The following is a 57,671-nucleotide window of genomic DNA, read 5'->3' on the forward strand; positions in this document are numbered from 1 at the left end:
CCTCCGCCCATTGGATGGCCTCCCATTTCTGGTCCGAATCCTTGCGGCATTCCTCCCATTCCTGGATTAAATCCTCCGCCCATTGGATAGCCTCCCATTTCCGGACTAAATCCTTGCGGCATTCCTCCCATTCCAGAAACGGCTCCTTGCATCATTCCCTCTACTTGAAAATTGCTTGCTGGAGGGAATGATGGACCACCACAACCACAATCCTCTTTAACAGGAAGTGTAATGGTCGGATGAACTGCTGTGTGGGTAGGGGCATTTGCTTTATGCGCTGCACCTGCTACATGGGAAAAAGGTTCTTCTACTTTATGATGAAGATTCTCCTTAGGCAGCTGACTATACTGAACCCATGGTTTTTGATTATTTTGCTGTGGTGCATGATTAACATGGGAAGGTGTCTGATTGATAAAAGCAGAATAGGACGAAGAAGACTCTTCCCAATGGTGTTTTTCTGTATATTCTACTCCAGGAAATGTTGGATAAACTTGGGATGCTATTTGTTCAACCGGAACTCCTTCTGGCGGGCAAACCCCTGGAGGAAAACCGCTTCCTGGCATCATTGGCGATACTTCATAACAATAAGGCTGATAAGGGACAATTGGTGGACATACATCTTTTTGAATTGGTTCTTGATTTGGCAAAACTGGTGCAAGTTTTGGTGGTACAGGTTTTGTCGGTGCTGGTTTTACTGGTGCCGGCTTTACTGGTGCCGGTTTCACTGGTGCTGGTTTTTCTTTCATTTCGACATCAATATCTACATCAACATTAGTCATATTCATGGAATAATAATTCGTAACATCAATTTCCGGAATGATTGGAGTAGGCATTTTTGGTGTAAAAGGTTTCTCCTTTGGTACTTCTTTTTTAGGTATTTCTTTTTTTGGTGTTTCTTTTACTGGCATTTCTTTTTTCGGTGCTTCTTTCACAATTGGTTCCATTGTAATCGGCATTTCTTTTTTTGTTCCCATTTGAGGAGCTTCTTTCTTTATACTTCCTCCTAAAGTAGGAACTTTAATTTTCATGCCAGGCATAATCATATCTGTATTAGTCAATTGGGAATTTAACGACTTTAACTCTTCGAAATTCACCCCATATTTTTTGGCAATTTCCCAAAGAGTATCCCCTTTCTGAACAATATGGATCTTCACTATAGATTCCCTCCTATGCATATGTCCATATAGTCTATGTTCACACGGCAAAATGGTTATCATTCTATTCAAAAATCTATGCGTTTTTTTTTAAAATATGTGTTCTAGTCGTACAAAGATTGCTCAGATCTTTGTCCTTCTTTTCGCCAATTAATTATATTCGTTTCCTATGAAAAATAATTTGGTTTATTCATTTAGATATTCTTTTGGTAAAATAGAATGAAGGAAAAATAAATACTGAGTTCTGCCTTTCAAGCAAAACAGGGAGCTGCCACTATTTTTCAAATAAATACCAATAAATTTGTGTTAGTGACTTTACCGAAGATAGCAGATAAAAAAAGGTAATTTTTTAATCAGAGTAACTGCAACAAAAGGAGAGATTGGATGACTGAATCAAAAAAAATGCTTGGTGAAGAAAGAAGGGCTTATATTCTTACTTTACTAAAAGAGAAAAATCGACCTTATACTGGCAGTGAACTTTCAAAATTGACAAATGTTAGTAGACAAATAATTGTTGGAGATATTACACTGCTAAAGGCGAAAAACGAACCAATTTTGGCAACTAGTCAAGGCTATTTATATTTACAAGAATCAAAACCGATGCTCTACGAAAGAATTATTGCGTGTAATCATCCACCAGAAAAAACGGAGGAAGAGTTAAATATCCTTGTTGATAATGGAGTAACGGTTAAGGATGTCACAATTGAACATCCAGTATACGGCGATTTGACGGCTTCTATCCTCGTCTCTAATCGAAAAGAAGTGAAACAATTTATGAAGAAAATTAAGCATACAAATGCTGCTTATTTATCTGAATTAACGGCAGGTATTCATCTGCATACCATTACCGCACCATCCCTTGATACATTACTAGAGGCAGAAGAAGCTTTACGAAAGGCAGATTTTTTAATGGAAGAAGAAGCTTAAGGTAAATCACAAAAATCACTAAGACTTTAATCGTCATTAGTGATTTTTTTGCATTCTTCGTATAGTGGTTCTATCTATTCCGTCATGTAATAAGGATAACTCCCCAGTATCTTTACTTCACAGCCTATTGCCTCTAATTCTGCAATAGCGCCTGGTATTAATACGTCATCCATTTTTCTATCTAAGTCAATAAGAAAGAAATAATTCCCTAATCCAGTTTTTGTTGGCCTTGATTCAATTTTCACTAAGTTTAGTTTTCTCCATGCAAAGGCAGACAATACTTGATGGAGAGCACCAGAACGATCGGCAGGCAAAGTGACCATAAGACTTGTTTTATGACCAACCAGATGACTTGTTGCTGCTGAATAATGTACAGGATTTTTCGATAAAATAAGAAAACGGGTATGATTATTCATTGAATCATGAATATTATGTTTTACAATCTTCAGACCATATTCTTCAGCTGTTAGCAAATTTCCAATAGCTGCCCCGTTGATATGCGGATTTTCTTTAACAAACTGTGCTGCTGCTGCTGTTGACGTCATATACTCACAAGCAATCCCGTTTAATTCTGTATGTAGAAACTTATGGCATTGAGCAATTGCATGGGAATGACTATAGACTACTTCAATTTCTCTCCATTTGTCTTCCCGGAATGGATGAACCATTATATGTTGTTTTATCGGAACCGTCACTTCCCCATGAATAGGTAAAAATACTTCATGGATTAAATAATCTAATGTAATGTTGACCGATCCTTCTAATGTGTTCTCAACCGGAACTAAAGCAACATCCACTTTATCTTCCATCACAGCATCGAGGCAATTGGGAATGGTTAGAAAAGGAACGGATTCCACCCCAGGAAATTGCTGATTTACCGCCATATTTGTAAATGTTGCTTTTGGACCTAAGTAGCCTACTTTCACTTCTTTCTCCTCCAAAAAAATTATTTATTCTGAATTTAACCTTTATAAAAAGAAGATTGACTGAAAAAGCCATCTTCCTAATAACAACAGGATTTCCTTATAAATAAATGACTTTTTATGCGCCCGTACTCAGAACGTCCACTTTCTCCACAAATTCAAGCATACGCAATCGCTCTAACAACATATCAATGGATATTTCCATTTCTGCGGTATTTAACGACAGTGTTACATTGGCTCTTCCTTGCAGTGGAATCGTTTGATGAATTGTCAGTACATTGCATCCAGCAGAAGCAACAACACTTAGCAATTTAGATAAGGTTCCCGATCGATCTTCAATATAAAAGAATAACGTAATCAATCTTTCTTTCACTATTGTGTGGAAAGGAAAGATGGTATCACGATATTTATAAAATGCACTTCGGCTTAAATCTACCTTTTTTACTGCCTCATGGACAGACTCTGCTTTTCCTCTTTCTAAGAGCTCTTTGGCATCTAAGGTTTTGCGCATTGCCTCTGACAGTACATCTTCTCTTACTATAAAAAATTTATGATCTATTTTACTTTGTTTCATCTGCTCACCCCTATAAGGTATAACGGATACTAATTATGTATATAGAAATAACTCTGGTTTAACAACTAGACTTTTTCGAATTAGTCATTATTTTCTATTTCGTATGAAAAACTGCCCTCTCGTATTATTCAGCTTTGACGAGAGGGAAGATCTTTCATCTTTTTTTAAACCATGTTTTCTTAGTCAATGAATTCAAATTCATATTCCATTAACTTTACAGTATCTCCATCTTTAGCGCCTCGCTGACGTAATGCTTCATCGATGCCCATGCCGCGCATTTGACGAGAGAATCTGCGAACAGACTCATCACGGGAGAAATCTGTCATCTTAAATAGTTTTTCAATACCTTCACCTGAAAGAACAAAGCTGCCATCTGGATCTCTTGTAATATAGAATTGACGCTCATCTACTTCATGTTTATAAACAACGCGGTGAATACCTGCTTCCTCTTCTACTTCCTCTAATGGGAACTCAGGAGTATTCTCTAATTTATCCGCAATCGCAAAAAGAAGTTCACGCAGACCTGATCTAGTTAAAGCGGACACTGGGAAAATTGGATAGTCCTCCTCCAATTTTTCTTTAAATACTTTTAGGTTTTCTTCTGCATCTGGCATGTCCATTTTATTAGCAACAATAATTTGCGGTCTTTCTAATAAACGCATATTGTATTCCTGCAGCTCGTTATTAATCGTAACATAGTCCTCATATGGGTCTCTGCCTTCAATAGCAGCCATATCAATCACATGGACAATAACTCTTGTACGTTCAATGTGACGAAGAAACTGATGACCTAATCCGATACCCGAATGTGCTCCTTCAATTAGCCCTGGCAAATCAGCCATAACAAAACTTCTATTATCTTCCGTTTCCACCATTCCTAAATTAGGGGCGATTGTTGTAAAATGATAGTCAGCTATTTTAGGTTTCGCAGCAGATACAACAGACAGTAAGGTAGATTTACCAACACTCGGAAATCCTACTAAACCAACATCTGCTAATACCTTTAACTCCAGAGTAACATCTCTTTCCTGACCTGGTTCCCCATTTTCCGATAATTCTGGGGCAGGGTTAGATGGACTTGCAAAACGAGAATTTCCTCTTCCTCCACGGCCGCCACGTGCAATTACAGCTTGTTGGCCATGCTCAGTTAAATCTGCAATAACTTCCTTTGTATTCGCATCGGCAACGATTGTACCCGGCGGAACCTTGACAATCATATCTTTTGCATTGCGACCGTGCTGATTTTTTGACATCCCATGCTCTCCACGTGGTGCTTTGAAATGTCGTTGATATCGGAAATCCATTAAAGTACGCAGACCTTCTTCTACTTGGAATATTACGTCTGCACCTTTTCCTCCATCTCCACCAGCTGGGCCACCTTTTGGGACAAACTTTTCTCGGCGAAAAGCTACCATACCATTTCCGCCATCTCCGCCCTTCACATAAATCTTAACCTGATCCACAAACATAAATTTATTTCCTCCTATTAAGAAAAACATAAGCAGCTTATTTGTCTAATAGTGAACAAGGATTAATCCTTATGAAAGGAGGGTTGCTCTCCTCACTAGAAGGACCAATTATTTTATTCCTACAAACATTTGCAGCTATTTTTTCTAAAAATCACAATTTCCTTTTATGCTATTCAAACAAGTCCTTCTTATTATTTACCTGTTTGCTCTCTATCCATCCAAACTTCAAATAGGAGCTCGTCCTTGCTCATTTCAATATTTTCCAATTTCAAATAAGAAAAAGGTTGATGAAGAAATTGAAACATGGATTCACTATCTAGCAGCTCTCCGTTAAAATCAACATACAAACGAAATCCTTCCACCATTGAATGAATGGAAATGTATAGATGATTATCTGCAAAGGGTTTGCTATATTGATTTAACGTTTGAAAAAATAAGGTTGTCCATTCGGTAAGTATTTCATCTTCTGTCCCGCGACATTTTTCTTCGGCCAACACTTCATATTCCAATCGAAAATAATAATTTTCCCAGTTTGCAATTAATAATTTTGTAGCAAATTGTGGAATATTTAGATTAGATAACTTAGCTTCTTGTTTTGTCTCTGTAATAATATCATTAATAATTTCTTTTACTCGATCCGGTTTATTTAAATCCAAATTTCCTTTTATCAATTGAATTTTATTTAGCCAATCATGGCGAACATGTCTTAAAAACTCTATCGTATTCCAGTCTTTATTCATTCTTGTACTCCTACAAAGGTTATTAAGTCTTAGAAGACTGTTTTAAGTAAGTATAACAAAAAATGAATCATCAATGAACAAAAACGATATCTCCATCACGGTAGCCACTAAATTATATCCACTTGAACTTTAGGTTTTCATAATGAATAAGGACAAAAAATTCCCGTTTCCTAAAAGGTCTATCCAATTTATACACCCAGTTATTTTGGATTGATTTGATAAAGAAATGTTGAAAGCGAAGTGTATGAAGACTGTGGTCATAACAAACTATATACATAAGAGGCAACCTTTATTCTTGATTGCATACGAAAAAGCAATTGATTTCTCTCTTTTTTCAACACTTAGACAAAAAGCCCCTCCTGCTTTTTGTCTAAGTGTTGAAATCATCCTTCACCTAATCTGGTCACAACATACATCTTAATCAAAAAATTTATCCCTTAACAAACAGATAGGCTGACCCTAAACGAGCCAGCCTATCTGATCATTATCTTATGCTTCTTGTGCTACTGGGTATACGCTAACTTGTTTGCGATCACGACCAAGACGCTCAAATTTAACGATTCCGTCAACTTTTGCGAATAGTGTATCATCGCCACCACGACCAACGTTTACTCCTGGATAGATTTTTGTACCGCGTTGACGGTAAAGAATGCTTCCACCAGTTACTAATTGACCATCTGCACGTTTAGCTCCTAAACGTTTAGAAATGGAGTCACGTCCGTTTTTAGTAGAACCTACCCCTTTTTTAGATGCAAAAAACTGAAGATCTAATCTTAACATTTCGTTCCACCTCCTATTTAATTATAAGTGATAGTTACGTATTTTCCATAGTCTCGTTCAATTGTTTCTAAAGAAACAATCATTCCCTCTAAAAGAAGTTGAATTTTATCTCTTGTCTCTCCCGGAACATTTCCAGGAATCGTACAAGAAATAAAACCTCCATCTTTTCCTTGCTTTATAATGGGTGTAATACCAGTAAGAGAAATAACAGCATTAATGCTTCCAAAAGAAACAGCTGATACTCCAGCACACACTATATCATCCCCACTATTCGCAAAAAGAGCATGACCACTTATCGTAAAGGAATGAATGAGACCATCATTCGATTTGTTAATCGTAATCTCGATCATACAAATTCAACCTTAAGCGTTGATCTTTTCGATAACAACTTTAGTGTAAGGTTGACGATGACCTTGTTTTTTATGATAATTTTTCTTCGCTTTGTATTTGAAAACGATGATTTTCTTTTGACGGCCTTGTTTTTCAACTTTAGCTGTAACAGTAGCTCCTTCAACAACTGGACTTCCTACTTTTACATTTTCTCCGCCAACGAAAAGAACTTTATCAAAAGTAACAGTGTCACCAGCTTCACCGTTTAATTTCTCGATGTAGATAGCTTGACCTTCTTCAACTTTGATTTGTTTTCCGCCTGTTTCAATAATTGCGTACATTAAACTGCACCTCCTTAATAGACTAAGACTCGCCAATGACAGGCGTTTTGCAAAAGCAAAAGCTTCATTACCTGCTATGTGCGGTTGTAGAGCACGGGTGCTACAAACAACATTAAAATACTAACATGTTTAAAAGATACTGTCAATCATATTCTATTATTAGCTTTATGGTGAATCATTTAACCATTCGAATAAAATAGTCTGGCTTTGGAAACTCAGCTATTTCCATTTTAATCATAAAGCCTAATACTTCCTCTAATCGTTTTTTATGATTATTTCCTCCACCCATAAATAGAGCATAGACATCTTGTGAGACGATAACTTCCACAAGTTCCATATCCTTATTGCGATATTCCCATAGCTCTCTTTCTAATTGAAAGGCCATACTACTTGCGCTTTTCACCAAGCCTGTGCCTTCGCAAATTACACACTTACTTTGCAGTGTTTCGGATAAGGATTTCATTGTTTTCTTTCGAGTGAGCTGTAATATCCCTAGTGAAGTAAATCCAATTACTTTCGATTGTCTATTATCTGACTGCAATTCCTTCTCTAGGATATCCATCACTTTCTTTTCTTCCTCGCTCTTCATATCAATAAAATCAATTAATATAATACCAGAAAGGTCTCTTAATTTAATTTGCCTTGCAGCTTCCTTTGCAGCAAGCATATTTGTTTGAAAGACCGTTTGCTCTAACTGATGTTTCCCTTCATATTTACCTGTATTTACGTCAATAATAGTTGCAGCCTCTGCCTGATCGACTATCAGATAGCTGCCATTTGGGAGCCAGACAACTCTTTTCAAAGCTTTATCTATTTCCCTTTCAACATGGTAATAAGAAAATAAATCTTCACTACCTTGATAAAACGAAACAGTTAAATGGGGGTACATTGCTTGCCAATTTTTCCGCTCTTCTAGACTATCGACAATGATTTCTCCCTCTTTCATTTGCTTAAAGAGAATATTCAACTGTTTAGTAAATTCATCATTTTCATGGACAAGCATTATTTTCTTTTGTCTAGCTTTTTGTTCCAATCCTTTATATTCCTGCCGTAATGCTTCGAGCTCCAACCTTAATGTTTCTTCTGAACAATTAGCTGCCGTTGTGCGAAAGATTATGCCTTCGTTGTCTGTTTTTATATGACTCCCTATATTTCTTAACTCTTTTTGCGCAGTATGAGAATGAATCTTTTTAGAGACCGCCACATATCGACCATAAGGCATATACACTAAATGCTCTCCGCTAATTTCAATTATCCCCGTTATTTTAGCACCCTTTGGCCCCGCAGCATCTTTTATTACTTGAACTAATATTCGTTCTCCTTGTTTTATATAAGAGGAGACACTTATCTTTTTTTTCTCTTCTAAAGTTCCCTCACTCCGCACAAATGAAATCATTTTCTCTCTCGGCAAATAGGCTCCTTTGCCTTCCCCAATTTCTACAAATGCAGCATTCATTCCGGGAATTACCTTTGTCACTTGTCCCAAATAAATATTTCCAACAGTTGTTTTATATTGCGGCTGCTGGACATATATTTTTTCTACTTTCCCATCTATTAGATAAGCAAATCTATTTTCTCTAGTTTTTATATTAACGATTACTTGATTCAATATCATACATCCTCTTTTTCTGGTTATCTTATTATTGTAGCTTAGATGAAATGTTTTAGTAAACTTAAGGACCTATTCTTGGACAAATTTCAAGTATGCTCTAACTAAAGAGCTATCGTCAGTAATCACCGTTTTCTCTATGTATCCTATAAGACGCAAAGTATTTCTTTTATTTTCGCCGTTACGTTCTTTTCTTTAAAATAAACATGTAATAGCTCATTCTCATCCAGAATCGCATTGTCTTTCCGCGTGGATCTTACAATAATTGGATGTTTACACCCTCGATGAAATCGTTCTAATACATCCAATACCGAATCGTCTTCTTGGACTTCTAGGGGAAGTAACTTTCTTAATTCATTCGATTTTCCATAATATCGTTCCAGTAAAAATCGCATAAACAAAAACCTTCTTTGCTTCCATTCATAATAAATAGAAAAAACTAAAAAACTAATAATAATCCATGCATTTACATTCTGCGGCATCATAATAAGAACCATTAACAGAAAGATTAAGGTTCCAATAATAGAAAAATAAAGTGTATATTTATGAGATTTTGGAAAGGGATTTTTCAAGGAAAATAAAAGAAACATTAATTTGCCACCGTCCAATGGCCAAATTGGAAGTAAATTAAAGAAAAGAATCATAAAATTATATTGGATAAAGGTTTGATACAAAGATTCTGTGAAAATCCCCCACTGCCATAAAAGAAATCCTAATCCAACCAGCCAAATATGCTGGATCGGTCCAGATATAATAACGATTGCCTCTTCTCGCAAAGGGCGATTTCCGTGTTCATCCATTTCCGCTACTCCGCCAAAGGGTAATAAAGATATTTTCTTTATTCTCCACGAAAAAAATGCGGCAGCAAACGCATGACCTAATTCATGAATAAAAATAATCATAAACAATAGGCATAATTCATAAAAATGGGCAGTCATTACCCCAATAGCAATGACAACCCATAATAGTGGATGAATATGAAGATACTTAAAAACACTAAAAAGCCTATTCAATTTCCATCACCTGTAGAGGATCGATAAAATCATCATTTTGCTTAATCGCAAAAAAGAATAGACCTAATGTTTCATCTCCTTCATATCTTGAAGCGTTTCCTACTTTTGTTCCTTTTTTTATATTTTCATATAACTTTACATCCACTTCTTCTAAGTTGCCATACCATGATTCACTCTGATCACTATGCTTTATAACGACTGTTTTTCCAAAGCCTTCTTTCTCGCCAATAAAGGTAATTTGTCCCTCATTAAAAGATTGTACTGTTGTATCTACTCCAGTTTCTATCGCAATCCGTTGTCCGTTTTTCTGAAATTCTTCTAATACCTTACCAGAAGCAGATAAAGCGTATTGCTGCAATCGCTCTGTATCTTGTTCTTTTCCTTTTTGTTCTGGTAAAAAAGCTAATGGTTTTCCGAATTTCTCTTCATACCAATCTGCAACAACCATAAAATTAAATTCTGTCGACATTGCTTGTCTAATCGTATTTTCGACTTTTCCTAATCTTGTGGACGGATGGTCTACAATGATGGCAACAGCAAGAAAAAGAATAGCCGCTCCTAAAATTTTCAACATAAATAAATCTTTTCGAAATAAAGGGTGAATTTTAGGAGGGTAATTTTCCTCTTTTGATGAAAATGTATAGTCGAAGGTATCTTCTTCATCAGACCAAAGTACTCGGTTATCAATATTCTTTTCTATTCTCGCTCGTTCTTTTCTTCTTCTTTCGATTTTTTTTCTAACCTCATCATTTCTTGACCCCATATACTCCTCTCCCCTTACATACTTGTCCTCTTTACCCTATATTTATGTTAAGGAGCTATAAGTTATGCCACTAATAAAAGGGGAATAAAAGAATGGTACTGATTTAAAAAACCCTGTAAAGAAATAAATTGATTACGCATGAATCAATTTATCTCTTTACAGGGCCAGCTATTACGATTATCGCTTATCAACAGATAGTTGTTTCGCAACCGACTTATTTAAACATGTATAAATTTACTATCTTTATATTTATTTAGCACCAAAGAACGTCTTAATTTTTGCAAACACGCCTTTGGATTCTTCTTCTAATTGCTGCAAAGGAACCGTTTCTCCTAAAATTCTTCTTGCGATATTTCGGTAGGCAATCGCAGATTTACTATTTGGGTTTAAAGCAATCGGCTCCCCGTTGTTAGAAGCTCTTATAACCGCATCATCATCTGCAACAATTCCTAATAAATCAATGGAGAGATGGCTGGTTACTTCATCAACATCTAACATATCACCATTTTTCACCATATGATTTCTAATTCTATTGATAACAAGCATTGGAGGTTCCATCTGCTCTTCTTTTTCCAATAATCCAATTACTCTATCAGCATCTCTAACAGAAGATACTTCAGGAGTCGTAACCACAATGGCTTTATCCGCGCCAGCGACTGCATTTTGATACCCCTGTTCAATTCCTGCAGGACAATCAATGATGATATAATCATAATCTTGCTTTAAGCGGAGAACTAATTCTCTCATTTGATTTGGTCGTACAGCCGTTTTATCACTTGTTTGCGCAGCAGGTAATAAATATAATAGATCATCAAAACGTTTATCTTTCACAAGCGCTTGATGAATTTTACATCTTTCCTCCACCACATCTACTAAATCATAAATGATACGATTTTCTAATCCCATCACGACATCAAGATTTCGCAAGCCAATATCTGTATCTATTAAACAAACTTTTTTCCCTTGTAACGCAAGTGCTGTTCCAATGTTTGCAGAAGTGGTCGTTTTTCCAACTCCACCTTTACCTGATGTTATAACAATTGCTTCTCCCATCTTAATATCCTCCTTCCAATTTCAGCAAATTCGGTCTTAAATGTGGTAGTACTTGTAATCTATCAATCTTAATGACATTGTCATTCACATACGCACATTCCATTTCTCTTGTTTTTTCAGATAAGGTATTTCCAACCTCTCTCTCAATAAAACGACTAATCCGAATTTGTGTCGGTTTCATAACGGATGCAGCAATGACCGCGTCATCCTTCCCATTATATCCAGCATGAGCTATTCCTTTTAACTGTCCCATAATATAGATGTTGCCGCCGGCGATTACCTTTCCACCTGGATTCACATCTCCAATTAATAATAAATCACCGGGCACCTCTAAAACTTGACCAGAGCGCACAATACTGGTTATCGATTTTAATTCATTTTGTTTTAGCCAGTTCTCCGCTTCTTTCTTTGTCACTAAATTACTATTAATCGATTGAACAGTTAGGTTTTGTTTTTCCTGAATGAGATGAACAATGGTTTCTTTTTGTTCATCTGTTACATATCTATTTCCAAGCTCTACTGTCACTTTTATGTCTCGATTTTCATTATGTAGACTGGAGCTCTCATTCAATTTATACTGTAATTCCTTTAGTAAATCCTCGTACGAACAATTATCATATAGATGCAAACCCAGCCCATTTTTTGTTCCTTTAATTGTTACTAGTTGCCTTTTTTTCATTTCAAGTTGTTCACCTCTGTAAGAAAAGCGTAAGCGTCTCTTTATCCTGCACGGACCTATAGACATAATACATCTATTTTATCAAACAATACTAATAGTCTATCGTTCCTTAGATATAAGACGCAAATGCTCGGATATCGTTATACTTATAAATCTCACTTTGCATAAAAAAGCGCAAACATCCTTATCAAATAAAGAAGGGTTATCGATTCTAAATAAGTATCATGCTGCCTATTAGATGATACTTGTCTCCTAATCGATCCAACAATTTCATTTGATAGATGGTTGGCACTTTAACTTAAAGCATTTACTGCTTTTCATAAATGCTGTTTCAACATGCAAAAATAATGTTTTACTTCTCCGTTCACTTTTTAAACAAGTGTCTTTCATCAACACTATGATATAAGAGTAAGGACTTTAGACCTTTATTTCTAATTCCTTTTTATATCATTCGACAAACGCTTTTAAAATTCCTTTTCGAGCTAAATATATTTCTTCTCAAAAAGAACAAAAGACAAATAGTCACTAATCAAATAAATTTCAGATTGTTGACAACTTAATGTCCAATCTGAAATTTATTATCATGCATTCTAACTATATCATTCTTTTAACTCTGCTGCATACTTCTCAAATAAACGTTTATAAGGATAAGCGACAATGATGATAAAAATAAGATTTAATCCTAAAGACGGCAGAAGCCGTAAATGAAGGAAACTCGCAAAATCAATCGTTGTCAAATTTATCACTTTTATCATTTGATACACAATCATTTCCAGTGCCGAAACAGCGAGTAAATTCATCACAGATACAACAACAATATTACTATGAAAAATTTTCATCAATTTATTAAAAATATAAATGATAAAAGGGAAAGTAAAAAAATAGATACCTAAAATTTCTGTATAAACAATATCAAAAAGCAGCCCAAAAACAAAGCCATATATGACACCAACATTTCTATTACCATAAACAGAAAAGAAAAGGATAGTAATGAGCAAAAAGTATGGGACGAAAATCCAATTTTTACCAAAAGGATCTGTAGGGAGCAACTCAAGAAAAACACTCTCAAAAATAAACATAAAGGAAATTAAACAGCCAATTAAAACTTTTCTCATTGGTCTTCCTCTTTAGGAGATAATGCTGCCCTGTCTACCACCATCACATGCTCAATATCATAGAAGTCCGCTGCCGGCTTAATATATACTTTTTTCTGCAGTCCATTTTCATCTGGCTCTACTTTATCTACTGTACCAATAGCTAACCCTTTTGGAAAGACCCCACCCATTCCTGAGGTTGTAACAAGCTGACCTTTTTTCACTTTCAACCCATTAGGAGCTTCTTCCCAAGTCATAATTAATTGCTTTGTTTCTTTATCATAATCAGCAATAATCCCAAAAACTTCGGATTTTTCTTTCTTCTTTTTATCATCCTCTTTTGACTGAATAAAAGCAGAAATGCGATTAGCTGGATCTTCAGAACTAAGCAGCTGTACAGTTGCAGTATTAGGTGCTACTGACTTTATTTTCCCTATTAATCCAGCAGAAGTGATAACAGCCATATTTTTCTCTACGCCGTCATTTTCACCTCGATTGATGGTAACTAGTTCTGTCCATTGAGAAGGATTTCTCCGAATTACCGTTGCTTTCATAATTGTATAGTCACTTAATGACTCTTTTTCTTCCAACGTTTCCTGTAATGACTGTACATCTTTTTTGAGACCTTGAACCTGATATTTAAGCTGAGCATTTTCCTCTAGCTTTGCCTTTAATTCTTTATTCTCTTTATATGTATCTTGCAAGGATTGGACATTATCAACAAAACCCACCACATATTGGGCAGGTCTAGATACAAGGGTTTGAACCCAGCCGGTAGTGTCCTTTACGAATTGTTCCGGCCAGGTTAGTTTATTTCGATTACTTAATGAAAACCCTATTAATGCCACGAGAATAATGATGCTAACAAGCAAAATAATCAAGCGTTTATTCATAAAAAACTGTGGCATGCTTCTACACCTCTACTAAAATTATCGTGAATCTTTTGCTTTATTTTTGAATAAATGAATATGGTCTAAAGCTTTACCAGTTCCGATAGCTACACAATCCAATGGATCTTCTGCTATAACAACAGGCATTTTTGTCTCTTCACTGATAACTTTATCAAGATTACGAAGCAATGCTCCACCACCTGTTAGAACAATACCACGATCCATAATATCTGCAGCTAGTTCTGGAGGCGTTTTTTCTAATGTTACTTTGACTGCATCAACAATTGCAGCAACTGTATCTTTTAACGCTTTTGAAATTTCATCTGCAGTAATTTTGATTGTTTTTGGAAGACCAGTTAATAAGTCTCTTCCGCGAATATCCATGTTTTCAATTTGATCTGGATTTCCAGCACTGCCAATTTCCACTTTAATGCTTTCAGAAGTTCTTTCTCCAATCATCAAATTATACGTTTTACGAATATAATTAACAATTGCGTCATCCATCTCATCACCAGCAATCCGAATAGATTGACTAGTAACAATTCCACCAAGGGAAATAATAGCTACCTCTGTTGTACCACCACCGATATCAACAACCATACTACCAGTTGGCTCCCATACAGGAAGATTAGCACCAATAGCAGCAGCAAAAGGCTCTTCAATCGTATAGGCATCTCTCGCACCAGCTTGACGTGTTGCATCAATTACCGCTCTTTCTTCTACAGCTGTAATGCCTGATGGTACACAAACCATTACATACGGTTTGCCAGAAAAATAGCCCTTATTCTTTGTTGCTTGCTTAATGTAGTATTTCATCATCGTTGCTGTTGTTTCATAATCTGCAATTACACCATCCTTCATCGGACGAAGTGCAACAACATTTCCTGGTGTTCTACCAATCATATTCTTCGCATCGTTACCAACCGCTACAATGCTCTTTGTATCAGTTTGTAGTGCGACAACTGACGGTTCTCTTAGTACTATTCCTTTGCCTTTTACATAAACTAGCGTATTCGCTGTTCCTAAATCAATTCCAAGATCTCTTGTTCCAAAACCTAACATAAATGTATCTCCCTTTCTGAAACTAATGCAATATTATAAAGTAGGTAGATGTTCTCCTCTTTGTAATTTCCTTTAATTGTTACTTATCTATATTTTGTCATGTTTAGACATAAATAGCCAAAAAATCATAAATTATATTATAGCTTATATCTACAAAAAAGAACAGTATCATACATACCCTTTTTCTTTTAAGCTGATAAATTTATTTTCCCCAATTATGATATGATCTAGCAGATCAATCCCAATTATTTTTCCGCATTCCACTAATCTTTTTGTCACTTCAATATCCTCTCTGCTGGGGGACGGATCGCCGGATGGATGATTGTGGAGACAAATGATAGAAGCTGCAGATCTTCTAAATGCTTCTTTGTATACTTCTCTTGGGTGGACGATACTAGCATTTAAACTACCAATAAAAACGACTTGCTTATGCATAACTTGATTCTTGGTGTTTAAATATAAACAGACGAAATGCTCCTGAGTTAGAAATCTCATTTCATTCATCATATATTTGGCAGCATCCTCTGGTGACCGAATACAATATCGATCGGTAAATTCTAAATTGGAAACGCGCCGCCCCAATTCAATTGCTGCCATCAATTGAATTGCTTTTGCCGTTCCAATTCCTTTCATTTCTTTTAACTCATCAAGACTTGCATCCTTCAACAAGCGAAGTCCATCAAAATGGACTAAAAGTTTGTTCGCTAATGTTAATACGGATTCATTTTTGGAACCTGTTTGAATCAAGATAGCAAGCAGCTCATGATTTGCTAAACTTTCTGGTCCCTGTTTCACAAAACGTTCTCTTGGTCGTTCATCATTCGGAAAATCTCTTATTAATAGCGAATCCATTCTTTCTAAGTTCCTCCCTATCATTGGTTTTTGGGAAGAAAAGAATAAGGGACCTTTGATTTATTTAGGCATATTGAAGCCTTTCGCCTTCAATTCGCGTACCGTTCGAGAAATCGGAAGACCGACAACAGTGAAATAATCTCCTTTTATTTCTTTTACGAGCGTTCTGCCTACTCCTTGAATTCCATACGCACCTGCTTTATCAAATGGTTCCCCGGTGTCTAAGTAATCATGTATTTCATCATCTGTTAATTCCCAAAATAACACGTCTGTTTTTTCATAAAAAGTGGAACATATTCCATTTGCCATAATGGCGACACCAGTGTAGACAGAATGCGTTTTGCCAGAAAGTTCCCTTAACATGCGAAACGCCTCTTCAGGCGAAGCAGGCTTGCCTAATATCGCACCATTAAGATATACTACCGTATCAGCACCTAATATAAATGGATACTGTTCATCGGCATAAATTGCTTCAACCTTTCGTCTCGCTAATTCCATGACAATTTCATTAGGAGAAATAGAAGGATTGAAACTTTCATCTACATTACTACTGGATATTACAAATGGTATTTGGAGTTCTTCAAGGAGCTCTTTTCGTCGAGGAGAAGAAGAGGCCAATATGAGGGTTTGCTTTAACATGATAACACCTACCTACTATTTCAAATTATGAGATACAGATTAATCCTATCAAAGAATTCGCCGATACACAATTTTGAAACGGAAATTTTTATATAATAGTAAATAAAATGTAATATGACGAAATTTGTAGAAATATTTATACAATTAATATAAAAGATATTTTTTGCCTTTTAAGTTGTATTTAGACAGATAATCTTTACTCTAGTTAATAGTTCGAAGCTGTATGGGTGTGGTAGCATTCCCCCATAAACTCCTCTACAAAAAGAAAGGAGCCACCTCTTAATAGACGATGTGCTCCCCTACTCCCTTATAGTGAGACATATACAGCTAAGTAGTCTAGCAATTTCTGGTGAATTTCCGCTATTTCGTTCTCGCTGCTCTTTTCTTTTAATTTTATGGTAAGCTCACCACCTTCGGAAAGATAGGCTGCCATTTTTTTAACTTTTTCATTGGCCAACTTGGCTGTTTTTTTCTCTTCTACAAGAGAGAGTGCCTTCTCTAACTTATTTTTATCCTCCGTTGCAATAGAGTGATTAAATTGAACACTTGTTACCATTTCCAGAATGGCAGAATAGATAGCGGACGATCCTTCAATAACCTCCTTCTCTTCTTTCGATACATTTTTCACTTCATTTCCACTAAACACCATCTCTTTTGCATAAGTATCTTTTACTTGTTTCTGCCATGCTTTCGCATCCTCCAAATTACTCACAACACCAACTAGTAGAAACTGCTGCTTATCTATGGGAAGAATTTGACTCTTCTTCCCTGCATCTGTCAGCTTCTGCTGCTCGCTTTTCGCACGCTCTTCATTAGAGAAAACTCCCTTTTGAAGGACATATGTAGTAATATCCGGTTTGGTTGCACTTTCTGTTATCGACACGGCTTGTCCACCTTTAGTTGTATTGGAAGAATCATTGGCCGAAGCTGTTATTTTTCCATTTGTAGTGCTGCTTTGATCATTGTTTACCATGTTTAATAAAATAAATCCAAAGCTAGTGCCTAAGATGACAGCAAAAAAAACAGCAAAGAAAATAGAGGCAATTACTTCCTTTGGCAACCGCTTTTTCTTTCCCTCTTTCTCCTTTTTGCCTTTTGTTAATGGCTGCTTGTCCTTTTTATTTACAGACGATTGAAAGCTAAACATACTTTTTTCTTTATTTTTTGCTGGAATTTCCTCTGGTGCGGGCAAAATCCAATCAAAACTTTCCTCAAATTCAGCTTCTTGTCCAGCCGCAGACTCTTCTCTAAAAATATCCTGTTTTTTCCCTTCGCTCTTTTGGTCCTTATAAAAAACAGAAGGTTCACTCCGCTCTACTGTGTCCTCATTGTCCTTATTTTGGAATGGACGGTCTTTTCCGTTGATCTTAATCGTTATCGTTTTGCGATTCTCCGGTTTTTCATTCACTCGTCCTACCCCCATTTCCATTTATTTCGTTTATCCTATCATACAAGCAAAAAAAAATAACAAGACTTTTGTCGTCTTGTTATAGAATGATTTCGTCAAATTCAGTTGTTGTTAGACACAATCTGACTTGGAGAAAGATCCTTATATTGTATTGCTTGGTCTACTCCCTCTTCTTCTGTACAAAGCTTTCGATGTTCCCCTTTTAAACAAACAGCAATCGCTATGTTATTTTGAAGGGTTACATAGCTTTTATCTGATGGAACTAACTCTCGGTCTGTATCTGGATCATTAAACGTTCCCATATACCCATTTTCAACAAGTTCAAAGTAAGTGATTCTTTCCTTTGCACCTGCTCCACTAGTTGTCGCTTCTTTAATATAAAAATCAGCAGCTTCCTTCATATTCCATGCGTTTGCGATAAAAGCTCGATCGCGCATTTCTCCTATTACTTTTAAGACTGAGGGAATCGCTATTGCGGCTATTATTCCGAGTACGACAATTACAGCAAGCAATTCCATTAAGGTAAATCCCTTATTATTTAGTCTAGTTATTAGTATCGCTAGACCCACCTTCTTTTTTCACTTCCTCTATTGATCTTTACTATTTTCTAATGTTCCAGTATCAAAAGGGTTCTTTCGTTCAGATACCTTTGGTGTATCCAATTGTGGAAGATCCTCTATTAAATCATTTAATGTAGGATAATAATATACAGACACCGTTAGTTCAAAATCTATTTGTTGATCACTTTCTTCAACGGCGATGATTTCTTTTGGTCCAGTAATATTTAAAGAATCAACGGTCATAATACGCTGAGAGGATTCTATTTTTTCTAAAAATTTTTCTAGTTCAAAATAAGTAGATGCTTCTCCTAGCATATTGATTGTTGTTTGATGGATTCCATTTGGGAGGACGATTTCTTCTGTATTTTTCTTTTCATCTGCTTCCCTATTTTCTTCCTTATTTGCATCATCGATTGCATTATCTGCTGTAGTAACTTCTCCATTTGCAACCTCTTCATCAGCGTTGGATCCATTCACACTTATTTCTAATATATTCGTATCAGAAATAATTTCTGCCTTTTCTATTTCAAGGAGTGCCTGTTCCAATAACCGTTTAACCGGTATCTTTTTCTGCAACTCGATAGTATTCGAACTTGTTTCTGAACCAGTCGACTTTAGTTTGGATTGCAAAATATCCGCTTGCTGCTCGGTCATTTGCAGCTCCATTTTTTTCATGTTCAGCTCATTGGTTAAAGGCATTAAATAGCAATAATAACTATATATCGCTCCTAAGGCTAGGAGAATAATGCTAAATGCAAACCATACCATTTGCTTATGATCGCTTAATCTCATGGGGAATCCTCCCCTTTTTCATTTTCGTCTTTTTGCTTTTCGGTTTCATCTCGCAGCTTTGCTTTATTTAGGACAAATTCGTAACTTGCAAAATAGCGAGGTTCCACTTCTGATTGCTTTAAATTATCAATCACTTGATCTACTTGATCGCTAATTTTATTTTCAAGTGCATCGGTTGATTTTCCTTCCGTTAAAAGCGCATCGTCTATCCAGCTAATTTCAAGCAAAGAATTTAAATAATAGGCTGCATCACTTTTAGTATCAAACTGGACAATCATGTTTGTCTTATAATCATCAGATACCTTTAATTCCTGAATAAAGCCTCTTTCCGGCAAATTCTTTGTTAATTCCTGCAGAAATAGAACATAATCCACTGATTGATTATTCGCCCACTTGATTGCTGATTCAAGGCTTTGGACAGACTCTGAACTTTTGTAGCTCTCTAACCTCTGATTGTATGTATCAATCAGATTGGTTGTCATTTTTAACGAATTTTCTGTTGCCGCTAATTCAGCTTTTTTAGTCATATACTGCCAGATAAATAAGCCTATTAATAAAAAAGTAATCAAGAAAGCTAGGATCACCCAAAGCAATTGCGACTTTCTCTTTCGTTCTTTTTTAGGAAGGAGGTTAATTTCTACTAACATTTTTACACCTCTTTTAATCCTAAACCAATGTTTAAAAGGAAACTTGATGGTATAGGCTTATTAGAATCTGATTGGTTCACTTTTAATTCAAGAACAGGAATCTCAAAACGATTCACCATATTTTCAATAATGGCAGAAAGCCATGGATGATCTCCTGTTACTACTAATTTTGTTACTAGTTTGTCGCCCTTATTTAAAGTATATCGATAGAAGCTCATCACTTTTTCTAATTCTTTATAAACATCCTCAAGACCATTCCAAACTTCAGCATGATCACCTGTAAATGTCAGCTTTTCTTGCTGTGATGACTTCTCTGTCGTAACGGTCCAGTGGTCTTCCTCCATTTCTTGTAATAAATGTCTCATCAATAAAGGATAATGTTCTTCAAAAATACTTGCGTTCACTGTTTTAATATCAATTTCAACTAACATGATAATATCATTGTCTTCGACTTTTTCAGAGCGATAGAAATAGCGATACAGAGCTAATGCGGATACATCTGCAGATTGCGGCGATAATTTCGCCTCTTCTAGTAAATCTGCATATTGGGCAACACTTTCTTCTGGTGAAGCAAATAATATAATTTGCTGCTTATTCTTTTCTTTTCCTTTCAATAGATAATAATCAAATACAGGATCCTCGAATGGCAAATGAATCGATGTTCCGAGTTCCATATACAAGTACCCTTTAATTTCATCTTCGCTTACATCTTCAGGAATAGGGAGCTTTCGAATGACAACAGAGGAGTCAGGAACTAGAAAACGAACTTGTTTTTTTGATAGTTTCCATTCATCCACACATTCTTCTAGAATCCATAAAAAATTCTCGACATCCTGAATCACTCCATCATGAATTAATCCAGGCGGCAAATAGCGTTCTCCAAAATTTTGCACTACAACATCTTGGGAATTCTTTATTTCCACAAATCGAATTACATGATCCTTTATGGTTAAGTTAACTACTTTATTTTTTCCAAAATTAAAATTTAATGCCATATTGAAAACTCCTTATTGTTACTAGATGGAGGAAGAAAGATTGCTCCCCAAAAAAGGCATCAGCCATTTAAAGAAAAATACTTAAATACCATTGAATAATTTGATTACCAAAATAATAGGTTATGAGAGTTCCTAAGGCTATGTACGGACCGAAAGGAATTGGTTGTTTCTTTTTTGATTTACCAATAGCCATTCCGACAATGCCTCCAATTGTCCCCAGAAAGGTAGAAAGAAAAAAGGAGACAAGAACTAGCTTAGCCCCTAAAACCAAGCCAATTACTGCAAAAAGCTTAATATCTCCTCCCCCCATTCCTCCTTTTGATACAATCGCAATAACTAGAAGAAGCGTAAAACCAACCGCTGCCCCCAGCAAGGAACTCCACCATGGATGCAAAGGGAGAAAGAATCGTTCGATTATAAAAACAATCGAAAAAAACAGCAGTACTTTATCTGGGATAATCATATATTTCAAATCAGAAACAGTAATAATGATAAATAAAGAAATCAGTGTCCAGGATACAAACAGCTCAGAACTCCAGCCAAGCAGAAGCGGACTAACGACAAAGAGAAGACCAGTCAAAAGCTCGAATATAGGATAGAAGGGGGAAATCGATGCTTTACAGCATTTTGATTTCCCCCTTAATAATACATAGCTTAAAACTGGTACAAGTTCCATCACTGATAACATGCGCCCGCAGCTTGAACAATGAGATCTCGGCCTAACAATCGATTCATTTAATGGCACCCTTAAGCCTACTACATTGTAGAACGAGCCTAGGGTTATGCCGTATAGGAAGATTAGTAGGTAGATCACTTTAGAACCTCTTCAATTATTTTTTAGAAACAACTACTGTAGTTTCAGACTTTGCATTTATATCACTAATAGTTGCGCTCTTAAATTCTATAGTATTTTTCCCAGCATCAACAGGATCAGTTATTAATTTGAAATCATTTCCTGAGACATCCACTGAAAATGATTTTATTTTTAAATTATTCACATAGGAACTATTTATTTCTTTTTCTGTTATCTTACCGCCTGAAACTCCAGAAACGTCATTTGCTGCAGCATAATTCTTAGCAGCATTTAAAATAGTTATTGCATCAGCTCTCACTGCGTCTTCTTTTGAATTTTGAATAATTCCTGAAATACTAGGAATCGCAATCGCTGCAATAATCCCCAAAATAACAATAACTGCTAATAACTCGATAAGTGTTAACCCTTTTTCATTTTTGATTCGTTGCTTAATTAATTGACGCATATATCTTTCTCCTTAAAATTGGTATATTTTGTTTTAAATCCATTACTATTATACTAGATTATGTGTTTTTATTATATCTTTTTTTAATAGAATCGGCTAAAAATTATTGGACATGGTTAAAAATCTCAAACATTGGTATTAGGATAGATGACACGATTGTCCCAACAATGCTTGCAAGAAAAACAATCATAATAGGTTCAATCAAGGACTTTAGTCGATCAGTTGCTGTATCGACTTCTTTTTCATAGAAGTCAGCTACCTTTGCAAGCATTTCATCTAATGAACCTGTTTCTTCCCCTATTGCTATCATCTGCGTCACAAGTGGTGGAAACACCCAATGGGCTTTCATTGGCACAGTTAATGACTGACCTTGTTCAAGCGCACCTCTTGATTGAACAAGGACTTTGGCCATTACTTCATTTTCAATAACTCTTTCGACTATCGAAATAGCCTGTAAAATGGGAACAGAGCTTGAAAACAGTGAACTAAGTGTGCGTGTCATTCTCGCAATCGCAGCTTTCTGCAGAATTTTTCCGAAAATCGGCACTCTTAATAGAAAATAATCGAGATAAAACTTCGCTGCTTTATTATTTCGTATAACCATGATAGCAATAATAAATGCAATCAACAGCAAAGATACAAGCCACCAAAATTTTTGCATAAAGCTGCTTGCCGATAGAACAAATTGTGTAATGGCGGGTAACTCACTATCAAAATCAGCAAACATATCCACAAACGTTGGTACAACACTCACCAATAAAAATATAACAACTATAAAAGCAATAATCGCAATCGCTATAGGATAAGTTAGGGCTGAAATAATTTTTTGCTTTGTGTAATGCTGTTTTTCAAAATGATTAGCTAATCTTTCTAAAGTCTCATCCATACTCCCTGTAGCTTCTCCAGCACGAATCATATTTACAAACATACTGGAGAAAACCTTTCTATGCTTCGCTGCTGCTGATGATAAAGGATTCCCATCCTTTAAATCTTGTTCTACCACTAGTAAAGCCTTACGCAATGCCTTACTTTCTGTTTGCTCAGCAAGTATCGCAGTTGCATCCACTACTGATATCCCTGCTTTTATCAGGGTAGCGAACTGGCGTAAATAAATGACAAAGTCTTGTAGCTTTACAGGACTGCCAAATGTGATTTCCTTTGTTAAAAGAGTTTCAGGAACTTCATTTATTTCTGTTATCTTAATCCCTTTCTCTTTTAACTGCACCATCGCTTCTCTTTTGGATGAAGCTGTTACTATCCCTTTTTTTGTTCCTTTTCGGTCTCTTCCCGTATATTTATAGCGAGCCATATTTATTGCTCCTTTTCTTGTAGATAAGGAAGTGCAGCCTCTCTTAAAACAGCACCAGCATGAACTAATTCTTTTACATTGCTTTCCAATGTATGCATTCCAGCTGCTTTGGAGGTTTGCATAATATTTAAAATCTGATGGATTTTTTCATTACGAATCAAATTGGCTACAGCTGAATTGTTCACAAGAATCTCTGTTGCTGAAACCCTTCCCGATTTATCTGGGGTTGGGAATAGTCGTTGGGCTACAATGCCTACTAAAACAGAAGCCAGCTGGATTCGAATTTGATCCTGCTGTGCGGGCGGAAAAACGTCAATAATTCGGTTAATGGTTGCTGGAGCGCTTGATGTATGTAGTGTTCCTAGTACTAAATGACCTGTTTCCGCTGCTGTAATGGCTGTTTGAATTGTTTCTAAATCACGCATTTCCCCAACAAGAATCACATCCGGATCTTGGCGCAAAGATGCTCGCAAGCCATTAGCAAAATTATTGGTATCAAATCCAACCTCCCGCTGATCAATAATACACTTTCCATGCTTATGCAAATACTCAATCGGATCCTCCAATGTGATAATATGCTTGCGCATAGTTTCGTTCATATAGGCAATCATCGCCGCTAAGGTCGTTGACTTGCCACTGCCTGTTGGTCCTGTAATTAAAATAAGACCCTGAGGCCTTTCAGCAAATTTCTTTATAATAGCAGGAAGCTTTAAATCATCTAGACTAGGGATCGATGTTGGTACAACTCGAATAGCTAATGCAATGCATGCTCTTTGCTTATATACATTAACCCTAAATCTGGATACTCCTTTTAAACTGTATGAGAAATCAAGTTCACCACGAGCTTGGAATACTTCCCATAACTTCTCAGGAATCATTGTTCTTGCCATTATCTCAGTATCATTTGGTTCTAAATTATTTTTCCCATACCGCTTTAAATCTCCATTTATTCTCATAACAGGAGGAACACCAACTGTAAGATGAATATCAGAAGCTTTTAATTCAAAGCCTACTCTCAATAAGTAATCAATACTATGGTTCAATAATGTCCCTCCTAATCAGGGATAGCTACTCTTAATACTTCTTCTGTAGTCGTAATTCCTTGCTTCACCTTTAATAATCCATCATCAATTAGGAAGATAGTTTTTGCTTTCATTGCAAGATCTCGTAATCTAGAAAAAGATTCACCATTCATAATGACTTTTCTCATTTCATCATTGATAACTAGCACTTCATGAATAGCTACCCTTCCTTTATAACCCGTCATATTACAGGAAGCACACCCTTTTCCTCTAACAACTTTATCGATTGTTAGCCCCCGTTTTGCGAAGATTTCTTTTTCTCTTACTGTTGCAGCATGAACTTGTCCACAGTCTCTACAAACTTTACGAACAAGACGCTGCGCTACAATTCCTGTTACAGATGAAGCCACTAAAAATGGTTCTACGCCCATGTCTAACAATCTTGTAACAGAGCCTAGTGAATCATTTGTATGCAAGGTGCTAAAAACAAGGTGACCAGTTAAAGAAGCACGCACGGCTATCTCTGCTGTTTCTTTATCTCGTATCTCACCAACCATAATTACATTAGGATCCTGACGCAATATTGCTCGTAATCCTTTTGCAAATGTCATCCCTACATTCGTATTTACCTGAATTTGGTTAATTCCTTCTAATTGATACTCTACCGGATCTTCTACTGTAATAATATTGACTTCTTCACTGTTTAAACGGTTTAGTGCTGCATAGAGTGTGGAGGATTTACCAGATCCTGTAGGACCTGTAATAAGTATGATCCCGGTTGGTTTCTCAATAAGATTTGTAAATCTAGCCAAATTTACTTTATTAAAACCAAGTTTATCTAAATCATTTAGTGTACTTCCAAGATCCAAAATCCGCATAACTATCTTTTCTCCATAAATAGTCGGAAGTGTAGAAACACGGAGATCAATGGGATGAAAGTCCAAATTAAACTTCATTCTTCCATCCTGCGGGATGCGGTGCTCTGTAATATCCAAGTTTGCCATAATTTTCAACCGTGCTATCAATACACTCTGCATATGTTTTGGCAAAACTCTTTCTATACGCAATACGCCATCAATCCGATAACGGATTACCACTTTTGTTTCTTGAGGGTCCACATGAATATCGCTTGCCTTTAGGGCCGCAGCATTCGATAATATCTGATTTACTAAGCGGACAATCGGCGTATCTTGTTGTTCATCCATACTATCGCTCACATCTTCGCCAACTGCTCCATTATCAGACAGCAACTCTTCAAACCCTTCGTCCATATCATAATATTTATTGATTGCACGCAAAATATCATCTTTTGTCGCAATAGCTGTCTCAATTTGAAAACCAGTAGATAAGCGCAAATCATCTATTGTATAAAAATCCATTGGATCAGCCATTGCCACATATAACTTTTCTCCTTCTTTTTTTAGCGGAATAATTAATTGTCTTTTCGCTGTTTCCTTTGAAACGATCGTAAATAACTTTGGGTCAAAAGGGTAGCGATACAAACTAACATGTGGAATACCTAATTGAAATTCTAATACCTCGATCAATTGTTGTTCTGTAATATAACCCTTTTGAAGCAGACTATCTCCAAGCCTTTGATCTGGATGCTTGTCTTTAAGTGCTTGCTGCAATTGATCTTCTGTCAACAAGCCAGCCTCCACCAACAAATCTCCTAACCGCTTTCTTATTTGTTTCATTGCTTTAGCTCCCGATTTCTATACTTATTATTTTTCTATTACTGCTTGTGGAGTCTCTTCCTTGTCCTCATCTTCTTTTACATGCTGATTATCCGATTCTGTCTGTGGAGGATTATCTGTCGTTGGATTATCGGTATCCGTCTCTTCCTCCTTGATGTTTTCTTCAGAATCAGAAGGATCATTTAAATCGAGTGAATCTTCGACATTATCTGTATCAATCACTGTTTCCTGTTCTTTTATTAATCCAGAAGCAACTACTTTATTGATTGGAGGATAAAAGTCTTCGCTCATTAAATCTTTTTTCACTTCTACTCCATCGTCATTTTTGGCTAAACGATAAACTTTAATTAAAAGCCCATCTGTTCCTTCTGAAACGGTCCTATATTCATTAAACCCTAATAAAGAATCAAATCGGATAACCGTTTTAGGCTTAAATGCTTGCTGATCGGAGAGAACGACATCATATTTAAATAAAAACGGAACTCCCACTATCGACGCATATAATTTATTGCCAGACATTTTGAATTGAAGCTGATAAGCAGCAGCATTAGGATTATAAAACCGGTAATCCATTTTTTTAGATTGATTGATTTTCGCTTCATAGCCTAATTGGGCATAGTTGGGCAATTGATTACTTATAAACCGCTCTGTAATAGTAAAGTTAGTTGTTAAAACTAGTTGATGAAGAGCTGTCGCAACCATACTTAATGTAGTATCCGAATAAGAATCTGTCTGTTTTCCCATTATATCTAGCAACGAGACCGTTTCTTCTTGACCCACTTTAATACTCGGAAATTGCTTTACCCATTTAGCGACATTTTTCTTATTTTCCTTAACTTCTAATGTAGTATCTGTTAAGATTACTTCTTCTTCCTTTTGGCTGACTAGATATTCTTGAAGCGCAAGTTCGTGATTTCCTTTGTCTAACTGGGAAGCTATCGCTATTAAAGAATCATTCCATTTATTCACAGAAAAAACATCTTCTTCTATGAGATAGGGAGATATCGAATAAAGTAATCCGATTAAATCATCTTGATTTAACGATACAATCAATGAATTGTCTGTGCCCTGATGTATCTTTTCTAAACTTTCTTGGAATTGGAATGTAAATAAATCAGTAGCAAAATCTACTGTTTTTTCTTTATATTTTAATTTTATGGAGGTTGATTGAAGCCATTCTTTTTGAGAATCCTTCAATACTTTTAAAGCTTCTTCTAGTGACATTCCAGAAATATCTACTCCACCTACAGTTGTTCCCTCCGCATAACCTTCCTTGGTCGAAAAAATCCTTTCATATGCGTTTACACCAAAATGCGAAAAACTAAAAATAAATGCAGTTGTAACTACCATAGCTACAAATAGCTTTACACTTTGAACGTTTTTCATGAAGTAATGACTCCTTTTGTTATGCATTAACACTCATGGATAGATCAATTACTACACTTGGCCCCGCATTTTGCGCTTTCTCAATATCCTCTAGTGTTAATATAGAACCCTCCGCAGCAATCAATTCACCATCTGCTGCATAAATATCTTTTGTTACTTGTTTATTGAGCAATAATTCTCTTTGTTTTTCTTTTAACCCATTAAGACTAGCTTCATCTTCTCGCTCCACTACTTCCAACCCTTGGAATAAGTGGTCATTTGAAGATACAGCTTCTTCTTGAACAGAATAAGGTGCAGCTACTTCTTCTTTCACAATAATAATATCTTTACCATAGGTGATAACAGTATCGGATGAAATGACTGATTCTCGATCCTCCAGAACAAGTCCAATGATTTCACCTGTCTCTTCGTCAATTTGATACTCTGTCACTTTACCTACAAGATCTCCTTTTCTAGTAATAACATTTGTATCAATAATCGCGATTTTTTTGCTTGCCAGCTCACTAGCAATAGGAATCTGTGTTAAATCAATGATAGAGTTTGCACTTTCGATTGTTACAGCATATTCCCCTACACCGATCACCTTTTTAAAAGGGATTGCTTGAATACTCTCTTGCCATTCTTCTTGCTCTAGTGTTAAAAAATCCACAAAACCTTTTTCTGGATTAATGATTAAAGACTGTACATTTCCTTCTTGTTGTCCGTTAGAGATGCTGATAATCGGTAAACCTTTTAACTGTGTGCTAATTTTCATAATCTATCTCCCCTATACTTTCAGATACTTTTCTTCCATAAATTTAATTTGTTCTAATACAATCGGTTGTTCCATAAATTTTTCTCTAAGCGAATATAATAAATTTTCTAATTTACCCTCTTCCTTATTTTGAACATATACATCAATTAACAAAGCAGAATAAGCAAAATATTCATTTAAAGGAATAGGCTTCTTCAAACACTGAGTTAATACAGTCTCGAATTCTTCCATATCCATGGCATTCTGCAACAGTTCTAATTGTGCTAAAGTATTGTTGATAATCTTATGAGCTAAGCCACTTACCACATTTTCGTGTTTATCACCATCTAATCCAATTTGATTTTCTTGGCTTTGTTCCAGTGAAAGTTCTGCTTGTTCATCCATCATTTCAACAGCAGAATCCTCCTGCACTTCCTCTATATGTTCACTTATAGCAGTCATTTCTTCTGATAGGATTGTTTTCTCCTCTTCCGTTATGGCATTATCCGCTAGATCATTCCAGAGCTGTTCCTGTTCCATCTTTTCCACTGACACTGCAACTTCAACATCCTCACCAATAGAAAAAAAGATTTCCTCTATTTGATCTTCTTCGTCAATTCCCTCGCTTGTTTTAATAGCAGTGGAAGGATCGTTTTCTTCCAGCATTTTTTCAATTTCAGCTAGATAGTTCGTCTCTACTGGTTCTTTATCTATTTCTTTATCTATTTCTTTATCTATTTCTTTATCTATTTCTTTATCTATTTCTCTATCTATTTCTCTATCGATAACTTCTTCCTCTATGGAAAGTAAAAATTCTTCTTCCTGTTTAACAACTTCTAAATGTTTCATCACATCAAGATGCATGCCTATGCTTTCGACTGTTTCCTCTTGAATGATAGCTGCTTCATTTGTTAAAATGTCTTCTTGATTTACCTCTGGAACAAAGGGAATAATATCCTCTTCTAGTTCTACGTCATTCTGAGTAGTTTTTAAATCCTTTGTTTCTCGTGGTTCTTGTCTTTTCTCTATAACAGAATCTTCTACGTCTTCTGGCATGACAAAAAGTATTGTTGACCAATTTTTCAACAAAAGATAGCTTGCACTAATAAGGAATAATAGCATAATTAAAATACTTTGCCAGAAAGAAAATAGCTCCCTTGAAAGTAATCCGATCGCAGAAATACAAAACGCTAATCCAATAATAGTAAATTTCCCTCGATTCGAAAGTCCTAATGGCAAGAAATACAAAACAGGCACAACAAAAATTAAGGACATAAGCGCCAAAATGTATACAGTCATTCATACACCTCCTCTTTTCGAACCATTTATCTAATCATACGACATTTTTTGTAAATTATCTAAAACTTTTGTATTATTTTTTTGATACTTTTCATCATATAATAGCTATTTAGTATTGTATAATAAGAATAGCATTTTTGAAAGCAGGGAAAAAATATGAAAATTCCAAAGCTGATATCTAGTTCTAAAGGATTAACATTAATAGAAGTTTTATTGTCTCTTACTATCCTTAGTATAATCATTTTAGGTATAATGAACTTTTTTACTCAAGCTTATTCTTATACGAATCTTAATCAGAAAAAAACTGCTGGTATAAATGTTGCTAGAAATGCTTTGACATACATGGAACAAACTACCCAAGAAGACTCCTTTATCAGCATAAAAAATAGAATAGATCATAATAAGGAGACAACAGGTGAATTATTCATCTGCAATAATGAGTATAAAGTAATCTGGGACAAAGATAATCAAGCATCCTGTACACCTATTAAAATTAATAATATTGATTATCATGTAATTATTAAGCCTATTTTAGATAAAAATTACAGCAATTTTTTCATTCCTTTAACAGTAACTGTCACATGGAGTGTAAACAAAAAAGAGTACAATACTTCCATGGAGGGAGCCATCAAAAGTGAGGATCTTCGATGAAAAAGGAATAACACTATATGAACTATTGGCAGCCATCACCATTCTTGCAATCGTATTGCCAGTCATCTATGGAGTCTTTCAGTCTGGTTTATCCTTATATAATAAAATTCAGATAGAAGGACAAATCCGAGATGATGCTGATTATGCCGTTTCTATGATGATGAACTCCTTTAATAGCATCCCTTTTGACTATGTAACGATAGAAGGAGATTCAAAAATCAGCTTATATGATACAGAAAAGACTGTATTTGAGAAGAATACTAAAGAGAATTCTTCTTTTTATACTTATGATAAAGAAAAAATAAAACCAGAGAATGCAAAAGTAAGTAGTATTGCATTTGTTGACCACCAGCTTAAAAACGAAACGATTACTTCTGTTTCGATCAATAATCAAATTCTAGAGGGAAGCGGGGATTTTACCGGTTCTAAAGTAAGGCTTTCCTGTAGTAAAACAGACCCAGAAAATAAAAATCGTTGCCTTCATGGGTTAATCCATATCACTTTTATCATCGATCAAGCACGATTAAATCGACCTTTAACTTTAGAAAGTCAATTTGGCTTTTAAGGAGAATACCATTTATGTTCAATTGGAATCAAAAAGGGAACGCCCTAATTACCGTATTATTAATTACATTAGTTTTTACAACAATAGGTCTGGCAATTGTAGCATCTAGTATAAGCAGTACAAAAAGGGTAGAAACGAGAGAAACGGACATCAATATTACGTATGAGAGCAAAAAAGTACTCGAAGAAATAACCTATGAAATGGCTAATGCCTTACAATCTTTACCTTTAGATTATCGGCAGATCGATAACCAATATATCGTAAGTGATTCTTTTGATACACAGCTTGCATCCATGGTTATTATGCCAACGTTAAATAAAATTTTAACAAATCAAACGTATAATGAATCGATTAGTTGTCTAAGTGTAGTGGATTTAAGCGATGCTACTAAAGTAGAGATTCCTTCTAATAAAGCGTGTTCTAAAAAAACCTACGATTTGGATAGTACTTATACGATCGATCGAGAATTAGATTTCACCAGAGTGCTAGAAATTATTCTTGTAACCAATAATCCTAACGAAACAGAAGGAAGTATTACAAGAACCTTAAAGAAGCGAGTAATTTTATCTCCCCTTCCTAGCTTTTTAAAGTATGCGCTAGGAGCTTACTCTAAACAGAATGAAGAAGGACTATTTATTAATGGATCACCTAATGTAAATGGCAATATTTATGCAAATCAGCTTCAAATTAGTGATCGGGCGAAATACCAGCTAAAAAATGGTACTAGAGAAGAAAAATCATCTCTTCCCCCTTCTATTACCGGTAATATTTATAGTAGTTCTGCAAACTTAATACCGGTGCTGAAAGATAAGAATTTCTATAAAGGAGAAGTACCTTCTTTAAATCATGATAGTCAATTTATTAATATTGATTATAATCGTACTTTTATCCAACGAATGGATACTTTGTTAAGAACAGATGATAATTTGAACAATATAACAATTAGAGATATAAGCGAAACAGCTAATTTTCCAAGTCTTCTTCAGAACAAAGTAGCTAGTATCGTAAACGGTCAATCAAACAGTGCTCCCTTGATTGAAAATGTCCCAGAGCAAGAAGCACCTTCTTCTGTATTAGGAGATTCTCTCAAACGTCTCTCCAATAGTTTTCAGATTAAGAGTGACAATAATCCATTAGATTTCAAGGAAAAAGTAAGCATCAACGGAGATACTGTTATTAACAGCAGCAATTATCCTATTACATTCGATAAGGACTTAGTTGTTAACGGTGATTTATATTTAGTAAGCAACAGCCAATTAAAGTTAGCAAATAATATTTATGTATCTGGTGATTTACATCTAATCAATTTTGATGGTGAAATGAATTTACAAGGAAATCTCTTTGTTGCAGGTGATTTAAATATCGAGTCTGCTGCTGACAATAAAAGTAATCCTCATAACGGTGTCAGCATCAACGGAGATATTCTTACAGGGAAGTCTATCCATATCCGTCCTTTAAATACAACCATTTCTTTAAATAGCAATATGATCAGTCTAGATTCATTTACTATAAACGGAGATGAAAAAGGAGAAGAGTCTGGAGAAAATGATATAGTCAAAATTAACTCTGTTGTTTACACATTAAATGAGACCTTTGTTTCCAATATTAATATTCTTGGCTTGCCATATATTGATAAAAGAACGAATGCCCAAAAAGTGGGACAGCTCATTTTATTAGCTAAGGAAAAACTTACGATTACAAGAATGAATGAGTTTAATCATTTCCATCCAATGAAAGAAACTGGTTTTCCTTATCTTCCAGATGAGGAGACAATCATCCAACCTTTAAAAGCTTTCTTTTACACAGAAAAAAAAGCTGAATTATATGGTGTTGGTTCCCTGTTCTATATTAAGGGTGGCGTTTTTGCAAAAGATTCTCTCGAAATAAATGCAATTCGCGCCAACAGAGAGTTCTCTTCCATTTCTGATATCCCAAATTCAAGGGAAGGAATGCTTTCACGATTTATCGTTGATTATGACCAAGATGTTTTATTAAGAGGAATAGATGCACTTCCTATAGTAGATCGACTACAAATTATACCAGATGATTTTGTGATTGAATAATTTGTAGTTAGTTTGAAAGTGATAACCACAAACACCTTTCCTATAAATCATAAAAAACCCGAACAATTACACGAGAGGCTATTTTGATATGCTCCCCTATAGGTAGACAGATTAAAAAATAAAAATCTGGTTACTTGTAGGGGAGCATATCATTTACCTCTCCGTAATCATTCGGGTTTTACTTGTGGGATACTTGTGTCCCAATCTTTGGTTCCGCTAGGGTACAAACAATTTACCAGCGTCCATCTCCGTCTTCTCCATTGCCATTATTTCCTTCCTTTTCTTTTACTACTTTGAAAAGGGTAGAATCTTTAGGCTGGGTACCATCTTTTTGCTTTTCTGCAATAGCGGTTATTTCTGCATAACCAACATCTGCTGCTTTCAAATAATATTGTCCATCCTGCCTAATTACTTCCACTGTATCAGGAGCATTAGACAGAACTTGTTCTATATCTTTATCTGTCGCATTAGAAGGATTAAAGATTAAGAGATCATCTACCGCTATAAGCTTGTCATTTGTTCCAGCACTACGTTCGATTGTATAAACTGGCTTCGTAAATGAAATATTCTCTAGTTTTACATAGGGATCTCTAACATGCACCGGAATCCGCTGTATAAGGTTGGATCCATCTGTCGTCTTCACAATTAATTCAGTCGTTCCTGCTGTATTTCCTATTAGTGTATTTTGTCCAGGAATTAAGCTTGAGATAGATGGATTAGCCACAGCTATATCCAAAGTCTTATTCGTAGCATTATTCGGCTCGATTGTTATCGTAAAACTCTTTGTGCCATCAACGTTTATTTCTATCGGATTAGGCTCGATTGTTATGGAAGTTATCGGCCATGCTATTTTAATCGTTTTTACGATCTCTGTATTATTCGCAAACCCACCAGCTGCTTTAATCGATATTGTATTTTCTCCTGATGTTTCAATGCTGATTTTATCTTTTGGCTTGAACGTTTTCCAGCCAGTACTATCAGAACCGTTATCGATTTTATAAGCATAAGTCACATCTTGTCCTGGTATTTTCCGGGTTAATACAGTATCAATAAACTCTGTTGAAGTAGAACCACTCTTATAATGTTTTTTTGTATCCTGTCCAATTAATTCAAAGTCAGGTAAAAAGTGCAAATATGCTTTACTGTTATCCGAATACGTAATTTCAATAGTTTGATTTTTAGATTCTTGTTCAAATACCATTTCTTTTACAGACTTATTGGCAAGATTATAATCATTTGGATATTCGGTATTAGCTAATTTCTTATTTGTTTCTTGTTCCCTTTTTTCGATTATCCCTGCTGCATCTCCAGTATATTTAATCATCGTAAACTCTTTTAATTGTACTTTCATATTCATTGTTTGCGCAGATGGAGATATAGTTGTGGCATTTATAAACTGGAAACGAGAATCCTTAAAATATAAGTCTGCTCTTGGCATACTTAAATTATTTACAGCATAATTGATCTTATATTCAACTGTTCTATTGATTGTCGAAGGAATAAAGCTTCCATTCGAGTAATGAATCTCATTCGGTAAAGTAATAACGGCATACCGACTACCATTTTTTGTAATTTCTTTAACGCTATCTGTGGTGACTATGGATACACTATCTGGTAGTGGTTGTTCGATAATTAAATTAGCTAGCGTGCCACTTACTGTATTATTCACAAGACCAATTGGATTCAACGTGTATTTGACATTAAAATGATTCGATTTATCTGATGAATTGCTTGTCTTGATTAAATCATTTAGTTCATTTACTACTTTTTCTAACGTCATGGTCGAAGAAAAACTAGCTGGCGCATCCTCTTTTACTTGGATTGTTGTACTTGTTTTCTTTGTTTGCGTATTTCCGTCTAAATCTTTATATTGCAAAGTTATATCATCAAATACATACGTTCCCGTTTCACTAAAAGTCAACGGCAAAGATATATCAATAGAACCTGATGGATCTTGATTGACAGGGAAAAGAATGTCTTTCTTAATAATGATATCTCCCACACTATCTGTTGTTACGTTTGCATTATTACTTAATTTGACCTTGTCACCAAACTTCGAAATATTTATTTTTATCGCAGCTGAAATAGTAGGTGTATTTACTTTTTCCGAAATCGTCTCAAATATTTTTGCAATAGATTGTTCAGATGCTTGTTGGGCTGTTACGCCTGTTGTTTCGGACAATTTATTCAAATAACTCATATCTACTTCCTTGTTTGTTCCAAAACCGATGGAATAGAGTTTATAGTTATTGGCGGCAAGATTGTTTACTTCCGTTTCGATATGAGATTTTATTGCTTTTTCCACATAACTTAAACTTGTTGAAACGATAGTTCCATTGGATCTAACAGCTCTAGCAGTGTTATTTGTATAAATAGTATACGTAACCGTATCCTTAACCTGCTTATTTGAACATGTTTGCCAGAAATAATAATTTGTGCAAACTTTATCTGTAAATGTTTCCTCCATAATAGAAGAAGTTGGTTCGCCATCTGTTAAAAATACAATATATTTATTAGCATTATTATTGCCGCTTGCCAGCATAGATCCCGCTGTTTGAAAGGACTGAGTATAATTTGTTCCCCCAGTTGCAACGAGACGATTCGCTACATTATTAATAGTCTTTAAATTATCTCTAACATTACCCGCTGAATTATATGCATAAATAGGAAAATAAACCATTTTTTCTTTTTCTACATCCGTTGAAAAGGGAATAAATGCGAATCTATCATATATATTCGGATCTTCACTAAAGTAATCAACAGCCTGTGTAATTGCATTTTTTGCACTTTTAAATTTATATGGATTATAACCAAGCTCGTCCATCGATCCTGATTTATCGAATACAAATGCTAATTCAATGGGAGAACGATTGCTGCTGGTCACTTTCCCTTCTGGAGTCAAACGAACATCTAAATTTCCTTGTGCTACTCCACCACTAGGCTTTACAATAATATTTTGAGATGGGGTAACAGAAAAGCCTACAGATGGAGTAGTGGCAGATGCATTAGTCTCTGTAGTAGGTAAGATGAATAATAATATCAATAACACGATGAAAAATTTACTAGCTAATTTCGTTCTCCTCATAAAATCGCACCCCTATTTATTACCCTTTTACTAGTTTTATTTTATAAACACAATATTACCATCATTATATCAAGTACTTTTGAACTAGTATAGCTTTTTTATAGGGGGAATAAGTTGCATTCTCTAATCGTTCACGATAAATTCTCCAAAAAAAATGAACTTCACCTAGGAAGTTCAAAGAGCTTTTAATTCATTGTCTTTTCATCCAACTATCCATCAGTTAGATAAAAAACTTTCAGGTTATTCGATCCTTTTTGCAAGAAGCCTTTATTTTACATAACCTGCGACACGATTACGTCCTGCTCGTTTAGCGCCCACATATAATGCGCGATCCGCATGACGAATCAAAGCTAACGGCTCATCCGCATCTACTGGCGCATAAGCTAATCCAAGGGAAGCAGTTATATTTACATTCTTAATTTGTTGACGATCGTCGATATTTTGTTTAATGACAAATGGCCTAGAGGCAATCCTCTTGCGGATAAACTCAGCTAAATCAAATGCTTCTTTATTCTCTATATTGCTTAATAGGATGACAAATTCTTCTCCACCATACCTAGCAACCAATCCGTGGTCACCAATAAGATTTTGAATTCTTTTGGCGAAACCTATTAAAATCTCATTTCCAGCTTGATGACCATATTGATCATTAATCGCTTTAAAATGGTCAATATCCAACATGATGAGCGCAAGATTGTCCAAATTCTTTTCATTCAATTTAGTAAACTGCTCACTTAATATTTTTTCAAAATAGCGGTAGTTATAAAGCTTCGTCAGAGCACACCTCTCACTATTTTCCTTTGTTTTTTCAAAATATTTAGCGTTCTCAAGCGCAATGGCAAATTGGCTGCATAAAAGGTCTAAAACCATTAACTTGATGTTTGCAAATGCCTTCTTTTGTCTGCTTCCCAGCAATAATACACCAATTACTTTATTATTTTTATTTAGCGGCATACAGAGTACACTTTGAACGCCCTCCGGCATATATCCCTTGTTTACGATCTGCCATTCCTGCTTAGAATGGTATACTTCTGCTTTTTTCGACGCCAGCACTTTCCCACAAATCCCCTCATTTTCTTTCATTATTTCAGGTAATAGAGGTAATCTCTCTTGCTGCTCCACACGTGATATCATTTCTAAATCTTCATTCGTATTAACTTGATGAATAAACACGAAATCAACTTTAAATAATTCATAAAGCTTTTCGATAAAAAAATCGATTGTTTCATTTACATACAAATTTTGAGATAGCTGATGGCCAATCTCTGCTGTTTTCCGTAAATAATCATTCGCCGTTTGACTAGAATGATATAGTTTTAAAATAAGTGATAACGTGATAAATGGAACACCGATTAAGATTAAGGCAGCTAGCCCGATATATTCATACATAAGATATAAAGCGATGCCTACCGGATATGTGATAATCGTTGTGAATATTTCCCACACCAAATCCTTGGTGATAAATCGTTGCTTTCGCTTATAGATAAAGCGAACAATAAAAAATATCCCCAAAGTATTGAGTAAGAGATAGGAAATGAGATATACACTAATTAAAGCAAATGATTTAAAATTTAAGGCAATATCAAATCCATGTCCGCCTCCGAAACTATAGTAAATAATCCCACTAATAAAGGAAACAAGGAAAAACATAATAGAATTCATCGGTAAGCGGAATAGCGACTTCCTATCTAATTTAGCTTGATAGAGTACAGCTAATAATGCGATTTGAACAAGAATGATTTCCATAACTAATCCAAAGATTAAGAAAACAGATAAAGTTGCCCATTGCAGAAAAAACACTGGAATGCCATTTATAATCATCGGCATACTAGCGACAATTGTCATAAATAGTAAAAAAGCAACTAACTCCCAACCCTTATCATAAATTTGCGGAGGATACAATGTATAAGAAAACCACAAACCAAAAGGAAGGAGGAGTGTCCAAACTGTCCATATTAATTTTTTGTAGACTGGGTTAATCATACACATCTCCCCCTTCCTTTTATATCCATTCATCTATCAATTAAATTTGTATTTCATCATTTTTATTTACTATATGAAAAGTGAAAACCCCATCATATTCTTAAAATTCCCACATTTTCAGCCTAATAAATATATACTACCTTTTTCTATTCTAATAATCTATATTTTTTTAAGCGATGTAGTTATTTCTGATAATTTTTCCAAAATTCCTTCACTTCCGAAATAAAGTACAAAGATCCCGTTATGAGGAATAGGTCATCTGCTGTAAGCTTTTCCAATTGATTGAGAATAGCTTTCTTCCAATCACTGTTCTGATCCTTTAATGGATGATTACTTTCTTCATATAATGTCTTGCTGCTTGCAGCTCGTGGAAAATCAAATGTAACAAAAGTAATTGTTGTTGCCACTTGATCCAATTTAGCAATCATTTTGTCCGTTTTTTTATCAGAAAGTGCTGCAAAGATAATATGCTTTTTCTTATCTTTATAGCGATTAATTAATACATCTACCAGTGCATCGATTCCTTCTTCATTATGTGCCCCATCTACTACGACAAAAGGATGTTCTGACAGAATTTCCAATCTGCCAGGCCATTTGGATTGAAATAATCCCTTTCGAATACTATCTTCATTTATGGATTCAAAGGTATCCTGCAATAGATGGGCACCCATTACAGCTAGTGATGCATTTTCCACTTGGTGCTTACCAAACATGGTAATCTGTAAATCTTCCCATTTAAAAAATATGGACTTTAATCCAAATGATTCACTAGTAGGTGTTGAATGGTATTTATCTATCATAAAATCTTTATCTAATAGATAGATAGGCGCTTTCCTTTCATTTGCCTGATTTACGATTACTTTTTGAGCACCCTTTTGTTTCACTGCTGCAATAATCGGTGTATCTGTTTTAATAATGCCAGCTTTTTCAAAGGCGATTTTTTCATAGGTGTCTCCTAAAATCGCTGTATGGTCTAATCCTATACTTGTAATAATAGAAAGCAAAGGGGAGATGATATTTGTTGAGTCAAAACGACCACCTAATCCTACCTCATAAATGACAATATCTATTTTATTGATATAAGCAAAATAGTAGAAAGACATCGCTGTAATAATTTCAAATTCAGTTGGTCCGCCAATCTCCATCTGATCCATTTCTTCGACAATTGGTAATAATTTATTTGCTAATACTAAAATTTCTTCGTCGCTAATTGCTATTCCGTTTACACTAATTCTCTCATTAAATTGTTCGATGTATGGAGAGGTAAAGGTTCCAACTGTTAATCCTGCTTGTTGCAGAATATTTCTTAAGTAAGTTACAGTAGATCCCTTTCCATTTGTTCCACCTATATGAACTGTCTTTATCTGTTTTTCCGGATGGTTTAGCTTTTCCATCATCATTTCCATTCTTGTTAACCCAGGCTTTATTCCAAAACGCAAACGAGAATGAATCCAATTTAATGCTTCTTCATAATTATGAAACATTGCTACACCCTCTTATAAGATTAATGATTGCCAGTATATGCTCTAATTAACTTTAGCTAGTATTATGAAAAGTAAATGCTTCCTCCATAGAAGAAGGGTGCCTCAAAGGTTTGATAGCGGAGACACCCTTCGTTCTACTATGAAATTAACCTTTTAATTCATTAATACGCGCTTCCACTGCAGCACGTTTTTCTAAATAATCTTTTTCTTTTGCCTTTTCCTCGTTAATTACTTTTTCTGGCGCTTTTTTTACAAAGCCTTCATTGCTTAATTTCTTTTGAACACGTTCTACTTCTTTATTCCATTTCTCTAACTCTTTATTTAATCGAGCTATTTCTTCCTCCATATTAATTAAACCTTCTAAAGGAAGAATAATTTCAGCACCTGTTACTACAGCCGTCATAGCTTTATCCGGAACAGCAATATCTGTATCAATACTTAATGTTTCCGGGTTGCAGAAACGCTCAATAAAAGATTTATTTTCAAGAAGGGTAGCTTTTACCTCTTCATCTTTAGCTTTTAATAAAATGCTGATTTTCTTGCTCATTGGTGTGTTTACTTCTGCACGGCTGTTACGAACAGAGCGAATAATCTCAACAAGCAGTTTCATATCATTTGCAGCTTTCTCATCTGTGAATGACTGATTTACTTTTGGCCAGTCCGCAACGGTAATCGATTCGCCAGCATGCGGAAGGTTTTGCCAGATTTCTTCTGTGATAAATGGCATAAATGGATGTAATAAACGCATTGTATTATCAAGCACGTACGCTAAAATAGAGCGAGTTGTTAGTTTTGTCGCTTCATCATCACCGTATAATGGAAGCTTCGCCATCTCAATATACCAGTCACAGAAATCATCCCAGATAAAGTTATAAAGGACTCTTCCTACTTCTCCAAACTCATAGCGTTCAGATAGACGTGTCACTGTTTCAATTGTTTCGTTCAATCTCGTTAAGATCCACTTATCCGCAACTGATTTTTCACCTGATAAATCAATCTCATCATACGTTAAACCATCCATGTTCATTAACGCAAAACGGGAAGCATTCCAAATCTTATTCGCAAAGTTCCAAGTAGACTCTACTTTTTCAATACTGAAACGTAAATCCTGACCTGGTGAACTTCCTGTTGATAAGAAATAACGTAAGGAGTCTGCACCATACTTAGCAATTACATCCATAGGATCGACACCGTTTCCTAAAGACTTACTCATTTTGCGACCTTGTTCATCCCGAACAAGTCCATGAATTAATACATCTTTAAATGGTCTTTCCCCAGTAAACTCAAGACCTTGGAAAATCATGCGAGATACCCAGAAGAAAATAATATCATATCCAGTTACTAAAGCAGCAGTAGGATAATAGCGCTTATAGTCTTCTGCCTCTGTATTTGGCCAGTTCAATGTAGAGAATGGCCATAACGCTGAACTGAACCATGTATCTAATACGTCTGTCTCTTGTGTCCAATTTTCTATATCTGCTGGTGCTTCATGATTTACATAAACTTCACCTGTTTCTTTATGATACCAAGCAGGAATACGATGTCCCCACCAAAGCTGACGAGAAATACACCAATCACGAATATTTTCCATCCAGCGCATATATGTGTTTTCAAAGCGATTTGGAACAAAGTTAACTTTTTGATCCTCTTTATCTTGCAAGGCGATTGCCTCATCAGCCAATGGCTGCATTTTAACGAACCATTGGGTAGATAAATATGGCTCTACTACTGCCCCACTTCGCTCAGAATGACCAACAGAATGCATATGCTCTTCGATTTTGAATAAAACACCCATTTCTTGTAAATCTTTGACGATTTGTTTACGACACTCGAAACGGTCCATTCCTTCATATTTACCAGCACGCTCATTCATTGTACCGTCTTCGTTCATTACCAGGATTCTTTCTAAATTATGACGGTTTCCAACTTCAAAATCATTAGGATCATGGGCTGGAGTCATTTTAACAGCGCCTGAACCAAAGTCCATTTCCACATAATCATCCGCAACAATCGGAATTTCTCTTCCTACAATCGGTAAAACTACTTTCTTACCAATTAAATGCTGGTATCTTTCATCTTTAGGATGAACAGCAACACCTGAATCGCCTAACATTGTTTCTGGACGAGTTGTCGCTACTTCAATATAACCAGATCCATCTGCTAAAGGATATTTCATATGATAAAAGGCACCTTGTACATCCTTATAGATTACCTCAATATCAGAGAGCGCTGTTTTGGTAGCTGGGTCCCAGTTGATAATGTATTCTCCGCGGTAGATAAGCCCTTTATTATATAAAGAAACGAATACTTCACGAACTGCTTTGGATAGCCCTTCATCTAATGTGAATCTTTCACGAGAATAATCTAATCCTAGACCTAATTTAGACCATTGGGCACGAATGTGACTTGCATATTCCTCTTTCCATTTCCATGTTTCTTCTACAAATTTTTCACGGCCAAGATCATATCTGCTAATATTTTGGGCGCGCAGCTTTTCTTCTACTTTTGCTTGGGTAGCAATACCGGCGTGGTCCATTCCAGGTAACCATAGTACATCATAGCCTTGCATTCTTTTCATTCTTGTCAATATATCTTGTAATGTTGTATCCCATGCATGCCCTAAATGCAGTTTACCTGTTACATTTGGAGGCGGGATTACGATTGTATAAGGCTTTTTTCCTTCATCTGGCTTTGCCTCAAAAAATTTGCCTTCTAACCACCAATCATAGCGACCCTTTTCAATACTTGCTGGATCATACTTTGTCGGCATGGAGATTTCTTTCATTTCCATCCTAATTTCCTCCTTATCCTGTTCCTTCGTACTTTTTAAAAGCAAATAAAAAAACTCCACTCGTCTTAAAAGGACGAATGGAGTTTGTTCGCGGTACCACCTTTTTTCCAATACAAAATAGGTATTGGCTCTTTAAAAGATGATATCGGATACTGTCCGTCTTTTACTAATAAGCACACCGTTCGCAAAAGAAGCTCGAGGGCTACCTTCCAATGGGTTGAATAGAAATCTCACAGCAAATGATTTCCTCTCTTTGAAACAACTTACACTGTACTACTCCCTGTCATTGCTTTAATAATTTATTTTATATATGCTATACTACCGAAAATAACTTAATCTCGTCAATAAGGATTGCCTAAATTTTTTAATTTTATTCATTTCCTTTTTTTGTTTGTCTTTACTTTATGAACACGAGAAAAAATGGTGACAATTATAGTACCCAATAATAATAGACCCAAGTTTTTTAATCCTGGGTCTCTGCTTGTTCCGCAGCATCCTGCTGTGCTTTTTTTTGTCTTTCTATCTCATCCACCCGCATGACAACATATTCGGTATTTTTTAAAAGCCAATATTGTTTAAGCAGCTTTTGAACATATTTCCGTTCATTAATGTCTTTCTTATTTGCTTTCATATATTTCTCACAAACTCGAATAACGGGGCCAGGATGAGCTAAATAACTTAAAAATAATAGCATTTCATCGTATTTTAACGGATTATGCTTAAAGTACGTATATAGCCACTCAATGCATTCATCATTCTGCTTCGGTCCAGTTTTTAAGGAGCGTGAGAGAAATGGAAGTAAATCATGACTTGCCGTTCCATACCTAGCTTTTTCAAAATTAGTAAAGTAACCATATCCTCTATCATCATAAAGAAAATGCTCTGATGACAGTTTCCCATGAATAATGGAGACTCTTGCCTTTTCATCTTCTTTCGTTTCCTCATACCATTCTTTTAGCTTTGTTTCCGAATAGATCAACGCCTGCCGAATGTCATGGTAATACAGACAGAACATTAATTCAAATGGTGACATATACTCTTTATTTTCACATAGCTCAATAAAACCATTTAAAAACTCTTGTTCTTTTTCAATATCTAACTGTGTATTTTCAAAATGCTCCTGTCGATCTTCCTTCTCAATTTTCACTTCTTTCGAAGATAAGATATGAAGTCGTGCAAGCTCGCGAAACATTTGCTGATGCTTCCTGGAATAATTCTCTCTTTCCTCATTAGGTAACCATGGCATTAAGTAAAACAGCTTATTGTCATAAAAAATAGCGTATCTTCCATCCACAGCTGGATAGATCGGGACAATCCGATTATATCCTTTTTGATATAGCATTCGAATATGACGGGTGAAATCTGCACCTTGATGAGGATCCATTCGTTTCAAAGCAAAAGTTCCTTTACTACTGTAAATCTTCGCTACTTTTCCGAACTCCTCTACAAAATTCGGTTCGACTGCATATGGCTTCAAAATTGGTGTATACTTCTTTAATATATTTTGTTCATTCATATCCGCCCACACTTTCTCATAAAGTGAAACTGCCATCTTCTCCGTTTCTATCGATGGTTAGTTGACGATTCGGGCATTTACCATATATTCGATTAACAATCGACTCTATTTTGTTTTCCTCCCCAATTCCTTTCACTCTCTTACTGTTTAAACTTCAAGAGCAAAAGACGGTTGAAAAGCCAAGAAAAACAGTCAAGCAGGATTTTCTCCTGCCTGCTGTTTGTGCCCTATTTCTCTACAAAATTCCTAGGAATATACAAAACTTGCCCCTCATAGATATCTTGATTTGCTTCCATGCGATTTTCTTTTAACAATGCATGGATATTTACATTATATCGGTCACTTAATTTTTCTAATGTATCGCCTTGCTGTACAATACAAACTTTCACTTTTGTATGCTTCTCTTCTTCTTTTCTAGCAAAAAACTCTGTAAAAGTAAGAGACTTTGTTTTATTAAAGAAGCCTTTCTTCTTTTTAGGCTCCTCATTAGGAGAAGAAGATGATTCTTCTAGTTCCTCTTCTTCCAAAACAACCTCTTCTTGCTTTACTTCAGTGGAGGATTCGTGATCTGGTTTTTGAAAGACTTCTTCTGCAGAAAATACTTTTTCTTCACTCCGTAATATGGAAACTTTCATCTCTGGCTCTGCAGGAGTAGTCTCATCCTCCTTTCTAACTGCCTCAGAAAAATAAGGGATCTTTGTATGTTCGTTTGTGCTCCATTCATCCTCCTCTTCTGGAGTCTTTCTAACCTCTAACTCGAAGGAAGAGTATAAGTCATCCTCTGTTTCCTTCTCTTCACGCAATTCTTCTAGTAAGGGACTAACAATTTGAAATGGACTAACCGCAATTTCAACAGGTTCTTCTATGGAATCAGTTAAAACGTCCTCCTCCTCTTCCTTCGAATGATCCCGTACTAGTTCCACTTCTTCTGCCTTCTCTTCCACTATTTCTGCCTCTTTTTCCGTATGCCGTGCTACTTCCAACTCTTCTTCTATTTCCTCCGCTATATCTTCCTCCACTTCTTCAGCAGCCAAGCCAGAAATAGTTAAATCAGCCGTTAAATTTAAGCAGCTTCTTTCGGGAAAAACATAATCAAAAGTGTCAATCTCGATTTCCACATCATCAAGACTTGTCACTCTTTCAAGAGGAATCGTAATATCAACAGGGAAATGGTGTAAAAATTCACATACCCCTTCCTCTCTCTCCATTACAGAATGAACTAATTTAGGAGCCTTAAAAACCTCCTCCTCTTCTTGTTCCCCTTCATTGTAGCGCTTGTATTCACCACTAAGTTCTAAAGAGCCTTGAATGATAATATACTGATCGTTCTCTTGGATCGTTATATTGGGATCAAGTGAAATGGAAAGCAGATCTGCTACTTCCTGTCCTTTTTGAAACCAGACGGACTCTTCCAATGAAAACCGTAAAATAGACGAATTTTCTTGAGACAAAGCGACTCCTCCTCTCATTCCTTTCACGTGTATATCACTATTGTCTTTAAAAACTTATGATTATCTGTAACACTTTATGAATATTTCTTTTATTTGTTTGGCTAAGAAAGAATCGAATCTCAACAAAAAATCTTATTTTTCTGAATTTATACACCAAATTGTTAAAACTATTTATACTTCTAGCCGTTTTTTCCCATTATGGTCCGATATAATAAAAGAAGATTTTGTAAGTTAACAAAATTACTTAAATTGGAAATGCAGGAATTCTGCATTTTATTAAAGAGGAGGTTTTATGATGGCTTTTTCTGTGTTAATGTACCACGAAATAAGAAAAGAGGAAGATTTTCAAGCAGCAGAACTACATCCAATTGATGTCAAACAAGCATATAAGGATTTCTTGCCCTCTCCCCTTTTCATTACACTAGAAAAATTTGAACAACAAATGGAGTATTTATTTAACAATGGTTTCCACACTTTATCTTTAGAGGAAGTAAAGGCATATTATGAAGGAGGCAATTCCTTACCCGAAAAATCAATATTACTTACTTTTGATGACTGCTTTCAATCCATCAAAGAATATGCTTACCCGATTCTAAAAAAATATCAATTTCACGCAACAGCATTTGTGGTAACAGGATGGCTGCATGATAACAAACGCATATTTGCAAAAGATAAATCTGTCTGTTTATCTACAAGTGACCTAGAGGAAATGAAAGACGTATTTGAATATGCCAATCACACACATCAAATGCATATACGTACAAGTGAGTCAGAAAGTCTATTAATGACTTCTAGTAAAGAAACTTTTGCCAAAGATCTAGACGAATGCAACGAACATATTCTAATCAACCATAAAAATGTATTTGCCTATCCATTTGGCCTATTCAATGAATCCAATATACTCACTTTAAAAGAAAAAGAATTTAAACTTGCATTCACTTGTGAAAATGGTCACAATGATATACGGACTAATCCCCTTTTACTAAAAAGAAATGCCATTCCTTATTTAATAGACTTAGAGGCATTTAAGAAAATTGTAACCATTTAGGAGGAAGATGATGAAAAAAATATGGACACTATCCTTCATACTCGTTTTCGTTTTAATTACTGCTGCTTGTGAAAAGACAGCCACAACTAAAACAGATAATCCAGAAAATAACACGTCTGAAAAACCATCCAGTGAAGAACTAACTATCGGCATTTTGCCAGCAGAATCAGCAATACCAATTATTTTAGCAAAGGAAAATGGCTACTTTGATAAAGAAGGAATAAATGTTTCCATCAAATCCTTCTCTGCTCCAACTGATCGAAATGTTGCCATCCAAGCGAATGAAGTAGACGGAACAATCGCAGATGTCATGACAGCAGCAGCTTTTATGGAAAATGGCATAAAGATGAAGATTACTTCTGATATAAGTGAAGATTTTAAAATACTATCCTCTCCAAACTCAGGAGTGACAGAGATGAAAGAGTTAGATGGAAAAAATGTTTCCCTTGTGCCGAATTTTATCTTGGAATATATTATGGATGATTTTGCAGCGAAAGAAGACTTCACTTATAATATCGTGGAAATCCCTTCTTTTTCTGGTCGTGCAGAAGCACTTATGGCAGACAAAGTGGATGGAGTTGTCTTTACAGAACCACAGGCTAGCATGCTAGTCAGCCAAGGTGCTCACCTTTTAGGAAGCTCAACAGATGCAGGAATTAAAGGAGGATCCATTCTATTTTCAGATGAACTAATATCCTCTAAACCAGCAGATATCAAAGCGTTTTATAAAGCTTATAATGAAGCTATTGACTATATGAACAATACAAAAGCAAAGGAATATGCTGATATATTAACTAAATACCAATTTCCTGAAGCTATGAGCAACTATTTAACAACAAAAGAGAGCTTTCCTTATGCAAGTGTAGTGCCAAAAAATTCCTTTGATTCCATTGTTCAATGGACAAAAGAGAAAGGGCAAATTAAAGAAAGCTATTCCTATGAAGATTTAACCGACTTTACTTTGTTGCCAAATTAAAAGGGACAATTTTTAGGAAAACAGAGCAGACTGAATACAAGTATACTTGATTTATTTTGATTACGGTTATTATCATAGTAGATTCTCCTTACTGCGTATTGATTGCATTGATACATGCAGCATATAGGAGAATCTTTTTATTTATACAAGCCCTAAAACGCTCCTATAAGAGTTGTGAGAAAACCAAGCCAAATGTATTCAATCTGCGGGTGATTTCCCCAGCCTACTTTCTTAAATTTAAATGGGGCAAATTATCCCCTTCCCCCTAAACTATATTTATCTCTTTTTACTTATAATTCCAAGGTGTCGTTTTTAATTCTAGTTTATCTAATAAAATAAATAGCAATAAACCAATACATCCTAAGGCTACAATTCCTGCGAACATTTCTTCATAATTCAGTTTTGTCCAAGCGCTGATAATATAGTAGCCAATTCCATATGTCGTTGCATAGTTTTCGGCAAAAAATAAGGTTGCTAAACTAATCCCTATGCTGATTCTTATCCCCGTAAATATCGCTGGTAGTATTACTGGAAAAATTAAATAGATAAATTGCTGGAAAATAGATGCCCGATAGCCGTTCATCACTTTGAAATAGCTTGCTGGTATTTGTAAGACACCATCTCTGACAGACAAAATGATTTGAAAAATAATAATCCAAATAATTAACATGATTTTAGACTGGTTTCCTAGACCATACAAAATCATAAATATCGGTAAAAATGCTACTTTGGGAATTGGATATATATAATATAAAAATGGGGATAGCCAGGTATTAACTCGCTTATTTTTCCCTAAAATAATTCCCACTGGAATACCTATTACCAAAGAAATGAATAAAGCAATGAAAATTCTTAACAAACTAGCTCCTGAATGAAGAAGCAATATATATTTTTCTTGCCACATATAAGTAACTGTTAAAAGCGGGGAGGGGATAGTGTGAGACTGGAGGAGAAAATAGACAGTATACCAAAATAAACCGACACTTATAAAACCTAAGAATAGTTGATTCACGATGATTTTTTTCATAATTTTGTTCATACATGTACCGCCGCTAATCTTTTTCGTACTTCAATACAAGCCTTATAGAAGGATAAATTGTCCTTTGCTCTCTCTACTCTAAATAGCGGATTTTCAATCGTCTCGATATCCCCATTATCTTGTAGCAATAAAATAAACTCCCCCAGAAGGACTGCCTCTTCAATATTATGCGTAACAAACAGTAACGTGGTCTGCCGTTTTTCCACCTGCTCAGCAATTAACTGTTGAATTTGTTCTTTTGTCATTTCATCTAATGTAGATGTTGGCTCATCCATTAACAACAAATCAGGTTTATTAATAAGTGTTCTTGCTAAAGCTACCCTTTGCTGCTGCCCTCCACTTAACTCCGTTGGATATTTACTCTCCATCCCACTTAACCCAACTTCTCTTATTAACGCTGTTACCCTATCCTTTATTTCCTGTTTCGCTTTTCTATTATCTAATTTTAAAGGCATTGAAATAGCATCAAATACATTTAACCAAGGAAAAAGGCCTAAATCTTGAAACATAAAGCCAATATCCTTTTGTGGATGCTGGATTCTCTTCCCATCCATTAATATTTCTCCTTCCGTTGGGTTTAAGAAACCAGCGAGAAGATGGAGAAGTGTACTTTTCCCCACTCCAGACTTACCAATTAAAGCATATGATTTGCCCTTTTCTAAATTCAAATTGATTTTATTTAAGATAGTAGTATGATCATACGTAAAACTAACGTCCTGCATCTTTACAAATGAATCCATGAAAAAATCCCTTCTTGTCCTATTAATAGTTGCATCATAACATACTATTTCCCTTCATAAAGTGGCAAAAAATCGACAGTTCTAGGTAATTTGAACGCATAGAAAGATGGGAACAACTAAAACAGCCTAAAATCCCGATAAATTGCCATGGGGATTTTAGGCTGTTTTATTTTGCTATAACTAATAAGTTATTTTACAGTTTTAATTTAAGCTTTCAACGTAGAAAAAGCTTGTTCAGCAGCAAGAATCGTATGCTCAATATCCTCATCCGATAATGCCGTAGATAAGAACATCCCTTCAAATTGAGAAGGAGGAAGAAATACGCCTTGTTCTAACATACTATTATAAAAGGCTGCAAAGTAATCTAGATTAGATGTTTTTGCACTTTCATAATCTTTTACATCTTCATTAGTAAAGAAGAAACCAATCATAGAGCCAGCACGATTTACTGTAAACGGAATTTCATATTTTGCAGCTGCTGCTTTTAAGCCTTCTTCTAAACGATCCGCTTTTCGGATAAACTCTTTATACGTATCTTTTGTTAATTGCGATATTGTTTCAAAACCTGCTGTCATTGCAAGTGGATTACCAGATAATGTACCAGCTTGGTATATCGGTCCGCTTGGCGCAATTTGGTTCATAATTTCTGCTTTTCCACCATATGCACCAACAGGTAATCCTCCTCCAATTACTTTTCCGAGACAAGTTATATCAGGGGTAATGCCAAAGTAACCCTGCGCGCATCCGTAGTCCACACGGAATCCTGTCATGACTTCATCAAAAATAAGTAATGCACCATATTCTGTTGTCACATCACGCAGTCCTTGCAGAAATCCTGGCTTTGGAGGAACAACTCCCATATTTCCCGCAACCGGCTCCGCAATAATAGCTGCAATGTCTTCCCCATACATAGAAAAGGCATATTTTACACTCTCTAAATCATTATAAGCAACTGTAATCGTATTTGCTGCAACACTTTCGGGCACTCCAGGACTATCTGGTAAACCAAGTGTGGCTACCCCAGATCCTGCTTTAATAAGCAAAGAATCGCCATGTCCATGATAACAGCCTTCAAATTTCAGAATTTTATTTCTACCCGTATAGCCGCGAGCTAAACGGATTGCACTCATTGTAGCCTCTGTGCCGGAGGAAACCATCCGAACGATTTCGATACTCGGCACACGTTCTTTTACAAGAGCAGCAAGCTCGTTTTCAATTAACGTTGGTGCTCCAAAACTAGTTCCTTTTTCAGCAACCTTTTTAATTCCCTCGACTACTCGATCATCAGCATGTCCTAAAATAAGCGGCCCCCATGATAAAACATAGTCAATATATTCATTGCCATCAATATCAAAGATTTTCGAGCCTTTCCCTGCCTCCATAAACACCGGGTTTCTTTTAACAGATTTAAAAGCACGGACCGGGCTATTTACCCCTCCTGGCATTAACTCTACTGCTTCTTTATATGCAGCTTCTGATTTTTGATAGGAACGCATTTAACTTTCCTCCTTTATTGTTCTTTTAACATACGTGCAACATCTTTAGCAAAATAGGTGATAATTAAATCTGCTCCAGCACGTTTCATACTAGTCATAGTTTCCATTATAATTCTATCTTCCTCAATCCAGCCATTTTGTGCCGCAGCTTTTACCATGCTGTATTCTCCACTTACATTATAGGTAACAATCGGCAAATTCCATTCATTTTTCATATCACGAACAATATCTAAATAAGGAAGACCTGGCTTAACAATAAGAAAATCTGCTCCTTCTGCCACATCACTTTCTGCTTCTCTAAATGCTTCCAGACGATTAGCGGGATCCATTTGATAGGCTTTGCGATCGCCAAATTGTGGGGTACTATCAGCAGCTTCACGGAATGGACCGTAAAAAGCAGAAGCATATTTTACAGCATAACTCATAATTGGTATATCAATGAATCCAGCTTCATCTAAACCTTTTCTAATAGCTGCTACAAAGCCATCCATCATATTAGAAGGAGCAATAATATCCGCTCCAGCTTCCGCTTGGCTGACCGCAGCCTTCACAAGCAATTCTAATGATTCATCATTAAGCACTCTTCCAGCTTCAATTACACCACAATGTCCGTGGCTAGTATATTCACATAAGCATGTATCTGCAATGACAATCATGTCCGGATAGTTGGCTTTAATATATTTGATACCTTCCTGAACAATACCATGATCGTGGAATGCTTGTGTTCCACATTCGTCTTTTTCCTTTGGAATACCGAATAATAACACAGATTTGATTCCCAGCGCCTGAACTTCATCCATTTCTTCCTTCAACCGATCAATTGAAAACTGATAAATGCCAGGCATAGAAGAAATTTCAGTCTTGCTATTTTCTTCTTCTGTAATAAAAATCGGATAAATTAAATCATCCAAATGTACATATGTTTCTTTCACTAATGCTCTCATATTAGCAGATTGTCTTAATCTGCGATGACGTTTAAATTCAACCATGGTCTTACCTCCAAATTATTTTGTTAAATACTGCACTAAATGTTCCAGAATACTATCAGTTGTATATGGTTTTGCTGTAATCGTTACATGCATCCCATAGCTGTGCAAAGTTTCTGTTGTGATTGGCCCAATGCTAATCACAATACACCTTTCCACCCTATCAATCAATTGATGTTTTTTGATGATTTGCATAAAATGATGGGCGGTGGAGGAACTGGTAAAAAGCAATACCTCTATATCATTCTTCTTTATTTCATCAACAAGCAGCTCTTCACTCTCTAGTGGGAAATACGTTTCATACAATATAGCTTCATCTACTTGTAAACATATTTTCTTTAATTGCTCTGCTAGAAATTCTCTTGATCTGTTTCCTTTTATAATTAAAACTCTCTGTTTTTTTTCCAGCACTGCTGCAAACTCTGTTGCAAACTGTTCAGCAACAAAATATGTCGGCATAAAATCTGCTTGATACCCATATTCCGCAATAGCAGCTGTCGTCTTTTCACCGATAACGGCTATTTGAGCAACAATGGTTAATTCTAATCTGTGCATTTCTTTAAAAAAAGCATCGACTCCATTACGGCTCGTAAAGACAAGCCAATCATATGCTTTATTTTTTAAAGAAGCAATTACTTCATCTGGAAGTTGCTTTTCTCGAAACGCGATTAATGGTACTTCAACTGGAATACCGCCTAAATCAATAATCTGCTTTGACAAGACACTCGCTTGTTTTTTTGATCGTGGGACGAGAATTTTTTTTCCAAGAAGCTGATTAGCCATCGATAATATTCTCCTCTTTCAATCGATCAATCAAGCCCTTTGCACCTTTGTCTGTTAAAATGGCTGCTGCTTGCTCCCCTACTTCTACTGGATTTTCCCCTGATACTTCTTCCTTATATATCTGTTTCCCATCAGGTGAAATAACTAATGCTGTTAATGACACTTCATTTTCTTTCACTTGTGCAAATCCTGCGATCGGAACTTGGCAGCCGCCTTCCATACGCTGTAAAAAGGCTCTTTCTGCATAAACAGTACGCGTCGTATCTTGGTTGGACAGCTTGCTTAGAAGTTCTAATACCTCTTTATCATCTTCACGGCATTCAATAGCAAGGGCACCTTGACCAACTGCCGGCAAGCAGACTTCAGGCTCTAAAAACTCTGTCACTACATCACTTGTCCATCCCATTCTCGCTAACCCAGCAGCAGCTAATATGATGGCATCATATTCTTCTGTTTCTAGCTTATTTAGACGGGTATCTATATTTCCGCGTATCCATTTGATTTCAAGGTCAGGACGAACTGCAAGTAATTGAGCACCTCTTCGCAAGCTGCTTGTCCCAATGACTGCCCCTTCTCTTAAATCTTTTAAAGAGATATGATTTTTACTAATCAAAGCATCTCGATAATCCTCACGCTCAGGAATACAGCCAATGGTTAATCCTTTTGGAAGCTCAGCCGGCATATCTTTCATACTGTGAACAGCAATATCAATTTCCTTATCCAGCATACTTTGCTCGATTTCTTTTACAAATAGCCCCTTTCCTCCAACCTTGGATAAAGTGACATCGAGCACAACATCTCCCTTTGTAACCACTTCCTTCACTTCAAATTCAAAAGAAGAATCTAATTTCTTCAGCTGATTAATTACCCAATTCGTCTGAGTAATGGCAAGCTTACTTTTCCTCGAACCAACAATTATTTTACGCATAAAAGTACCTCCAACATTTCCGTTATGTAGTCTTCCTTTTAATAATGAAAGGTGGAAAAATTACCTACTAACAAGAAATTAATTAACATAATTAAAAAACTAGCAATATTTAAGAGGGCAATATTTTTCCCCCTCATTTTTTGGGAAACTCGTAAATACAAAAAGCTGCTATAGACGAGTAACACAATAAAGGAGCTGATTATTTTCGGATCATACCAGAGAAAATCTGGTTTTTGAATAATGGCCCATTGCACCCCAAGAATTAAACCAATTAATAATAATGGTACACCAAACACACTTAATAAGTAAGATATATGTTCTAGTTTGGCTAAATCAGCGATCCGCATAACTCTCCTTCCCCATTTTTTCTGTTTCAATAAATCATATTGTATACAATAAAGAACAGAAAGAATAAAAGAGATCGTAAACATACCATAGGCTAAAAGGGCTGCTGTTACATGAATGAACAGTAACTCAGAAACAACCTGTTCCGCATGAGTTATCGCAGAATCGCGTGCAGGCGCAAAAGTATGTATTGCCATAACAATAAATCCGACAACATTAGTAAAAAACACAATAAAATCAATTTCCAACCACTTATTTATTACCAAAGAAAAGGTTACCAATACCCAAGAATAAAAGTATAGTCCTTCCATAATTGTGAGAATCGGAAACCTATTCATCTCCATTATATAGATAATTAGGAAAGATGATTGTAATATCCAGACAAATAAAAGTAACCAGAAAGCGACTCGATTTGCTCTCTGGTTATTATGCATAAAATCAAAAAAATATAATAGCACAGATAACGCATAAAGAATAATCGTGAATTCATGGAGCCTAGTCATAAAAATATCCTGCATCAACGCTTCCCCTTCGAACATAAAAGATCATAATACCAAGTTTTTTAACTTAATATAACTCTTATTTCTGTAACCCCATCTATATTTTAACCTAGGAAAAGGAAAGTGAAACTCTGCCCCGACAAAGTTTATTATCGGCTGATTAAAGGAAAGGAATCAAGTGCTTCATTCACACACAGGATAAGCCCTCCAATCATTATCACCATCACACTTGAATAGATGGCTGTGCAATTGGAGAAAATGCTTCTTTTTCTTCTTTCCTTCCTATATCGTTCACTTCTTTCGGTGCATCGGCTTCTAAATTAAAGATTTTCATAAATAGCTGCATCGATTGATCTGCATCAGGTTGAGCCGCTAATTCCTTCGCTTGAAGAATTGGATCTTTTAGCATTTGATTCACAATGCTCTTCGTATGCTTATTTAAAATCTTTCTTTCTCTTTCAGTAAGGTTAGGCAGTTTTCTATCTAGACTTTTCATTGTTTCACTTTGAATAGCAAGTGCCTTCTCACGAAGAGCAGAAATGACCGGCACCACCCCTAATAAGTGAAGCCATTGATTAAACTCGATAATTTCTGCCTCTATCATGATCATAATCTTTTCTGCTACTTTTTGTCGTTCTTGCAGATTTGCTTCTACAATTCCTTCCAAATCGTCAATATCATAAAGGAATACGCTATCTAACTCCGCGATTTCCGGATCTAAATCTCTTGGCACAGCAATATCAACCATGAATAGAGGATTTCCTTTACGAATTTTCTCCACAGCCTTCATCATTGCCTTTGTAATAACAAATGTATTGGATCCAGTTGAACTAATCACAATATCTGCATCTATTAATGCACATTGAAGTTCATTCATTGGTTTGGCCTGACCTTCGAAACGATGAGCAAGAACTTCCGCCTTCTCAAATGTGCGATTTATCACAGTTACGTTTTTTGCTCCATTGCTATACAGATTCTGAATAGCAAGCTCGCCCATCTTTCCTGCACCTAATATAAGGACATTCTTATTTAGCAAGGTCCCAAATATTTTTTTCGCCAATTCTACCGCAGCATAACTTACAGAGACAGCGTTCGCACCAATGTCTGTTTCTGTATGTGCTTTTTTCGCAAAGGTAATAGCTTGCTTAAATAACTGATTAAATACCGATCCAGTCGATTTAATGGATTGCGCTGTTAAGAAGCTAGTTCGTATCTGCCCTAAAATCTGTGTTTCTCCAACAACCATGGAATTTAAGCCACATGTCACTTGGAATAAATGGTTTAATGCACCATCTTGTTCATACACAAATAAATAAGGAACAAACTCTTCTTGTTCCAATTGAAACCACTCTGCTAAAAATTGTTTGATATAATAGCGACCAGTATGAAGCTGATCTACTACTGCATATATTTCCGTACGATTACATGTTGATATAATCACATTTTCTAAAATGCTTTTTTTATTTTGTAATTGATTCATAGCTTCCCCTATTTGCTCTGAATCAAATGTTAAACGTTCACGAATTTCTACTGGGGCCGTTTTAAAATTTAGTCCGACAGCTACTATATGCATTTCTTTATGACACCCCCAAAGTAAGTTAGTACCTAATTTTTCCTATCGAATATTTTTAAACCCTTTATATAAATGGATTAAATTATAATAATTATTAACATGTAGTTATTATAACAAAATCATTTCAAAAATGGGTAACAATTTGCCTATTAATTGTGAACAAATTGTGAATTCATATGGTAAGATATAGTATTGATAATAGAAAAAGAATTATACTTACGTTATTTACTATAATAGTTTGTACTTCTTTTGCAAAATTATCGTTATTTTATTCGTTTTTTTGTACAATATAGCACTTTACTCATTGTACAGTAACAAAAATCTTCTATGTATTCAAGCTTAGTTTTTTGGAAGTGGAGGAAATAATGAAAACACAAAAATGGTTCTCTGGTATCGTATTAATCGGTTTTGGAATTTATTTTATCTTAAAGGAATTTGATATTACTATTCTACCCAATCTGTATACTTGGCCAACCCTGTTAATTATCATTGGAATTGCTTTTCTTTTTCAAGGTTATGGGGGAAAGGATTATGGCGTCATTTTGCCAGGTGTGATTTTAACTGGCTTTGGTTTACACTTTCACTTAGTGAATAAACTTGCTATTTGGCCTGATCATACGGGCACTTTTATTCTGATTATCGCCCTTGGCTTTATTCTTCAAAATCATAAAACAGGTCATGGCTTATTAAATGGTCTTCTTTTTCTTTTGTTAGCTGTTCTTTTGCTCTTCTATCAAGAAATTCTTGGTTCGCTAACATTCTTAAAGATAAGTCCTCACACGTTAAATAATTTAATACCTATTTTATTCATTATCCTGGGGGGATATTATTTAATTTCGAAAAAGGGGAAATAAAGATGTTCATACATAGTGCAGGGTGTCTTTCAGGAAAACTCACTGCCTGATTTCCTCTTCGCTTTCCGCGGGTCGGAAGTTCTATAGGCTGGCTAATCAGGAAAATATTTCATTTATACACAAATATAAAAAGCGACTCACTTTTTCAACCTTACTAGCTGATGTGAGTCGCTTTTTTTATTTATTAGCTAAATGCTCTAGTAATGACCAAACTTTATCTTTTCCTTCTCCAGTTTCAGAAGAAAATAGGATAAGGTAATCATCTGCACTTAGTCCTAATGTTTCTTTTGTTACCTTTAAATGTTTTTGCCATTGAGATTTTGATATTTTATCGGCTTTTGTCGCAATTACCACACATGGAATCCCATAATGCTTTAAAAAGTCGTACATTAAAATATCATCAGCAGTTGGCGGATGGCGAAGATCCGTAATTAAAACTACTGCTTTTAATTGTTCTCTTGAGGTGAAATACGTTTCCAGCATTTTTCCCCATGCTTCTCGTTCCTTTTTCGAAACTTTTGCATATCCATAACCAGGTACATCTACAAAGTGCATGATTTCATTAATTAAGTAAAAATTTAATGTTTGTGTTTTCCCTGGTTTCGAGGAAATGCGAGCTAACGCTTTTCGCCCAAGCATGCGATTAATGAAAGAAGATTTACCAACATTCGATCTACCCGCTAAAGCAAACTCTGGCAGATTTCCTTCCGGATATTGATTGGGTTTTACGGCACTAATTACTATTTCTGCTTGATTTACTTTCAAAGATTTACACTTCCGTTCAACGCGTGTTTTAATACTTCATCTACATGTGA

General features: G+C 35.6%; 54 protein-coding genes and 2 other annotated features (1 of these 56 running past the window's edge). Of the genes, 7 read left to right on the forward strand and 47 right to left on the reverse strand.

The window, feature by feature from the left end:
* A partial coding sequence (gene safA, locus NSQ92_RS25480; RefSeq protein ID WP_341153318.1) for a SafA/ExsA family spore coat assembly protein occupies positions 1–1,154 on the reverse strand: 1,154 nt, incomplete at its 3' end.
* Positions 1,155–1,538: 384 nt separating this feature from the next.
* Here safA and NSQ92_RS25485 point away from each other — a divergent pair.
* The gene (locus tag NSQ92_RS25485; RefSeq protein WP_047943611.1) at positions 1,539–2,081 is read left to right on the forward strand and encodes a transcription repressor NadR; all 543 of its coding nucleotides are present in this window, start codon (positions 1,539–1,541) and stop codon (positions 2,079–2,081) included.
* 74 nt (positions 2,082–2,155) lie between these two features.
* On the opposite strand, the gene pheA is transcribed toward NSQ92_RS25485, so the two are convergent.
* The 30 genes from pheA to NSQ92_RS25635 form a co-directional block, all read right to left on the reverse strand.
* Positions 2,156–3,007, reverse strand: coding sequence for a prephenate dehydratase (gene pheA / locus NSQ92_RS25490; RefSeq protein ID WP_061801222.1), 852 nt, complete (start codon positions 3,005–3,007; stop codon positions 2,156–2,158).
* A gap of 115 nt (positions 3,008–3,122) precedes the next feature.
* Positions 3,123–3,578 carry an ACT domain-containing protein gene (locus NSQ92_RS25495; RefSeq protein ID WP_047943609.1) on the reverse strand — a complete coding sequence of 152 codons (456 nt, stop codon included), beginning with the start codon at positions 3,576–3,578 and terminating at the stop codon, positions 3,123–3,125.
* 179 nt (positions 3,579–3,757) lie between these two features.
* Positions 3,758–5,047: a GTPase ObgE gene (gene obgE, locus NSQ92_RS25500; RefSeq protein WP_047943608.1), complete on the reverse strand. Its 1,290-nt coding sequence runs from the start codon at positions 5,045–5,047 to the stop codon at positions 3,758–3,760.
* A gap of 191 nt (positions 5,048–5,238) precedes the next feature.
* A complete protein-coding gene (locus NSQ92_RS25505; RefSeq protein WP_061801224.1) occupies positions 5,239–5,787 on the reverse strand; it encodes a Spo0B C-terminal domain-containing protein in 549 nt (182 codons plus the stop codon).
* Between the two features lie 489 nt (positions 5,788–6,276).
* Positions 6,277–6,567 carry a 50S ribosomal protein L27 gene (gene rpmA, locus NSQ92_RS25510; protein WP_016201696.1) on the reverse strand — a complete coding sequence of 97 codons (291 nt, stop codon included), beginning with the start codon at positions 6,565–6,567 and terminating at the stop codon, positions 6,277–6,279.
* A gap of 17 nt (positions 6,568–6,584) precedes the next feature.
* On the reverse strand, positions 6,585–6,917 hold the full coding sequence (locus NSQ92_RS25515) for a ribosomal-processing cysteine protease Prp (RefSeq protein WP_061801225.1): 333 nt from the start codon (positions 6,915–6,917) through the stop codon (positions 6,585–6,587).
* A 12-nt stretch (positions 6,918–6,929) separates the two neighbouring features.
* The gene (gene rplU, locus NSQ92_RS25520; protein ID WP_016201698.1) at positions 6,930–7,238 is read right to left on the reverse strand and encodes a 50S ribosomal protein L21; all 309 of its coding nucleotides are present in this window, start codon (positions 7,236–7,238) and stop codon (positions 6,930–6,932) included.
* 15 nt (positions 7,239–7,253) lie between these two features.
* Positions 7,254–7,334, reverse strand: a sequence feature (ribosomal protein L21 leader region).
* Between the two features lie 79 nt (positions 7,335–7,413).
* Entirely contained in the window at positions 7,414–8,847 is a 1,434-nt protein-coding gene (locus tag NSQ92_RS25525) for an Rne/Rng family ribonuclease (RefSeq protein ID WP_095258097.1), read from the reverse strand.
* A gap of 146 nt (positions 8,848–8,993) precedes the next feature.
* The gene (locus tag NSQ92_RS25530) at positions 8,994–9,860 is read right to left on the reverse strand and encodes a site-2 protease family protein (protein WP_144580348.1); all 867 of its coding nucleotides are present in this window, start codon (positions 9,858–9,860) and stop codon (positions 8,994–8,996) included.
* Positions 9,853–10,623: a M23 family metallopeptidase gene (locus tag NSQ92_RS25535; protein ID WP_047943603.1), complete on the reverse strand. Its 771-nt coding sequence runs from the start codon at positions 10,621–10,623 to the stop codon at positions 9,853–9,855. Before NSQ92_RS25535 ends, NSQ92_RS25530 begins: the two co-directional genes overlap by 8 nt.
* Positions 10,624–10,872: 249 nt before the next feature.
* Entirely contained in the window at positions 10,873–11,676 is an 804-nt protein-coding gene (gene minD / locus NSQ92_RS25540) for a septum site-determining protein MinD (RefSeq protein WP_047943602.1), read from the reverse strand.
* A gap of 1 nt (position 11,677) precedes the next feature.
* Positions 11,678–12,355, reverse strand: a complete 678-nt coding sequence (gene minC / locus NSQ92_RS25545; protein WP_047943601.1) for a septum site-determining protein MinC — start codon at positions 12,353–12,355, stop codon at positions 11,678–11,680.
* 599 nt (positions 12,356–12,954) lie between these two features.
* Entirely contained in the window at positions 12,955–13,470 is a 516-nt protein-coding gene (mreD, locus tag NSQ92_RS25550) for a rod shape-determining protein MreD (RefSeq protein WP_047943600.1), read from the reverse strand.
* Positions 13,467–14,357, reverse strand: a complete 891-nt coding sequence (gene mreC / locus NSQ92_RS25555) for a rod shape-determining protein MreC (protein WP_047943599.1) — start codon at positions 14,355–14,357, stop codon at positions 13,467–13,469. The genes mreD and mreC overlap by 4 nt, the downstream gene beginning before the upstream one ends.
* A 21-nt stretch (positions 14,358–14,378) precedes the next feature.
* Positions 14,379–15,401 (reverse strand): rod shape-determining protein, encoded by a 1,023-nt coding sequence (locus NSQ92_RS25560; RefSeq protein WP_047943598.1) that lies wholly within the window; start codon positions 15,399–15,401, stop codon positions 14,379–14,381.
* A 168-nt stretch (positions 15,402–15,569) separates the two neighbouring features.
* Positions 15,570–16,253, reverse strand: coding sequence for a RadC family protein (radC, locus tag NSQ92_RS25565; protein WP_095322620.1), 684 nt, complete (start codon positions 16,251–16,253; stop codon positions 15,570–15,572).
* A gap of 60 nt (positions 16,254–16,313) precedes the next feature.
* A complete protein-coding gene (locus NSQ92_RS25570; RefSeq protein ID WP_061801229.1) occupies positions 16,314–16,892 on the reverse strand; it encodes a Maf family protein in 579 nt (192 codons plus the stop codon).
* A gap of 307 nt (positions 16,893–17,199) precedes the next feature.
* Positions 17,200–18,300, reverse strand: coding sequence for an SPOR domain-containing protein (locus tag NSQ92_RS25575; RefSeq protein WP_061801230.1), 1,101 nt, complete (start codon positions 18,298–18,300; stop codon positions 17,200–17,202).
* Between the two features lie 101 nt (positions 18,301–18,401).
* Positions 18,402–18,869, reverse strand: a complete 468-nt coding sequence (locus NSQ92_RS25580; protein WP_445669278.1) for a type II secretion system protein — start codon at positions 18,867–18,869, stop codon at positions 18,402–18,404.
* An 18-nt stretch (positions 18,870–18,887) separates the two neighbouring features.
* On the reverse strand, positions 18,888–19,652 hold the full coding sequence (locus NSQ92_RS25585) for a pilus assembly protein PilO (RefSeq protein WP_095258087.1): 765 nt from the start codon (positions 19,650–19,652) through the stop codon (positions 18,888–18,890).
* A complete protein-coding gene (locus tag NSQ92_RS25590) occupies positions 19,649–20,299 on the reverse strand; it encodes a PilN domain-containing protein (protein ID WP_047943593.1) in 651 nt (216 codons plus the stop codon). Before NSQ92_RS25590 ends, NSQ92_RS25585 begins: the two co-directional genes overlap by 4 nt.
* A 2-nt stretch (positions 20,300–20,301) precedes the next feature.
* Entirely contained in the window at positions 20,302–21,294 is a 993-nt protein-coding gene (pilM, locus tag NSQ92_RS25595; RefSeq protein ID WP_047943592.1) for a type IV pilus biogenesis protein PilM, read from the reverse strand.
* A 67-nt stretch (positions 21,295–21,361) separates the two neighbouring features.
* Positions 21,362–22,108 (reverse strand): prepilin peptidase, encoded by a 747-nt coding sequence (locus tag NSQ92_RS25600; protein WP_047943591.1) that lies wholly within the window; start codon positions 22,106–22,108, stop codon positions 21,362–21,364.
* A gap of 16 nt (positions 22,109–22,124) precedes the next feature.
* The gene (locus tag NSQ92_RS25605; protein WP_186440676.1) at positions 22,125–22,553 is read right to left on the reverse strand and encodes a prepilin-type N-terminal cleavage/methylation domain-containing protein; all 429 of its coding nucleotides are present in this window, start codon (positions 22,551–22,553) and stop codon (positions 22,125–22,127) included.
* Positions 22,554–22,656: 103 nt separating this feature from the next.
* Positions 22,657–23,862 carry a type II secretion system F family protein gene (locus tag NSQ92_RS25610; protein WP_047943589.1) on the reverse strand — a complete coding sequence of 402 codons (1,206 nt, stop codon included), beginning with the start codon at positions 23,860–23,862 and terminating at the stop codon, positions 22,657–22,659.
* Between the two features lie 2 nt (positions 23,863–23,864).
* Positions 23,865–24,905, reverse strand: coding sequence for a type IV pilus twitching motility protein PilT (locus tag NSQ92_RS25615; RefSeq protein WP_095258083.1), 1,041 nt, complete (start codon positions 24,903–24,905; stop codon positions 23,865–23,867).
* An 11-nt stretch (positions 24,906–24,916) separates the two neighbouring features.
* Positions 24,917–26,581 carry a GspE/PulE family protein gene (locus NSQ92_RS25620; protein ID WP_095258082.1) on the reverse strand — a complete coding sequence of 555 codons (1,665 nt, stop codon included), beginning with the start codon at positions 26,579–26,581 and terminating at the stop codon, positions 24,917–24,919.
* A 27-nt stretch (positions 26,582–26,608) separates the two neighbouring features.
* The gene (locus NSQ92_RS25625; protein ID WP_172865360.1) at positions 26,609–27,967 is read right to left on the reverse strand and encodes a VanW family protein; all 1,359 of its coding nucleotides are present in this window, start codon (positions 27,965–27,967) and stop codon (positions 26,609–26,611) included.
* Between the two features lie 19 nt (positions 27,968–27,986).
* Complete coding sequence (locus NSQ92_RS25630; RefSeq protein WP_095258080.1) at positions 27,987–28,721, reverse strand: PRC-barrel domain-containing protein; 735 nt, start codon at positions 28,719–28,721, stop codon at positions 27,987–27,989.
* 12 nt (positions 28,722–28,733) lie between these two features.
* Positions 28,734–29,999, reverse strand: a complete 1,266-nt coding sequence (locus tag NSQ92_RS25635; protein WP_341153320.1) for a hypothetical protein — start codon at positions 29,997–29,999, stop codon at positions 28,734–28,736.
* A 156-nt stretch (positions 30,000–30,155) separates the two neighbouring features.
* On the opposite strand from NSQ92_RS25635, the gene NSQ92_RS25640 reads away from it, so the two are divergent.
* Genes NSQ92_RS25640 through NSQ92_RS25650 form a run of 3 tightly spaced genes read left to right on the forward strand, consistent with a single transcriptional unit; the run spans position 30,156 to position 33,278 of the window.
* Positions 30,156–30,650, forward strand: coding sequence for a type IV pilus modification PilV family protein (locus tag NSQ92_RS25640; protein ID WP_061801238.1), 495 nt, complete (start codon positions 30,156–30,158; stop codon positions 30,648–30,650).
* Positions 30,634–31,215 (forward strand): type II secretion system protein, encoded by a 582-nt coding sequence (locus tag NSQ92_RS25645; protein WP_095322610.1) that lies wholly within the window; start codon positions 30,634–30,636, stop codon positions 31,213–31,215. The genes NSQ92_RS25640 and NSQ92_RS25645 overlap by 17 nt, the downstream gene beginning before the upstream one ends.
* Before the next feature lie 14 nt (positions 31,216–31,229).
* A complete protein-coding gene (locus NSQ92_RS25650; RefSeq protein ID WP_341153321.1) occupies positions 31,230–33,278 on the forward strand; it encodes a hypothetical protein in 2,049 nt (682 codons plus the stop codon).
* A 232-nt stretch (positions 33,279–33,510) separates the two neighbouring features.
* Here the strand turns inward: NSQ92_RS25650 and NSQ92_RS25655 are convergent, their stop codons facing one another.
* The 6 genes from NSQ92_RS25655 to spoVID form a co-directional block, all read right to left on the reverse strand.
* Entirely contained in the window at positions 33,511–36,363 is a 2,853-nt protein-coding gene (locus tag NSQ92_RS25655) for a vWA domain-containing protein (RefSeq protein ID WP_341153322.1), read from the reverse strand.
* Between the two features lie 267 nt (positions 36,364–36,630).
* Entirely contained in the window at positions 36,631–38,346 is a 1,716-nt protein-coding gene (locus NSQ92_RS25660) for a sensor domain-containing diguanylate cyclase (RefSeq protein ID WP_053215746.1), read from the reverse strand.
* 182 nt (positions 38,347–38,528) lie between these two features.
* Positions 38,529–39,830 (reverse strand): bifunctional folylpolyglutamate synthase/dihydrofolate synthase, encoded by a 1,302-nt coding sequence (locus tag NSQ92_RS25665; RefSeq protein ID WP_047943579.1) that lies wholly within the window; start codon positions 39,828–39,830, stop codon positions 38,529–38,531.
* Positions 39,831–39,975: 145 nt separating this feature from the next.
* Positions 39,976–42,621, reverse strand: coding sequence for a valine--tRNA ligase (locus tag NSQ92_RS25670; protein ID WP_341153323.1), 2,646 nt, complete (start codon positions 42,619–42,621; stop codon positions 39,976–39,978).
* A gap of 66 nt (positions 42,622–42,687) precedes the next feature.
* Positions 42,688–42,917: a binding site (T-box leader), on the reverse strand.
* A gap of 167 nt (positions 42,918–43,084) precedes the next feature.
* Positions 43,085–44,173 (reverse strand): spore coat protein YsxE, encoded by a 1,089-nt coding sequence (ysxE, locus tag NSQ92_RS25675; RefSeq protein WP_235844482.1) that lies wholly within the window; start codon positions 44,171–44,173, stop codon positions 43,085–43,087.
* A gap of 191 nt (positions 44,174–44,364) precedes the next feature.
* On the reverse strand, positions 44,365–45,588 hold the full coding sequence (gene spoVID, locus NSQ92_RS25680) for a stage VI sporulation protein D (RefSeq protein WP_047943577.1): 1,224 nt from the start codon (positions 45,586–45,588) through the stop codon (positions 44,365–44,367).
* A 292-nt stretch (positions 45,589–45,880) separates the two neighbouring features.
* Between spoVID and NSQ92_RS25685 the strand changes: the two genes are divergently transcribed.
* Together NSQ92_RS25685 and NSQ92_RS25690 are read left to right on the forward strand one after the other, a co-directional pair.
* A complete protein-coding gene (locus NSQ92_RS25685; RefSeq protein ID WP_336045010.1) occupies positions 45,881–46,636 on the forward strand; it encodes a polysaccharide deacetylase family protein in 756 nt (251 codons plus the stop codon).
* A 10-nt stretch (positions 46,637–46,646) separates the two neighbouring features.
* Entirely contained in the window at positions 46,647–47,612 is a 966-nt protein-coding gene (locus NSQ92_RS25690) for an ABC transporter substrate-binding protein (RefSeq protein ID WP_047943575.1), read from the forward strand.
* A 286-nt stretch (positions 47,613–47,898) separates the two neighbouring features.
* On the opposite strand, the gene NSQ92_RS25695 is transcribed toward NSQ92_RS25690, so the two are convergent.
* The 8 genes from NSQ92_RS25695 to hemA all read right to left on the reverse strand — a co-directional run bounded on the left by NSQ92_RS25695 (position 47,899) and on the right by hemA (position 56,002).
* On the reverse strand, positions 47,899–48,651 hold the full coding sequence (locus NSQ92_RS25695; protein ID WP_341153324.1) for an ABC transporter permease: 753 nt from the start codon (positions 48,649–48,651) through the stop codon (positions 47,899–47,901).
* Complete coding sequence (locus NSQ92_RS25700) at positions 48,648–49,391, reverse strand: ABC transporter ATP-binding protein (RefSeq protein WP_061798666.1); 744 nt, start codon at positions 49,389–49,391, stop codon at positions 48,648–48,650. The genes NSQ92_RS25695 and NSQ92_RS25700 overlap by 4 nt, the downstream gene beginning before the upstream one ends.
* Before the next feature lie 206 nt (positions 49,392–49,597).
* The gene (gene hemL / locus NSQ92_RS25705; RefSeq protein ID WP_047943573.1) at positions 49,598–50,887 is read right to left on the reverse strand and encodes a glutamate-1-semialdehyde 2,1-aminomutase; all 1,290 of its coding nucleotides are present in this window, start codon (positions 50,885–50,887) and stop codon (positions 49,598–49,600) included.
* A 14-nt stretch (positions 50,888–50,901) separates the two neighbouring features.
* A complete protein-coding gene (gene hemB, locus NSQ92_RS25710) occupies positions 50,902–51,876 on the reverse strand; it encodes a porphobilinogen synthase (protein ID WP_251687500.1) in 975 nt (324 codons plus the stop codon).
* Positions 51,877–51,891: 15 nt separating this feature from the next.
* Positions 51,892–52,656: a uroporphyrinogen-III synthase gene (locus NSQ92_RS25715; RefSeq protein ID WP_061798672.1), complete on the reverse strand. Its 765-nt coding sequence runs from the start codon at positions 52,654–52,656 to the stop codon at positions 51,892–51,894.
* The gene (gene hemC, locus NSQ92_RS25720) at positions 52,649–53,584 is read right to left on the reverse strand and encodes a hydroxymethylbilane synthase (RefSeq protein WP_061798674.1); all 936 of its coding nucleotides are present in this window, start codon (positions 53,582–53,584) and stop codon (positions 52,649–52,651) included. The genes NSQ92_RS25715 and hemC overlap by 8 nt, the downstream gene beginning before the upstream one ends.
* Positions 53,585–53,622: 38 nt before the next feature.
* Positions 53,623–54,447 (reverse strand): cytochrome C assembly family protein, encoded by an 825-nt coding sequence (locus NSQ92_RS25725; RefSeq protein WP_047943569.1) that lies wholly within the window; start codon positions 54,445–54,447, stop codon positions 53,623–53,625.
* 205 nt (positions 54,448–54,652) lie between these two features.
* Entirely contained in the window at positions 54,653–56,002 is a 1,350-nt protein-coding gene (gene hemA / locus NSQ92_RS25730; protein ID WP_047943568.1) for a glutamyl-tRNA reductase, read from the reverse strand.
* A 365-nt stretch (positions 56,003–56,367) separates the two neighbouring features.
* Here hemA and NSQ92_RS25735 point away from each other — a divergent pair, with 365 nt between their 5' ends.
* Positions 56,368–56,856, forward strand: a complete 489-nt coding sequence (locus tag NSQ92_RS25735) for a LiaI-LiaF-like domain-containing protein (protein WP_341153325.1) — start codon at positions 56,368–56,370, stop codon at positions 56,854–56,856.
* Between the two features lie 177 nt (positions 56,857–57,033).
* Here NSQ92_RS25735 and yihA read toward each other — a convergent pair whose 3' ends face one another.
* Positions 57,034–57,621 (reverse strand): ribosome biogenesis GTP-binding protein YihA/YsxC, encoded by a 588-nt coding sequence (gene yihA / locus NSQ92_RS25740; protein WP_047943566.1) that lies wholly within the window; start codon positions 57,619–57,621, stop codon positions 57,034–57,036.
* Positions 57,618–57,671 carry the 3' portion of an endopeptidase La gene (gene lon, locus NSQ92_RS25745; RefSeq protein ID WP_047943565.1) on the reverse strand. 2,274 nt of this gene lie beyond the right edge of the window, so 54 of the gene's 2,328 nt are visible here — the last part of the coding sequence; its start codon lies beyond the right edge, outside the window; the stop codon is at positions 57,618–57,620. Before lon ends, yihA begins: the two co-directional genes overlap by 4 nt.

Source organism: Niallia sp. FSL M8-0099 (genome assembly GCF_038006945.1).
Lineage (GTDB): Bacteria > Bacillota > Bacilli > Bacillales > Cytobacillaceae > Niallia > Niallia circulans.

Excerpts from the sequence above, each read along its gene's own strand:
- NSQ92_RS25485 (WP_047943611.1), top strand. The coding sequence starts at position 1,539 with ATGACTGAATCAAAAAAAATGCTTGGTGAAGAAAGAAGGGCTTATATT.
- NSQ92_RS25495 (WP_047943609.1), bottom strand. The coding sequence starts at position 3,578 with ATGAAACAAAGTAAAATAGATCATAAATTTTTTATAGTAAGAGAAGAT.
- obgE (WP_047943608.1), bottom strand. The coding sequence starts at position 5,047 with ATGTTTGTGGATCAGGTTAAGATTTATGTGAAGGGCGGAGATGGCGGA.
- NSQ92_RS25505 (WP_061801224.1), bottom strand. The coding sequence starts at position 5,787 with ATGAATAAAGACTGGAATACGATAGAGTTTTTAAGACATGTTCGCCAT.
- rpmA (WP_016201696.1), bottom strand. The coding sequence starts at position 6,567 with ATGTTAAGATTAGATCTTCAGTTTTTTGCATCTAAAAAAGGGGTAGGT.
- NSQ92_RS25515 (WP_061801225.1), bottom strand. The coding sequence starts at position 6,917 with ATGATCGAGATTACGATTAACAAATCGAATGATGGTCTCATTCATTCC.
- rplU (WP_016201698.1), bottom strand. The coding sequence starts at position 7,238 with ATGTACGCAATTATTGAAACAGGCGGAAAACAAATCAAAGTTGAAGAA.
- NSQ92_RS25535 (WP_047943603.1), bottom strand. The coding sequence starts at position 10,623 with ATGGGGTCAAGAAATGATGAGGTTAGAAAAAAAATCGAAAGAAGAAGA.
- minD (WP_047943602.1), bottom strand. The coding sequence starts at position 11,676 with ATGGGAGAAGCAATTGTTATAACATCAGGTAAAGGTGGAGTTGGAAAA.
- minC (WP_047943601.1), bottom strand. The coding sequence starts at position 12,355 with ATGAAAAAAAGGCAACTAGTAACAATTAAAGGAACAAAAAATGGGCTG.
- mreD (WP_047943600.1), bottom strand. The coding sequence starts at position 13,470 with ATGAGAAAAGTTTTAATTGGCTGTTTAATTTCCTTTATGTTTATTTTT.
- mreC (WP_047943599.1), bottom strand. The coding sequence starts at position 14,357 with ATGCCACAGTTTTTTATGAATAAACGCTTGATTATTTTGCTTGTTAGC.
- NSQ92_RS25560 (WP_047943598.1), bottom strand. The coding sequence starts at position 15,401 with ATGTTAGGTTTTGGAACAAGAGATCTTGGAATTGATTTAGGAACAGCG.
- radC (WP_095322620.1), bottom strand. The coding sequence starts at position 16,253 with ATGGATTCGCTATTAATAAGAGATTTTCCGAATGATGAACGACCAAGA.
- NSQ92_RS25570 (WP_061801229.1), bottom strand. The coding sequence starts at position 16,892 with ATGTTAAAGCAAACCCTCATATTGGCCTCTTCTTCTCCTCGACGAAAA.
- NSQ92_RS25585 (WP_095258087.1), bottom strand. The coding sequence starts at position 19,652 with ATGAGATTAAGCGATCATAAGCAAATGGTATGGTTTGCATTTAGCATT.
- NSQ92_RS25590 (WP_047943593.1), bottom strand. The coding sequence starts at position 20,299 with ATGTTAGTAGAAATTAACCTCCTTCCTAAAAAAGAACGAAAGAGAAAG.
- pilM (WP_047943592.1), bottom strand. The coding sequence starts at position 21,294 with ATGGCATTAAATTTTAATTTTGGAAAAAATAAAGTAGTTAACTTAACC.
- NSQ92_RS25605 (WP_186440676.1), bottom strand. The coding sequence starts at position 22,553 with ATGCGTCAATTAATTAAGCAACGAATCAAAAATGAAAAAGGGTTAACA.
- NSQ92_RS25610 (WP_047943589.1), bottom strand. The coding sequence starts at position 23,862 with ATGGCTCGCTATAAATATACGGGAAGAGACCGAAAAGGAACAAAAAAA.
- NSQ92_RS25620 (WP_095258082.1), bottom strand. The coding sequence starts at position 26,581 with ATGAAACAAATAAGAAAGCGGTTAGGAGATTTGTTGGTGGAGGCTGGC.
- NSQ92_RS25625 (WP_172865360.1), bottom strand. The coding sequence starts at position 27,967 with ATGAAAAACGTTCAAAGTGTAAAGCTATTTGTAGCTATGGTAGTTACA.
- NSQ92_RS25630 (WP_095258080.1), bottom strand. The coding sequence starts at position 28,721 with ATGAAAATTAGCACACAGTTAAAAGGTTTACCGATTATCAGCATCTCT.
- NSQ92_RS25635 (WP_341153320.1), bottom strand. The coding sequence starts at position 29,999 with ATGACTGTATACATTTTGGCGCTTATGTCCTTAATTTTTGTTGTGCCT.
- NSQ92_RS25640 (WP_061801238.1), top strand. The coding sequence starts at position 30,156 with ATGAAAATTCCAAAGCTGATATCTAGTTCTAAAGGATTAACATTAATA.
- NSQ92_RS25650 (WP_341153321.1), top strand. The coding sequence starts at position 31,230 with ATGTTCAATTGGAATCAAAAAGGGAACGCCCTAATTACCGTATTATTA.
- NSQ92_RS25655 (WP_341153322.1), bottom strand. The coding sequence starts at position 36,363 with ATGAGGAGAACGAAATTAGCTAGTAAATTTTTCATCGTGTTATTGATA.
- NSQ92_RS25660 (WP_053215746.1), bottom strand. The coding sequence starts at position 38,346 with ATGATTAACCCAGTCTACAAAAAATTAATATGGACAGTTTGGACACTC.
- NSQ92_RS25665 (WP_047943579.1), bottom strand. The coding sequence starts at position 39,830 with ATGTTTCATAATTATGAAGAAGCATTAAATTGGATTCATTCTCGTTTG.
- NSQ92_RS25670 (WP_341153323.1), bottom strand. The coding sequence starts at position 42,621 with ATGGAAATGAAAGAAATCTCCATGCCGACAAAGTATGATCCAGCAAGT.
- ysxE (WP_235844482.1), bottom strand. The coding sequence starts at position 44,173 with ATGGCAGTTTCACTTTATGAGAAAGTGTGGGCGGATATGAATGAACAA.
- NSQ92_RS25685 (WP_336045010.1), top strand. The coding sequence starts at position 45,881 with ATGATGGCTTTTTCTGTGTTAATGTACCACGAAATAAGAAAAGAGGAA.
- NSQ92_RS25690 (WP_047943575.1), top strand. The coding sequence starts at position 46,647 with ATGAAAAAAATATGGACACTATCCTTCATACTCGTTTTCGTTTTAATT.
- NSQ92_RS25695 (WP_341153324.1), bottom strand. The coding sequence starts at position 48,651 with ATGAACAAAATTATGAAAAAAATCATCGTGAATCAACTATTCTTAGGT.
- NSQ92_RS25700 (WP_061798666.1), bottom strand. The coding sequence starts at position 49,391 with ATGGATTCATTTGTAAAGATGCAGGACGTTAGTTTTACGTATGATCAT.
- hemL (WP_047943573.1), bottom strand. The coding sequence starts at position 50,887 with ATGCGTTCCTATCAAAAATCAGAAGCTGCATATAAAGAAGCAGTAGAG.
- hemB (WP_251687500.1), bottom strand. The coding sequence starts at position 51,876 with ATGGTTGAATTTAAACGTCATCGCAGATTAAGACAATCTGCTAATATG.
- NSQ92_RS25715 (WP_061798672.1), bottom strand. The coding sequence starts at position 52,656 with ATGGCTAATCAGCTTCTTGGAAAAAAAATTCTCGTCCCACGATCAAAA.
- hemC (WP_061798674.1), bottom strand. The coding sequence starts at position 53,584 with ATGCGTAAAATAATTGTTGGTTCGAGGAAAAGTAAGCTTGCCATTACT.
- NSQ92_RS25725 (WP_047943569.1), bottom strand. The coding sequence starts at position 54,447 with ATGCAGGATATTTTTATGACTAGGCTCCATGAATTCACGATTATTCTT.
- hemA (WP_047943568.1), bottom strand. The coding sequence starts at position 56,002 with ATGCATATAGTAGCTGTCGGACTAAATTTTAAAACGGCCCCAGTAGAA.
- NSQ92_RS25735 (WP_341153325.1), top strand. The coding sequence starts at position 56,368 with ATGAAAACACAAAAATGGTTCTCTGGTATCGTATTAATCGGTTTTGGA.